The sequence below is a fragment of the Stetteria hydrogenophila genome, assembly GCF_054657575.1.
This window is the reverse complement of the sequence record NZ_BAAHYL010000001.1, coordinates 337,794-393,769: the sequence shown is the minus strand read 5'-3', so window position 1 is coordinate 393,769 and position 55,976 is coordinate 337,794. Positions and strand designations below refer to the sequence as shown.

Annotated in this window: 54 protein-coding genes, 4 tRNA genes, 1 other RNA gene, 1 pseudogene and 1 CRISPR repeat array (1 of these 61 only partly in view); of the genes and pseudogenes, 41 read left to right on the top strand and 19 right to left on the bottom strand. The window is 60.0% G+C overall.

Annotated elements, in window-relative coordinates:
- The 3 genes from thsA to ACYQ3J_RS02100 form a co-directional block, all read left to right on the top strand.
- On the top strand, positions 1-1,526 hold the 3' portion of the coding sequence (gene thsA / locus ACYQ3J_RS02110) for a thermosome subunit alpha (protein ID WP_460123826.1). It extends 133 nt beyond the left edge of the window; only the last 1,526 of its 1,659 coding nucleotides appear in the window; its start codon lies off the left edge, out of view; it ends in the stop codon at positions 1,524-1,526.
- A 285-nt stretch (positions 1,527-1,811) separates the two neighbouring features.
- A complete protein-coding gene (locus ACYQ3J_RS02105; RefSeq protein ID WP_460123823.1) occupies positions 1,812-2,150 on the top strand; it encodes a DNA-directed RNA polymerase subunit K in 339 nt (112 codons plus the stop codon).
- A gap of 22 nt (positions 2,151-2,172) precedes the next feature.
- Positions 2,173-3,225: a site-2 protease family protein gene (locus ACYQ3J_RS02100; RefSeq protein WP_460123820.1), complete on the top strand. Its 1,053-nt coding sequence runs from the start codon at positions 2,173-2,175 to the stop codon at positions 3,223-3,225.
- A gap of 10 nt (positions 3,226-3,235) precedes the next feature.
- Here the strand turns inward: ACYQ3J_RS02100 and ACYQ3J_RS02095 are convergent, their stop codons facing one another.
- Both ACYQ3J_RS02095 and ACYQ3J_RS02090 read right to left on the bottom strand, forming a co-directional pair.
- The gene (locus tag ACYQ3J_RS02095) at positions 3,236-3,529 is read right to left on the bottom strand and encodes an acylphosphatase (protein WP_460123817.1); all 294 of its coding nucleotides are present in this window, start codon (positions 3,527-3,529) and stop codon (positions 3,236-3,238) included.
- Positions 3,526-4,335, bottom strand: coding sequence for an inositol monophosphatase family protein (locus tag ACYQ3J_RS02090; protein WP_460123814.1), 810 nt, complete (start codon positions 4,333-4,335; stop codon positions 3,526-3,528). The genes ACYQ3J_RS02095 and ACYQ3J_RS02090 overlap by 4 nt, the downstream gene beginning before the upstream one ends.
- 100 nt (positions 4,336-4,435) lie before the next feature.
- On the opposite strand from ACYQ3J_RS02090, the gene ACYQ3J_RS02085 reads away from it, so the two are divergent.
- Positions 4,436-4,939: a signal peptidase I gene (locus tag ACYQ3J_RS02085; RefSeq protein WP_460123811.1), complete on the top strand. Its 504-nt coding sequence runs from the start codon at positions 4,436-4,438 to the stop codon at positions 4,937-4,939.
- Here ACYQ3J_RS02085 and ACYQ3J_RS02080 read toward each other — a convergent pair.
- From ACYQ3J_RS02080 to ACYQ3J_RS02070, 3 genes are all read right to left on the bottom strand, one after another.
- On the bottom strand, positions 4,920-6,992 hold the full coding sequence (locus ACYQ3J_RS02080; protein WP_460123808.1) for a DNA topoisomerase I: 2,073 nt from the start codon (positions 6,990-6,992) through the stop codon (positions 4,920-4,922). The two genes, ACYQ3J_RS02085 and ACYQ3J_RS02080, sit on opposite strands and share 20 nt — an antisense overlap.
- Positions 6,993-7,621: 629 nt before the next feature.
- Positions 7,622-9,797: direct repeats of the CRISPR family, unit length 24 nt; unit sequence GTATCTCCGCGATAGAATTGAAAG.
- A 20-nt stretch (positions 9,798-9,817) separates the two neighbouring features.
- Positions 9,818-10,885, bottom strand: a complete 1,068-nt coding sequence (locus ACYQ3J_RS02075; protein ID WP_460123805.1) for a pelota family protein — start codon at positions 10,883-10,885, stop codon at positions 9,818-9,820.
- Positions 10,882-13,335 (bottom strand): valine--tRNA ligase, encoded by a 2,454-nt coding sequence (locus ACYQ3J_RS02070; RefSeq protein WP_460123802.1) that lies wholly within the window; start codon positions 13,333-13,335, stop codon positions 10,882-10,884. The genes ACYQ3J_RS02075 and ACYQ3J_RS02070 overlap by 4 nt, the downstream gene beginning before the upstream one ends.
- A 128-nt stretch (positions 13,336-13,463) precedes the next feature.
- On the opposite strand from ACYQ3J_RS02070, the gene ACYQ3J_RS02065 reads away from it, so the two are divergent.
- Positions 13,464-13,856 carry a hypothetical protein gene (locus tag ACYQ3J_RS02065; protein WP_460123800.1) on the top strand — a complete coding sequence of 131 codons (393 nt, stop codon included), beginning with the start codon at positions 13,464-13,466 and terminating at the stop codon, positions 13,854-13,856.
- 26 nt (positions 13,857-13,882) lie between these two features.
- Positions 13,883-13,960, top strand: a tRNA-Glu gene (locus ACYQ3J_RS02060).
- A 44-nt stretch (positions 13,961-14,004) separates the two neighbouring features.
- Here the strand turns inward: ACYQ3J_RS02060 and ACYQ3J_RS02055 are convergent.
- Both ACYQ3J_RS02055 and ACYQ3J_RS02050 read right to left on the bottom strand, forming a co-directional pair.
- The gene (locus ACYQ3J_RS02055) at positions 14,005-16,302 is read right to left on the bottom strand and encodes an adenosylcobalamin-dependent ribonucleoside-diphosphate reductase (protein ID WP_460123797.1); all 2,298 of its coding nucleotides are present in this window, start codon (positions 16,300-16,302) and stop codon (positions 14,005-14,007) included.
- A gap of 65 nt (positions 16,303-16,367) precedes the next feature.
- The gene (locus ACYQ3J_RS02050; protein ID WP_460123794.1) at positions 16,368-17,441 is read right to left on the bottom strand and encodes a phosphoesterase; all 1,074 of its coding nucleotides are present in this window, start codon (positions 17,439-17,441) and stop codon (positions 16,368-16,370) included.
- 235 nt (positions 17,442-17,676) lie between these two features.
- On the opposite strand from ACYQ3J_RS02050, the gene ACYQ3J_RS02045 reads away from it, so the two are divergent.
- The gene (locus tag ACYQ3J_RS02045; RefSeq protein WP_460123791.1) at positions 17,677-19,758 is read left to right on the top strand and encodes a phosphoadenosine phosphosulfate reductase domain-containing protein; all 2,082 of its coding nucleotides are present in this window, start codon (positions 17,677-17,679) and stop codon (positions 19,756-19,758) included.
- A 19-nt stretch (positions 19,759-19,777) separates the two neighbouring features.
- Here the strand turns inward: ACYQ3J_RS02045 and ACYQ3J_RS02040 are convergent, their stop codons facing one another.
- Positions 19,778-22,645, bottom strand: a complete 2,868-nt coding sequence (locus tag ACYQ3J_RS02040; protein ID WP_460123788.1) for a DEAD/DEAH box helicase — start codon at positions 22,643-22,645, stop codon at positions 19,778-19,780.
- Between the two features lie 205 nt (positions 22,646-22,850).
- Between ACYQ3J_RS02040 and ACYQ3J_RS02035 the strand changes: the two genes are divergently transcribed.
- On the top strand, positions 22,851-23,942 hold the full coding sequence (locus tag ACYQ3J_RS02035; RefSeq protein ID WP_460123785.1) for a hypothetical protein: 1,092 nt from the start codon (positions 22,851-22,853) through the stop codon (positions 23,940-23,942).
- Between the two features lie 173 nt (positions 23,943-24,115).
- Positions 24,116-24,547, top strand: a complete 432-nt coding sequence (locus ACYQ3J_RS02030) for a hypothetical protein (RefSeq protein WP_460123782.1) — start codon at positions 24,116-24,118, stop codon at positions 24,545-24,547.
- A 56-nt stretch (positions 24,548-24,603) separates the two neighbouring features.
- Here ACYQ3J_RS02030 and ACYQ3J_RS02025 read toward each other — a convergent pair whose 3' ends face one another.
- Positions 24,604-25,008: a hypothetical protein gene (locus tag ACYQ3J_RS02025; RefSeq protein ID WP_460123779.1), complete on the bottom strand. Its 405-nt coding sequence runs from the start codon at positions 25,006-25,008 to the stop codon at positions 24,604-24,606.
- Positions 25,009-25,080: 72 nt separating this feature from the next.
- Here ACYQ3J_RS02025 and ACYQ3J_RS02020 point away from each other — a divergent pair, with 72 nt between their 5' ends.
- A complete protein-coding gene (locus tag ACYQ3J_RS02020) occupies positions 25,081-25,830 on the top strand; it encodes a DNA polymerase sliding clamp (protein ID WP_460123776.1) in 750 nt (249 codons plus the stop codon).
- A 16-nt stretch (positions 25,831-25,846) separates the two neighbouring features.
- Here ACYQ3J_RS02020 and ACYQ3J_RS02015 read toward each other — a convergent pair whose 3' ends face one another.
- From ACYQ3J_RS02015 to ACYQ3J_RS02005, 3 genes are all read right to left on the bottom strand, one after another.
- Positions 25,847-26,080: a hypothetical protein gene (locus tag ACYQ3J_RS02015; protein WP_460123773.1), complete on the bottom strand. Its 234-nt coding sequence runs from the start codon at positions 26,078-26,080 to the stop codon at positions 25,847-25,849.
- Between the two features lie 139 nt (positions 26,081-26,219).
- On the bottom strand, positions 26,220-26,990 hold the full coding sequence (locus ACYQ3J_RS02010) for a DUF72 domain-containing protein (RefSeq protein WP_460123770.1): 771 nt from the start codon (positions 26,988-26,990) through the stop codon (positions 26,220-26,222).
- A gap of 130 nt (positions 26,991-27,120) precedes the next feature.
- On the bottom strand, positions 27,121-27,546 hold the full coding sequence (locus tag ACYQ3J_RS02005; RefSeq protein WP_460123767.1) for an AbrB/MazE/SpoVT family DNA-binding domain-containing protein: 426 nt from the start codon (positions 27,544-27,546) through the stop codon (positions 27,121-27,123).
- Positions 27,547-27,753: 207 nt separating this feature from the next.
- Here ACYQ3J_RS02005 and ACYQ3J_RS02000 point away from each other — a divergent pair, with 207 nt between their 5' ends.
- Both ACYQ3J_RS02000 and ileS read left to right on the top strand, forming a co-directional pair.
- Entirely contained in the window at positions 27,754-28,023 is a 270-nt protein-coding gene (locus tag ACYQ3J_RS02000) for a hypothetical protein (RefSeq protein ID WP_460123764.1), read from the top strand.
- 65 nt (positions 28,024-28,088) lie between these two features.
- On the top strand, positions 28,089-31,262 hold the full coding sequence (gene ileS / locus ACYQ3J_RS01995) for an isoleucine--tRNA ligase (RefSeq protein WP_460123761.1): 3,174 nt from the start codon (positions 28,089-28,091) through the stop codon (positions 31,260-31,262).
- On the opposite strand, the gene ACYQ3J_RS01990 is transcribed toward ileS, so the two are convergent.
- From ACYQ3J_RS01990 to sufC, 3 genes are read right to left on the bottom strand one after another with little or no spacing between them, the layout of a single operon-like run.
- On the bottom strand, positions 31,259-32,407 hold the full coding sequence (locus ACYQ3J_RS01990; RefSeq protein ID WP_460123758.1) for a SufD family Fe-S cluster assembly protein: 1,149 nt from the start codon (positions 32,405-32,407) through the stop codon (positions 31,259-31,261). The genes ileS and ACYQ3J_RS01990 overlap by 4 nt on opposite strands.
- Positions 32,391-33,776, bottom strand: a complete 1,386-nt coding sequence (sufB, locus tag ACYQ3J_RS01985) for a Fe-S cluster assembly protein SufB (protein ID WP_460124610.1) — start codon at positions 33,774-33,776, stop codon at positions 32,391-32,393. Before sufB ends, ACYQ3J_RS01990 begins: the two co-directional genes overlap by 17 nt.
- Before the next feature lie 58 nt (positions 33,777-33,834).
- Positions 33,835-34,581: a Fe-S cluster assembly ATPase SufC gene (sufC, locus tag ACYQ3J_RS01980; protein ID WP_460123755.1), complete on the bottom strand. Its 747-nt coding sequence runs from the start codon at positions 34,579-34,581 to the stop codon at positions 33,835-33,837.
- A 169-nt stretch (positions 34,582-34,750) separates the two neighbouring features.
- On the opposite strand from sufC, the gene cas4 reads away from it, so the two are divergent.
- From cas4 to ACYQ3J_RS01870, 22 genes and pseudogenes are all read left to right on the top strand, one after another.
- Positions 34,751-35,422, top strand: a complete 672-nt coding sequence (gene cas4, locus ACYQ3J_RS01975) for a CRISPR-associated protein Cas4 (protein ID WP_460123752.1) — start codon at positions 34,751-34,753, stop codon at positions 35,420-35,422.
- Complete coding sequence (locus tag ACYQ3J_RS01970; RefSeq protein ID WP_460123749.1) at positions 35,406-36,344, top strand: AAA family ATPase; 939 nt, start codon at positions 35,406-35,408, stop codon at positions 36,342-36,344. The genes cas4 and ACYQ3J_RS01970 overlap by 17 nt, the downstream gene beginning before the upstream one ends.
- A complete protein-coding gene (locus ACYQ3J_RS01965; protein ID WP_460123746.1) occupies positions 36,331-38,310 on the top strand; it encodes a VWA domain-containing protein in 1,980 nt (659 codons plus the stop codon). Before ACYQ3J_RS01970 ends, ACYQ3J_RS01965 begins: the two co-directional genes overlap by 14 nt.
- A 61-nt stretch (positions 38,311-38,371) precedes the next feature.
- Positions 38,372-38,809 carry a 30S ribosomal protein S19 gene (locus tag ACYQ3J_RS01960; RefSeq protein WP_460123743.1) on the top strand — a complete coding sequence of 146 codons (438 nt, stop codon included), beginning with the start codon at positions 38,372-38,374 and terminating at the stop codon, positions 38,807-38,809.
- A gap of 16 nt (positions 38,810-38,825) precedes the next feature.
- Positions 38,826-39,296 carry a 50S ribosomal protein L22 gene (rplV, locus tag ACYQ3J_RS01955; RefSeq protein ID WP_460123740.1) on the top strand — a complete coding sequence of 157 codons (471 nt, stop codon included), beginning with the start codon at positions 38,826-38,828 and terminating at the stop codon, positions 39,294-39,296.
- Between the two features lie 17 nt (positions 39,297-39,313).
- Positions 39,314-40,003, top strand: coding sequence for a 30S ribosomal protein S3 (locus ACYQ3J_RS01950; protein ID WP_460123737.1), 690 nt, complete (start codon positions 39,314-39,316; stop codon positions 40,001-40,003).
- A complete protein-coding gene (rpmC, locus tag ACYQ3J_RS01945; protein ID WP_460123734.1) occupies positions 39,990-40,220 on the top strand; it encodes a 50S ribosomal protein L29 in 231 nt (76 codons plus the stop codon). Before ACYQ3J_RS01950 ends, rpmC begins: the two co-directional genes overlap by 14 nt.
- Positions 40,217-40,507 carry a ribonuclease P protein component 1 gene (locus tag ACYQ3J_RS01940; RefSeq protein ID WP_460123731.1) on the top strand — a complete coding sequence of 97 codons (291 nt, stop codon included), beginning with the start codon at positions 40,217-40,219 and terminating at the stop codon, positions 40,505-40,507. Before rpmC ends, ACYQ3J_RS01940 begins: the two co-directional genes overlap by 4 nt.
- Positions 40,494-40,832: a 30S ribosomal protein S17 gene (locus ACYQ3J_RS01935; protein ID WP_460123729.1), complete on the top strand. Its 339-nt coding sequence runs from the start codon at positions 40,494-40,496 to the stop codon at positions 40,830-40,832. Before ACYQ3J_RS01940 ends, ACYQ3J_RS01935 begins: the two co-directional genes overlap by 14 nt.
- A gap of 58 nt (positions 40,833-40,890) precedes the next feature.
- Positions 40,891-41,313: a 50S ribosomal protein L14 gene (locus ACYQ3J_RS01930; protein WP_460123726.1), complete on the top strand. Its 423-nt coding sequence runs from the start codon at positions 40,891-40,893 to the stop codon at positions 41,311-41,313.
- Positions 41,314-41,329: 16 nt separating this feature from the next.
- Positions 41,330-41,695, top strand: a pseudogene (gene rplX, locus ACYQ3J_RS01925) (50S ribosomal protein L24); the annotation flags it as partial.
- A 128-nt stretch (positions 41,696-41,823) separates the two neighbouring features.
- A complete protein-coding gene (locus tag ACYQ3J_RS01920) occupies positions 41,824-42,585 on the top strand; it encodes a 30S ribosomal protein S4e (protein ID WP_460123723.1) in 762 nt (253 codons plus the stop codon).
- Positions 42,576-43,151 (top strand): 50S ribosomal protein L5, encoded by a 576-nt coding sequence (locus tag ACYQ3J_RS01915; RefSeq protein WP_460123720.1) that lies wholly within the window; start codon positions 42,576-42,578, stop codon positions 43,149-43,151. The genes ACYQ3J_RS01920 and ACYQ3J_RS01915 overlap by 10 nt, the downstream gene beginning before the upstream one ends.
- Before the next feature lie 20 nt (positions 43,152-43,171).
- On the top strand, positions 43,172-43,336 hold the full coding sequence (locus ACYQ3J_RS01910) for a 30S ribosomal protein S14 (RefSeq protein WP_460123717.1): 165 nt from the start codon (positions 43,172-43,174) through the stop codon (positions 43,334-43,336).
- 15 nt (positions 43,337-43,351) lie between these two features.
- Positions 43,352-43,753: a 30S ribosomal protein S8 gene (locus ACYQ3J_RS01905; protein ID WP_460123714.1), complete on the top strand. Its 402-nt coding sequence runs from the start codon at positions 43,352-43,354 to the stop codon at positions 43,751-43,753.
- Positions 43,754-43,893: 140 nt separating this feature from the next.
- The gene (locus ACYQ3J_RS01900) at positions 43,894-44,442 is read left to right on the top strand and encodes a 50S ribosomal protein L6 (RefSeq protein WP_460123711.1); all 549 of its coding nucleotides are present in this window, start codon (positions 43,894-43,896) and stop codon (positions 44,440-44,442) included.
- Positions 44,442-44,885, top strand: a complete 444-nt coding sequence (locus ACYQ3J_RS01895) for a 50S ribosomal protein L32e (RefSeq protein WP_460123707.1) — start codon at positions 44,442-44,444, stop codon at positions 44,883-44,885. The genes ACYQ3J_RS01900 and ACYQ3J_RS01895 overlap by 1 nt, the downstream gene beginning before the upstream one ends.
- A 2-nt stretch (positions 44,886-44,887) precedes the next feature.
- Entirely contained in the window at positions 44,888-45,367 is a 480-nt protein-coding gene (locus ACYQ3J_RS01890) for a 50S ribosomal protein L19e (protein ID WP_460123704.1), read from the top strand.
- Positions 45,367-46,005: a 50S ribosomal protein L18 gene (locus ACYQ3J_RS01885; RefSeq protein WP_460123702.1), complete on the top strand. Its 639-nt coding sequence runs from the start codon at positions 45,367-45,369 to the stop codon at positions 46,003-46,005. The genes ACYQ3J_RS01890 and ACYQ3J_RS01885 overlap by 1 nt, the downstream gene beginning before the upstream one ends.
- Complete coding sequence (locus ACYQ3J_RS01880) at positions 46,005-46,655, top strand: 30S ribosomal protein S5 (RefSeq protein ID WP_460123699.1); 651 nt, start codon at positions 46,005-46,007, stop codon at positions 46,653-46,655. The genes ACYQ3J_RS01885 and ACYQ3J_RS01880 overlap by 1 nt, the downstream gene beginning before the upstream one ends.
- Before the next feature lie 23 nt (positions 46,656-46,678).
- The gene (locus tag ACYQ3J_RS01875; RefSeq protein WP_460123696.1) at positions 46,679-47,161 is read left to right on the top strand and encodes a 50S ribosomal protein L30; all 483 of its coding nucleotides are present in this window, start codon (positions 46,679-46,681) and stop codon (positions 47,159-47,161) included.
- A 16-nt stretch (positions 47,162-47,177) separates the two neighbouring features.
- Positions 47,178-47,648: an uL15 family ribosomal protein gene (locus ACYQ3J_RS01870; protein ID WP_460123693.1), complete on the top strand. Its 471-nt coding sequence runs from the start codon at positions 47,178-47,180 to the stop codon at positions 47,646-47,648.
- Positions 47,649-47,889: 241 nt separating this feature from the next.
- On the opposite strand, the gene ACYQ3J_RS01865 is transcribed toward ACYQ3J_RS01870, so the two are convergent.
- Complete coding sequence (locus ACYQ3J_RS01865; protein WP_460123690.1) at positions 47,890-49,110, bottom strand: thiolase family protein; 1,221 nt, start codon at positions 49,108-49,110, stop codon at positions 47,890-47,892.
- A 73-nt stretch (positions 49,111-49,183) separates the two neighbouring features.
- Entirely contained in the window at positions 49,184-50,092 is a 909-nt protein-coding gene (locus ACYQ3J_RS01860) for a metal ABC transporter substrate-binding protein (protein WP_460123687.1), read from the bottom strand.
- 177 nt (positions 50,093-50,269) lie between these two features.
- Here ACYQ3J_RS01860 and ACYQ3J_RS01855 point away from each other — a divergent pair, with 177 nt between their 5' ends.
- From ACYQ3J_RS01855 to ACYQ3J_RS01835, 5 genes are all read left to right on the top strand, one after another.
- The gene (locus ACYQ3J_RS01855) at positions 50,270-51,031 is read left to right on the top strand and encodes a metal ABC transporter ATP-binding protein (protein ID WP_460123684.1); all 762 of its coding nucleotides are present in this window, start codon (positions 50,270-50,272) and stop codon (positions 51,029-51,031) included.
- Complete coding sequence (locus tag ACYQ3J_RS01850) at positions 51,018-51,893, top strand: metal ABC transporter permease (RefSeq protein ID WP_460123681.1); 876 nt, start codon at positions 51,018-51,020, stop codon at positions 51,891-51,893. The genes ACYQ3J_RS01855 and ACYQ3J_RS01850 overlap by 14 nt, the downstream gene beginning before the upstream one ends.
- Positions 51,890-52,288: a CopG family ribbon-helix-helix protein gene (locus ACYQ3J_RS01845; protein ID WP_460123678.1), complete on the top strand. Its 399-nt coding sequence runs from the start codon at positions 51,890-51,892 to the stop codon at positions 52,286-52,288. The genes ACYQ3J_RS01850 and ACYQ3J_RS01845 overlap by 4 nt, the downstream gene beginning before the upstream one ends.
- 165 nt (positions 52,289-52,453) lie before the next feature.
- A tRNA-Val gene (locus ACYQ3J_RS01840) sits at positions 52,454-52,531 on the top strand.
- A gap of 408 nt (positions 52,532-52,939) precedes the next feature.
- Complete coding sequence (locus tag ACYQ3J_RS01835) at positions 52,940-54,826, top strand: GNAT family N-acetyltransferase (protein WP_460124608.1); 1,887 nt, start codon at positions 52,940-52,942, stop codon at positions 54,824-54,826.
- 25 nt (positions 54,827-54,851) lie between these two features.
- On the opposite strand, the gene ACYQ3J_RS01830 is transcribed toward ACYQ3J_RS01835, so the two are convergent.
- Positions 54,852-54,961: transfer RNA gene (locus ACYQ3J_RS01830), tRNA-Pro, on the bottom strand.
- 89 nt (positions 54,962-55,050) lie between these two features.
- An RNA gene (gene rnpB / locus ACYQ3J_RS01825) (RNase P RNA component) lies at positions 55,051-55,377 on the bottom strand.
- A 120-nt stretch (positions 55,378-55,497) separates the two neighbouring features.
- Between rnpB and ACYQ3J_RS01820 the strand changes: the two genes are divergently transcribed.
- Positions 55,498-55,575: transfer RNA gene (locus ACYQ3J_RS01820), tRNA-Val, on the top strand.
- Between the two features lie 78 nt (positions 55,576-55,653).
- The gene (locus ACYQ3J_RS01815; protein WP_460123675.1) at positions 55,654-55,908 is read left to right on the top strand and encodes a 30S ribosomal protein S28e; all 255 of its coding nucleotides are present in this window, start codon (positions 55,654-55,656) and stop codon (positions 55,906-55,908) included.
- Positions 55,909-55,976: the final 68 nt, after the last annotated feature.

The following is a 55,976-nucleotide window of genomic DNA, read 5'->3' as shown; positions in this document are numbered from 1 at the left end:
CCCGCGGCCTCGACAAGATGCTCGTCGACAGCTTCGGCGACATCACTGTGACCAACGACGGCGCCACGATAGTCAAGGAGATGGAGGTCCACCACCCGGCCGCTAAGCTCCTAGTCGAGGTGGCTAAGGCCCAGGACGCTGAAGTAGGCGACGGGACCACTAGCGTTGTCGTGCTCGCTGGCACGTTGCTCGAGAAGGCTGAGAAGCTCCTGGACGAGAACATTCACCCCACCAAGATCATTGACGGCTACACGAAGGCGCTCAACAAGGCCCTCGAGATCATAAACGAGGTCGCTGTGCCCGTCGATGTCGAGAGCGACGAGACTCTTAGGAAGATTGCCTCCACGACGATCGCCAGCAAGTACATAGGCCACGGGCCCGAGAAGGAGAAGATAGTCGACCTAGTAGTCCAGGCCGTTAAGATCGTGAGGGAGAAGAGGCCTGACGGCACCTACAACCTCGACCTTGACAACGTTAAGATTGAGAAGAAGAAGGGCGGCAGCCTGCTCGACACCATGCTCATCCGTGGCGTAGTCATCGACAAGGAGGTCGTCCACCCCGGCATGCCTAAGAGGGTGAAGAACGCCAGGATCGCCGTGCTAGACGCCCCGCTGGAGATCCAGAAGCCCGAGCTGACCACCAAGATCAGGGTCACCGATATCGACCAGCTCGAGAGCTTCCTCGAGGAGGAGACAAGGCTGCTGAAGGAGATGGTCGAGAAGATTGCTGCGACTGGGGCTAACGTTGTGATCACTCAGAAGGGTATCGACGAGGTTGCCCAGCACTACCTTGCCAAGAAGGGGATCCTGGCGGTTAGGAGGGTGAAGAGGAGCGACATCGAGAAGATCGCTAAGGCTACTGGGGCTAAGATTGTGACCAGCGTCAGGGACCTGAAGCCCGAGGACCTAGGCTACGCCGAGCTAGTCGAGGAGAGGAGGGTCGGAGAGGACAAGATGGTTTTCATCGAGGGCGCCAAGAACCCCAGGAGCGTCACGATACTACTAAGGGGTGCCAATGACATGCTACTGGATGAGGCTGAGAGGAGCATCATGGACGCCCTGCACGCCCTGAGGAACATACTCAGGATGCCTAAGATCGTGGGCGGCGGCGGTGCTATCGAGGTCGAGCTCGCCGAGAGGCTGAGGGAGTACGCTAGGACCGTGGGTGGGAAGGAGCAGCTAGCCATCGAGGCTTACGCCGAGGCACTCGAGGTCATACCCGCCGTGCTTGCCGAGAGCGCTGGGATGGACGCCCTCGACGCACTGCTACAGCTGAGGAGCCTGCACGCGAAGGGCCTCAAGCACGCCGGCGTAAACGTGCTGGAGGGCAAGATCGAGGAGGACATGACTAAGATCAACGTCTACGAGCCGGTGCTGGTGAAGAACCAGGTCATCAAGAGCGCCACCGAGGCTGCGATGTCGATACTCAAGATCGACGACATAATCGCCGCCGCGCCGCCGAAGAAGAAGGAGAAGAAGGGCAAGGAGGAAGAGGAGGAGGAGGAGAGCAGTAAGTTCGAGTTCTAGCACCCCGGGGGCCCGGCTTAAGGCGGGGAACCGCAACCCTGCCCTCCTTCTTTCCCAGGCAATTCCACGGGCTTCCAGTTAACCTCCTCCATCCAACAGGGGCCCCGATGGCTTCTCGCCTTCTCGGCAATGATTATTACGCCCCGAAGCCTCTCCACGCTACCAGGCCGATGAGGATGGGCTGGCGTCTCCTAGGCGTCGGCCTGTGAGGAGGAACCTGGATCCGAGGCTTCCCCTCTTAATCTTTTAAAGGCTCCTTGGGGGAGCCGGCGTTGGGGGGCTGGCTTGGCTGGGAACGGCTGGTATAGCGCTTACCCGAGGCTCTCTAGCGAGGTGAAGCTGGGGCCGCCCTTCCTAACGAAGTATGAGAGGGCGCGCTTGATCGGTATTAGGGCGTTGCAGCTATCCTTCGGCGCTCCCCCCCTAGTGGCTCCCGAGCTGGTTGGGAGCAGGGATCCCATTGCTATAGCGACGTATGAGGTTGACCATGCGCTCCTGCCCGTGACTATTATACGCTACAGGAGGAGCGGCGAGGGGTACCCGGATGAAGTGGTTGACGTTATCCCCTTGAAGAGGCTTCTAGAGGTAGAGAAGAGAGTTGTCGGCGGGAGGGTCTTCAGGTAGCTGGAGCGCCCCGTGCCTTAGCGTGTTGGGCGAGTACTTCGACATCGTCGAGTCTAGGGGTGTGAATGGAGGCCTTTCTGTAGTCGCTATCCCGCGGAGGCCGTTAACGCCGAGGGAGGCTGAGGGGTTAGCTAGAAGGCTGGCGTCCCGCGGCTGCTACGTTATAGCACGCCGCGAGGGAGCGGCTTACAATATGTACGTTAGGAGCCGTGTCGACTCGTCCTCCATGGCTGGCCTCGCCCTGCTGCTGGGTGCCTTAGTCGTGGCTTCACTCTACCTTTCAGGCCTGGCTCTGGCGTCGCCGGCCCGCGAGCTTGGCGTCGAGACCTCAAGCCTCGCCTGGAGCCCCTGGAGCTACGTCCTCGGCCTCCTGGCCCCCCTCTTGATCCACGAGATGGGGCACTACGTGGCTATGAAGCTCTACGGAGTGCCCAGCAGCGTGCCCATACCGCTCCCGGGGCCCCCGCTCCAGCTCGGCTTCCTCGGCACGTTCGGCTCGGTGATCCTGATGAGGTGGCCCCCTCCCACAAGGGACTCTCTCTCCGTGATCGGCATCGCCGGCCCTCTAGCCGGCTTCCTAGCGGCTATACCCGTGGCTATACTGGGGATCAGGGGCTCGCCGGTGCTCCCCTACCACGAGCTACCCCAGGGGTCGGCCCCGCTGAGCATAATCCCCCTCGTAATGATCCTGCTCTCCAAGGTGAAGAGCGTGCCCGAGGGGTACTTCGTCCTCCTCAGCCCCCTAGCCTTCGCATCCTACGTCGTGTTCTTCGTGACGTTCCTCAACCTGATACCCATAGGACAGCTAGACGGGGGGCACGTGGTAAGGGCGCTCCTAGGCGATAGGGGGCACAGGCTGGCGTCGAAGCTCTTCATAGCAGCACTCCTAGCCGCCTCGCTGGCTGCGCCCCCGCTCTTCCTCTTCGCCCTACTCGCGATACTCCTCTACACGCTCTCCGGGGGCGCGCACCCCGGCCCCACGCTCGTGGACGAGAAGTATGGGTGGAGGAGCGCCGCCGCCGGGCTGGTCTACGGGCTGCTCCTAGCCCTCACCCTCCCGGTGCCGCAGGGCTGAAGCCGGGGGGCTAGTATCTGATCGTGAAGTCGCTAAACTCGCCCCGGTACTCTTCGAACTTAACCTTGACCTCCCTGACGTCGGCCAGCTCGGGGCCGTGGAGGGCCCAGCAGATCACTCTCTCCACTGAAGCCCTTGGCCCCTCGAGCACGGCCTCGACCGTCTCTCCGTCTGGGAGGTTTCTGACCCAGCCGGTTACCCCGTTCTCCTTAGCCACCCTCCTCATGTTCGCCCTGAAGAATACGCCCTGGACTAGGCCCCTCACGAGTAGGTGGGCCCTCACAGGCTGGTCTAGCCTGCTCACTCCCCGCCACCCAGGATCCTGGCGACCTTGCAGGCTACTTCACGGTTTCCCGACGCGATAAGTGACTCGACGCGCTCGACGCTCTCCGTGCCTGCGTCGAGCGCCCCGCAGCCCGGCTTGAAGACGTCGCCGCCGCACTCCACCACGATGCCGTAGGCGGCGGCTATGTCGACGTTCCTAAGCTTGCCCCTTAGGTCGATGAAGACCAGGCCCCTGCCTAGGGCGGTGTAGGAGAGCTCCAGAGCGGCGCTTCCGAGGCTCCTTATCTTCGGCCGGCCGAGGGCTTCGAAAGCCTTTAGCACCGCTCCGACGAAGTCGCTGGACTCCATGTAGGTGTACATCACGTTGCTCGGGGCCCGGGGCGGCTCCACCCGCCTGCCGCCGAGGAAGCAGCCGAGCCCCCTAGCGAATGAAACGGGCTGGCCGTAGAAGACCGGGTAGACAACGCCCGCCAGCAGCCCCTCCCTGAGTCCGTGGCCCCTCCTCGCCAGGGCTATGGAGACCGAGGCCCACGGGATGCACGCGCTGTAGTTTGAGCTCCCGTCGAGCGGGTCAACTATCGCGACGTACTCGTCCCCGCCCAGCTCCACCCTGCCGGTTTCCTCGCTGACGACGAGCCCCCTAAAGCCCTCGGCCTTCAAGGCGTCGATGATGTAGGCCTCCGCCTCCAGATCGGCCCTGATGGTCTCCCCCCTGACGGTGGCGGAGTACTCCTCACTGCAAGCGTTATCCCTAAGCAGCCCGGCGGCTTCGCCTGCGACCCGGGTCAGCAGCCTCCTAAGCCTCTCCAGCTCCCCCGCCTCCAAGAGCCTCAGCCTGCCATAAACTAGCCGGGATTGAAGTATATAGTGCCTTGAGGCGGCGTCTAAGGCCCAGGCGGGCTAGAGCGCAGCCCGGTGGCTTGTAATGGCTGGCCGTGGAGGCGCCTCGCTCCTCGACGTGGTCTTGGCTATCGCCTTGCTGGCGCTGGCTTCCACGCCGCTGTGGGCCAAGGCAGTCTTCGGCGCTCCGACCGTATTCGCCGTGGTGCAGGGGCAGAGCATGGAGCCGATCCTCCACAGCGGCGACCTAGTCTTCATAATCCCTAAGAAGCCGGAGGACATACGCGTTGGCGACATAGTGGTTTACAGGACCTACGGAGCCTACGTCATCCACAGGGTGGTCTACGTCTACAAGGATGGGGGGAGCTACTGCTTCGTCACGTGGGGGGACAACAGGGAGACCAACAAGGTCCCGGACTTCGGCGACCCCGCTAGGTGCCGCCCGGTGGTCTTCACCGACCCCTACACGGGTGAGCGCGTGGAGGCGAGCGGCGTGCCCTACTCCAGCATCGTGGGCGTCGCGGTGGCGGTTAGGGGTTACGTGGTGAAGCTTCCCTACATAGGCTCGGTCACCCTGGTCTTGAGGTAACGAGCTTCATGAACCCCGGGTCCCTCACCGCCACCTTGGCGGCTTCAACTACCCAAGCGCCCGCATGGCCCCATCCCTCCGCGAGCCTCCTCACCACATCCTCGGGGGACACGCCGAGCCTGCGGGCCACCAGGGGCACCTTGGAGGCCATCCTCCTCACGGCCTCCGCGTGCCTAGTGCACAGCGTGTACCCTCCCACCTCGTGCTCGGCGTGCCTCCCGCAAACAACGCAGGCGACGGTGGGCCTCGCGTAGCCCAGCGTCAGGGCGAGCTCCTCCCCGACCTCGTCCAGCCTCTCCCTGAACGAGTTGATGAGCATGGTGATCACCCTCTTAGCGCTCTCAACCACCTCGGCCCTGCTCCTCCTCCCCGCCTGTATGTCTTCGAGCATCCTCTCGAACTCCCTGGTGAGGTCGGGCGTCGCGAGGTCCGGGAACAGGCTCTCAATGATGGAGGCCACCGCCTCGCCGAGGCCCGTGACCGCCACCCTGCCGCCCCTCGACTCGAGGTAGCCCCTCTTGAAGAGCGTCTCGATGATCCTAGCCCTAGTCCCCTCCGTCCCGATGTTGACTCGCTCCATCCACCTCAGCAGCTCCATCCTCGACAGCCCCTGGGAGGGCTTGGTGTAGTAGGTCTTGAACCCGGCGTTGACCACCCTCAGCAGGCTCCCGGGGGGCGGGGCGGGGACCCGCTCCTCGCCCGGCCTCGCGTAGGGGTAGTAGTGGAGCCACCCCTCCACCACCACCTTAACCCCTGAAGCCTTGAACAGGCGCCCCTCGGAGTCCGCGGCGGCCACGGTGTTCCTTGCGACCACCGCATCCCCGGCGAAGGCGGCGAGGAACCTCCTGACGACGAGGTCGTAGATCCTGGCGTGGTCCCTGTCGAGCGGCTGGGAGGGGACCTGGCCCGTGGGGTGTATAGCGGGGTGGGCTGGGTCCTCCTTCAACCCCTGGACGGGGCGCAGCACGCCCCCCGTCTCCCTTAGGAGCCTCGCCGCCAGCGCCCCGTGGAGCGGTGAGGCTGTGAGCGAAGCGATTATCGACTTGTAGTCGATGGTCGGCGGGAGCTTCTGGCTGTTAGTCCTCGGGTAGCTGATCAAGGCGTCGAGGTAGAGGTCCTCCGCCAGCTGCTGCGTCTTGGCGGGGGAGTACCTGTAGAGTCTCGCAGCCTCCGACTGCAGGTCGCCGAGGTTGAACGCCGGCGGCGGCCTCACCCTAGCCCTCCTCGAGGACGACTCGACAACCCTCAGGGCCCCGGCGTTCTTAACGCTCCTAACCACCTCCGCGGCCTCGGAGCGCGTGGAGGGCTGGGGCTCCGCTAGCGTTAGCCTGAACCTCTCCCCCCTCCACTCAACCTCGACCCACACGGTGAACCTAGGCTCCGGGACGTGGAGGTTCAGCTCCCTCCACCGCCTCACGGCCTCGACGAGGGTGGGGCTCTGCACCCTGCCCGCGGAGAGGATCACCCTCCTCCCCGAGACGCGGCGGACGGCGTCCATCAGCGCCCTGGAGACGTTGACGCCCCAGAGCCAGTCGAGTTCGTTCCTAGCCATCCCGGCCTCAACCATCTCCATGTCGAGGGGCTCGAGGCGGTGGAACGCCCTCCTCAACTCCACCGGCGAGAGGCTCGAGAACTTCATCCTCCTAGCGCGCCTGACGTCGCCCAGGTGGAGTATGATCATGTACCCGATCACCGACCCCTCCACGTCGTAGTCGCACGCGTTAACGTAGAGCATCGAACCCGGCAGGACCCGCTTGAGCGCCTGGTAGAACTTGTAGAGGTGCCTCGACCCAGACTCGAACTCCCACAGCGGCCGCCACTCCAGGTCGAAGACAGGGTAGCCCCGGCGGCGGGAGTGGGGGCCGTACATGTGCCCAGCGCTCGGCGCAACCACCACCCAGGAGCCGTTATGCCTCAAAACCCACACAGGGATCCCGTTAACGCTGCACTTAACAGGCCTACCCTGAGCCAGCGCCAACGCTATCTTCTCCGCAGCCTTAGGCTTCTCCGCAACCACAGCTATCCTCTTCTCCGGAACCCAGCACCTCTCCACCCGCCGCCTCCCATAACGCACCGGCAAAGCCACCAGCCACGCTGAGAAGAGCCAAGGGAGCCACGGGGCCCCCAGGGGCGAGTCGGCAGCGCCAGCCTCTCGCCCATCCCCCGCCCCAGCCACGGGGCGGTGCGGCGCCGAGATCGGTCCCCACACCCCCCAGGGATCCCCGCGGCCCCCACCGAGCTACTCACAACACGCCCAAAAGAACAGGCTTAACCCCTCCAACACCCGCCCCATTCAATTCTACCACTCGCAAGCACTCACAACGAGGCCCCGCCAACCCAAAACCCTAACCGCAACCAAGAGCAATACAAACCCTTCACATATATTCCCGGGTAAACCCGAGACGTTTAAAAGTCTTTCGGTGCCCCCGGCCTCCATCAAACGTTAAACGGTAGGAGAACGGTGGGCTGGAGGTATTTAAGCGCTCCCGGCTCCAGCCGGGAGTACATACTTTTCAAGGTAGTAAATTATTTAACTGTTGGTAGCAGTGAATGTTCGTGAGTGGCTGGTGGGAGCGGGCCCCCAGTGGGGGGGCTTGAAGTATCTCTATAGAGCTGGCTGAAGGAGCAAATAGGTATCTAATGGATAGAGTTGATGCAGGCCTTGAATGGCGGCCTTGAACAGTATCTCCGCGATAGAATTGAAAGCCTCCCTGTAGGCCCGCTCGAGGAGCTCCTCGGCCAGCTCCAGTATCTCCGCGATAGAATTGAAAGCAAGGTGCTTGACATAAGCGACGTGGACAGCATGATAACCGGTATCTCCGCGATAGAATTGAAAGCAACACCACCGCCAGCGCCCTGCAGGCGGTGGATACGAGTAGTATCTCCGCGATAGAATTGAAAGCCTCTTCCTCCTCCTCGGGCGCCGGGAAGAGTATGACGTAGCAGGTATCTCCGCGATAGAATTGAAAGCGCAATCTCCTCGGGCGGCTTGACGGGCTGGGGCTTCGGTATCTCCGCGATAGAATTGAAAGATTTCAATGAACCCGGCCTTCTTGTACAATGCATTACTGTGGTCTTGTATCTCCGCGATAGAATTGAAAGACTCCCCAGCCTCGGCCTCGGCCTCCCGCTCCTTTTCCTGGGCAAGTATCTCCGCGATAGAATTGAAAGCGACGCCAGATATGTTGAAAGCGACACGATACACTACTCTGACACTAGTATCTCCGCGATAGAATTGAAAGCAAAATTGCGGGGCAGGCGCAAAACTTGCCTACCCCCGTATCTCCGCGATAGAATTGAAAGGAGGACAGAGATAGCCTTTTAACAATGATAGAGCTGATAGAGGTATCTCCGCGATAGAATTGAAAGACTTGTACGCTAGACTCATGGCTAAGGCGCCCTCAGCTGCCCGGGCCACGCTTGGGTATCTCCGCGATAGAATTGAAAGGCCTTTTTGCCCGCGCTTAGCCATGCGTGAGGGGGGTATGCGTATCTCCGCGATAGAATTGAAAGCGCAGGGGGCCGGGCCCATGCGGTCTAGCCTCTCCCCCCTGTAGTATCTCCGCGATAGAATTGAAAGAAGCCGGCGGTGGTGAGGGCCTTCACGTGCATCTTCCTGGCCTGTATCTCCGCGATAGAATTGAAAGTCGTCGGCGGTTTTCGGCAGCCTCTTCCTCAGCTTGAAGACTAGCGCCAGTATCTCCGCGATAGAATTGAAAGTAGACCAGCTGGACTACGTCCCGCTAATAGATTTCGCGGAGTTGTATCTCCGCGATAGAATTGAAAGAATCCCCAAAGCAACGCTCGACATTACACGGTTTGCGGTGAAGGTATCTCCGCGATAGAATTGAAAGTTATCCATCGCCTCTCGAGCCTCTCGAGGGGCCAGGGGTATCTCCGCGATAGAATTGAAAGCCTTTATCCTTACTGTAACACCAACTGTGCTCGGGTTGTTCACGGTATCTCCGCGATAGAATTGAAAGTGTCATCTGGGTTTCTGCCACCGTCGTATGGTCCAGGCTGGGTATCTCCGCGATAGAATTGAAAGATTATCTAGCCTGAGGCTGAGAGTATGGCCGGCAGGTTCTACAGGTATCTCCGCGATAGAATTGAAAGACGCGGCTCTCCGCGCTCCTGACGGGGCCCTGCACGTAGAACGGTATCTCCGCGATAGAATTGAAAGCAGAGCAGGTTGCCAGTGTCTGTTAGATCAAACGTCTTGAACCAACGTATCTCCGCGATAGAATTGAAAGGCGTAGCCGTAGCCGTCGCGGTTGCTGTGGTGGTTGGCGCGTATCTCCGCGATAGAATTGAAAGGCTGCTAGTGCTGTGGTGCAAAAACCAGAGCAGGAGGTGTATCTCCGCGATAGAATTGAAAGCGTCTCCCTCAGCGCGGTGGGCATGAGCGAGCGCTTCATAGGTATCTCCGCGATAGAATTGAAAGTGAGCATGGCGCATAACGGCCTCCCGCTCCCCACGGGCTTCCGGTATCTCCGCGATAGAATTGAAAGCCTCCTGATGGTCTCTAGCCTCGCCGCGAGGCGGGCCCTGTGTATCTCCGCGATAGAATTGAAAGTCATTCACATCACGGGCTTCGTCAAGGAGCTACGCTCAAGGTATCTCCGCGATAGAATTGAAAGGAAGGCTAGGGCCTTGTTGACAGCCGGGAAGTAGACGACTAGATAGTTATTGTGTATCTCCGCGATAGAATTGAAAGCAATCTCCCACTTCACCCTAACCCGCCTGCCCACGCTACGGCTACGCAGTATCTCCGCGATAGAATTGAAAGCTGAAGTCCCGGACCTCGACGAAGCCCTTGCCGGCCTTCTCGTGTATATCTCCGCGATAGAATTGAAAAGATGTATTTGAATGGAAAAGCTATTGTATTGGGTGTGGGAGGGGGTAGCGTAGTACGGCTACTGCTCCGCCGAGGCGTGCGACTTTCTCGCCTACGGGGCTGTCTGGTGGGACTAGGTAGACTCGGGCCCTGGTCTTCTCTCCCCACTCTAGTATTGTTACTGCTAGTTCTCGTTCCTTCTCATCGAGCGAGTGTAGCTTGTCGCTTACGAGTATGCAGGCCTCGATTGCGCCGAGTTTGGCTGCGGCTGCGACTTCGCCTAGCGTGTATGCCACCCTGTCGGGGTTTCTTGCCAGGAGGCGCATGGCTTCGTCTAGCACTTTCTCGGCTTCTACGAGCGTGTACTCCCTGAGGGCCTCGGTTACCCTTGGCCTTCTGAGCGCCTCCTCCACCCCGGCCCTGCCGCCCATGCTGGCGTCGTCGGTGAAGACCTTGAGGTTGGGGGCTAGTGCTCGGAGCCTCTCCGCCACTAGCCTCTTCGGCTCCCCGGGGCCTGTGACTACGACTACCTCCACCCCCTCGCGGGCAGCTGTCTCGGCTGCTAGCTTGGCGACTCTCTCTATGTAGGAGTTGAACTCCTGTTCACGTGTGGGTGAGTCCTTGCCTGGCAGGCTGGAGGATCCCTCCGTGACCATTTTGAAGCCGTGGGGGGCGACTAGGGCGACCCCGTACTCGTCGTAGTCGACTGCTACTACTAGGGCTCTCCCCCGAGGGCCGCTTGCCCTGAGCTTCTCGACGGCCCACTCGGGCCAGCCGTCCTCCCTCTCGATGATGACCTCCTGCCCCGGGGCTACTGTGAGGGCGTGGTGCCTCCCCTGGACCCCGTACTCCTCGGGGCCCTCGACTATAACCCCGTAGACCCTCAGGCGCCCGGTGAAGGGCTGGAACTCGACGTTCTCCACGCGGAGCTTGACGGTTATCGGCCTGCGCTCCTTGCGCCCCCCGCCCTTCACCGAGACGTCCCTGGTGGTCCTGCCCTTCACGTAGTCGCCCGGGCGGAGGATGGACATGAGGGTCCAAAGGTCCTCGTCGCCTTCGGGCCTCACCCTTAACCTACGCCGCTTGCCGTCCAGAACCTCAACCTTCAAGGCGCCCGCTCCCTTGCAACGTACACCAGCTCCCCAACCCTCTCGGCGCCGGCGGGGGGCTCGGTGTAGGGCTTCACCGTGCACTTGTGGAGGTCGGCCAGCTCCTCCACCACGCCGGCGAGATCACCGGGGACGAGGACTGTAACGCCCTCCAGAGGCTGGGAGAGCTTCAGGCCGCTGGCCCTCTTGTAGTTCCATATCTCGGAGTCCACCTTCGCAACCGCCCTGGCTATGCCCGCGAGCCTCTCCCTCTCCTCGCGGCTGTAAATGGGCTCGGGGTACCTCTTCACGTGGACGCTTCCGCCGTATAGTTCCCTGTGGATCTTGTCGGTGACGAAGGGCATTATCGGCGAGAGCGCGGTGGTGAGCCTCTCAAGGATGGCGTGCAGGGTCCACCAAGCCGCCCGCTGGGAGTCCTCGTCGTACTTGCCGCTGCTGTTGTAGGCCCTCTCCTTGACTAGCTCGACGTAGTGGCTGGCGAAGTAGTCCCAGGCGTACTCGTAGAGGAGCTGCGCGGGCTCGTAGACGTCGAGGTCCATGTAGGCCATGTCAGCCTTCTCCAGGTACTCGTCGAGCAGCGCGAGGAAAGCCTCGTCGACCAGCCTGAGCCTGGGCCTCTCCTCAGGCCTCGGGAACGAGGATATGAACCTCGCCAGGTTCCAGAGCTTGGTGACGAAGTTCCTGCCAGTGACGATCTTGCCCTCGTCGAACCTGTAGTCGTAGCCGAGCTTCGAGGCTACCGCCGCCCAGAACCTGAAGGCGTCCGCCCCGTACTTCTCGATCACCGGTATCGGGTCTATCACATTCCCCAGGCTCTTGTGCATGGGCCTGCCGTGGGGGTCGAGGCCCATCCCCGTGATCCTGACCCACCGGAACGCGGGCCTGCCGGTGAGCTGGTAGACGCGGAGCAGGCTGTAGTAGAGCCAGGTCCTTATAATGTCCTGGCCCTGGGGCCTTAGCGCGTTCCTTATCGCCCTCTCGAAGAACGCGTCGTTCCTCCTCCACTGGCTCACGTAGAGCACGCTAATGCTGGAGTCGAACCAGGTGTCGAAGACCCTCTTCTCCCCCTCCAGGTACTCCTTGGGGGCGCCGCACTTCGGGCACCTATCCCAGGGGGGATCCTCCTTCCAGGGCCTGTAGTAGCGGCCGGGCTCGGGCACTAGCACCGCGCCGCAGCGCCTGCAGCGCCAGAGCGGGATCTCGGTGCTGTAGAACCTGTCCCTGCTTATAGGCCAGTCCATCGTCACGCTGTCCAGCCAGTCGTAGAGCTTTTTCCTGTGCATCTCCGGCTTGAACTCGATCTTCGCTGCGATCTCCCTGATCTTGTCGAGAAACTCGAGCTGCTTCAGGAACCACTCCCTCCTGTGTATTATCTGGAGCGGGGTCTTGCAGCGCCAGCAGACCGGGACTTTGTGGCGTATCCTCTCCTTCTTAACCAGGAGCCCGCGCTCCTCGAGGAGCTTGGCTATCTTCTCCCTTGCCTCCTTGACCGGGAGCCCGGCTATGGGCCCGGCCTCCTCCTTCATTATGCCGTCCTCGTTTATCAGAGCCTTCGGCTTCAGCCTGAGCTCGGAGAAGAGCCTCACGTCGTTCTCGTCTCCATAGCTGCATATCATCATGAGGCCGGTGCCGAAGTCAGGGTCAACGCTGGGGTGCTCTACGATTACAACCTCGTGCCCGTAGAGCGGGGCTATGGCCTTCTTGCCCGCTAAGCCCTTGTACCTCTCATCGTCGGGGTGGTAGGCGAGGGCCGCGCAGCCCGCCAGGAGCTCGGGCCTCGTGGTGGCGACCACCAGGTCCCTCCCGTCATCCTTGAGCTTGTATACTATGTAGTAGATATAGCCCTCCTCCTCCTTGTACTCAACCTCCGCCTCGGCCAGCGTGGTCTTGCACCTGGGGCACCAGCGGACGGGCCTCTCGGCCTCGTAGATCAGGCCTCGCTTGAACAGCTCGATGAACGTTGCCTGGGTGAGCTTCCTATACTCCGGGCTGTCCGTGCCGTTCCTCCAGTAGTCGAAGCTGCAGCCCAGCCTCCTCCAGACGCTTACGATCTCAGCCTCCGCCTTGTCTAGGAACTCCTTGCACATCTGGAGGAACTTCTCCCTGCCCTCCTTAGTCTTAGCCATTAAGTGCGCGTTCACCCCGTAGGTCTTCTCGACCTGGACCTCTACCGGGAGCCCGTTGCGGTCGGCGTAGAAGGGCATGACGACGTTGTAGCCCTTGAGCCTGAAGTAGCGCCCAAGCATGTCTATCTGGGCGTAGTGGGCGGCGCCGCCTACGTGCCACTTCCCGCTGGCGTATGGTGGAGGCGTGTCTATAACTATGATCTCACGGGGGTCGTTCGGGTCCAGGCTGGGCTTGCCTATACCCTCCTCGACCCACGTCTCGACGAGCTGCTTCTCCCACTCTATATTCCACCGCCTCTCCTTAATGCGGGGCCTCCACTGCAAGCCCGGCCACCACCAGCTAATTGCCCGTCAACACTAGCCGGTCCATAAAGCGCGTGCCGCACCGAGCTTTAGGGTTATAGGTTATATGGGATCCGGGATCCTTGGAGCCATGAATCTGGGAGGAGCGGATGGAGGCCGTGGAGGAAGCCGCAGCAAGCCGGCGCCGCGCCCTGAACCCCCTCGAAGCCTTCGCATCAACTGTTTCGCTGATCACCGGCCTAGCCGTCGGGCTTTCGGGGAGCCACCTGGCAGCCGGCCTGTTCTTCACCGCGGCCTTGTCAGCCTACATCCTCGCTAGCAGGCCGTCAGTACGGCTGCCGCTAGCGCTAGCAATGTTCGGGACGCAGGCAGGCCACGTGGTTAAGCTAAAGGGTAGCGTGGTCCTCCCATTCATCGTCATCGAGAGGGGGGTGGCGGGCTCCTCAATATACCCCGACCTCGCCCAGATTATACTAGCCTACGAGTTGATCAGGAGGTACCCTTCACACAAGCGAAACAGTTTAAAACCCGGGCTGGAGTAGCTTCCTTCACCGGCCTCAGCGGGGGTGCCGCGGTAGTATAGCCCGGCCCAGTATGCGGGCCTCTCGAGCCCGTGACCCGGGTTCAAATCCCGGCCGCGGCACCACCTCAAAAACAGGGCTGGCGCCGCCGGGCCTGCTCCTGCGCGGGCTAGATATCGCAGGAGGGGCAGCCTCCAGAGTACTCCTCGTGGACCGCCACCACCTCCCCTCTCCTGATCCTTAGCCAGCTGTAGTGGCTCTTGTCCTTGCTCCTCGGGATCTCGGGGGGCCTCTCTAGGACAGCCTTGATGGTGGCGTCCACGCTTAGGACCTGGCGCTCCCTGCTCTTGTCCCTGAACACGGTTACACCCTTGCAGCCAAGCCTCCATGCTAGCTGGAATGCTTTGCTCACATCGCTTGGAGAGGCGCTGCTGGGCATGTTAACGGTTTTACTCACGGCGTTGTCGACCCACCTCTGGAACGCCGCCTGCATCCTAACGTGCCACTCCCAGCCCACCTCGAGGGCGGTGGGGAGCCTGGCCTTCAGCTCGCGGGGCGCCCAGGGGGCCCACCTGATCCCCCCGCCGTGGACCGCGATCTCCTCCAGGATCTCGGGCTTGAGCATGCCCTGGCTCTGGAGCCACTCCTGGAGGTGCTTGTTGACCTCGATCCAGGCCCCCAGCTCCGTCCGGCGCACGTATACGAGGGCGAAGAAGGGCTCTATGCTGCTGTTGACGCCTGCTATTATGCTGATGCTCCCCGTCGGCGCTATCGCGGTGACGGTGGCGTTCCTGGTCCCGGCGGTCATCTCCCTGCGCAGGCCCTCCCAGTCGACGGGGGGTCTATCCGCTACCAGCTCCCTCGTCTCCCTAGACACCTTGGCCTCGTCGTAGATCTCGCCCGCGGGGACCTGGGGCTCCCAGTTGAACCTCCCCTCCCTGTGGATGCTCTGGGGGAAGGCCGGGTAGGGCCCCTTCTCGCCCGCGATCTCCGTGCTCGCCCTCCTGGCGTGGTACGCTATGAACTCCATCAGCTTATCCGCCAGGAACAGGGCGTCATGGCTGTCGTAGGGGATCCCAAGGCGTGCGAGGAGGTCCGCCCAGCCCATCACGCCCAGGCCTATCTTCCTAGTCCTCCTAACGGCTTCGCCAATCCTCTTATCCGGGTAGCGCGACACGTCTATCACGTCGTCCAGGAATCGGACTGCGAGCTCAACGTCCCTCGCCAGGGAGTCCCAGAGGATCCTGCGGTTAACCGTGTCAACGTAGGACTCCAGGTTGATGCTGCCCAGGTTGCACGCCTCCCAGTCAAGCAGGGGGGTCTCGCCGCAGGGGTTGGTAGCGTGGATCCTCCCAAGCGCAGGCGTCGGGTTGTGCTCGTTCAGCCTGTCAATGAATATGACGCCCGGATCACCGCTCTTCCAGGCGCAGAGGGCTATCCTCTCGAGGAGCTTCGACGCCTCCACCCGCACCTCGGCCTTGCACCGGGCCTCTACCTCCCTCAAGTCGGGGCTCAGCGCCCCGACGATCAAGGGGCACTCCCGGGGGTCGTAGAGGCTCCAGGGGCCCCCCTCCAGGGCTCTCCTCATGAACTCGTCCTGCACTGCAACGCTTATGTTGAAGTTCTCGAGCACCCCTCCCTCGCCGCACTTCGACTCAATGAACTCGAAGACGTCTCTGTGCAGGGCGTTCAGGATGCCCATCATGGCCGCCCTTCTCTTGCCGCCCTCCCTCACCGTGTCCGCGGCCGCGTCGAACACCTTCATGAACGATACTGGCCCGCTGCTCCGGCCCCCCGTGCCCCTGATCGGCGCCCCCCGCGGCCTCAGGGGTGTGAAGTCGTAGCCGGCGCCGGCCCCCGTCTTGAATATCCTAGCCGAGACCTTGATGGCTTCAAATATTGCATCCGTGTCGTCGTCGAGCGGGATGGTGAAGCACGCCGCGAGCTGGGGGTAGCGGGTCCCGGCGTTCATGAGCGTGGGGCTGTTGGGCACGAACCTCAGGCTACTCAGCAGGTTGTAGAAGAGCTTGCGGTAGACCCTGTACTTACCCGTGGCCGCCTCCGCGAGCGCGACGTAGTCTGAAACCCTCTCCACCAACTCGTCGGGCGTCTCGGTTATCACGCCTTCAGGGCTCCTTAGCAGGTAGCGCGACGCGAGGAGTCTGAGCCCCCTCCAGTCAAGCCTCCTCTCCACCCCCCTCGGGGTCACGAAGCGCTTCTGGGCCTCGGCGTAGATGCGCTCGAGGTAAAGCCTCTTAGCGATAACGCCCCACTCCGGGTTTAACGCGCTCCACTCGGTCATCAGGCTGAGTGCGGCGTCTAGCAGGCTCTCCCAGGACTCGCTTAAACCCCTCGACTCAAGCCTTCCTCTAATCTTCCCGAGAACCTCCTCCTTGTCAACCCCGTACTCGTTGAGGATCCTGCCAATTAGCTCCAGGGCCTCGCTAGGCCCGAGGCGGCTGGGCAAGCAGTGAGCACCCAGCGTTAATTGGAAGCTTCACGCGGGCTGCTTTACGCTTAACACTTAGGCACTTAGGTGGATCGCTCGCGGGCTGACTCCAGCCTGCGCCAGGCCTCGAAGGAGAGCCTCCTGAGGGCGTTGATCAGGTCCTGCTTCGACACGCCCTCCTTCACCCTGCATATGGCGACGTTCCTGTGGCCGCCCTTGTCCTCCACTAAGCCCTCCTTGAGGAGGAGGTCTGCGAGCACCTCGGGCAGCCCCTTATGACCCCTTATTATCAGGAGCCGGACCCCGTCGTTCCTCTTAACCAGGAGCGCCACCGGCTGGCCGGATATCCTGCTTATCTCACCCGCCAGGGCGGTCGCGCCCCTAGTCTTCCACTTATCCTCCGCATCCACGAACTTCAGGAAGCCGACTCTGATGGCCTGCATTGAGAGGTCCAGCGCGGCCTTCTTCACCTCCTCCTCCGCCTCCTTCGACAGCTTCATGCCCTCCTCGATCGGGTTCGCCTTACCCGTAGCCACCGCGAAGCGCGGCGGCTCGAAGGGGAGCGGGTTGCTGAGCCAGTCAACGTAGCGCCGCCACATCTCCCTATCCTTAGAGACGTTTATGGCCTTAGATATGGATGCCGCCATCCCCACTATCTGGCTGCTGGTGTTCTTTAACTGCTTCAGCCGCCTCTTGCTGCCGCCCTCCAGTATGGCCACCGCGTCGGAGAAGCTGGCGAGCCTAGGCGTTAGGCGCCCCCCGAAGCCCTCGATGAACATCCGGACCAGGACTGCAGTGGCGCTCTTGCCTAGAACGGTCTTCACTCCGAGCCTCTCCAGTTCAGAGTTACCCTTAAGCGTGGAGTCGTGATGGTCGAAGTAGTAGATTGCACCGCTGCACCTAGCCCTGTACTCCACCAGAGCCTTGTACACGTCAGTGGTCAGCGGGATATCCAGTATGACGAGCGCGTCGGCGCAGCCGACGCTGCCTAGGGCCTCGGCGAACCCGCGGGGGCCCGACGGGATTAGCTCGACCCGCGCCTCCCCCTTGATGGGGAAGATGCCCAGCCTCTCCTGCGCGTACTTTATTATCGCGGCTGACACGACGCCGTCCGCATCCCAGTCGGCTATAACAACTACTCTAGGCTTATCACTCATCACTAGCCGCCTCGGAGACCCACCGCTTCCCCGGGCCTGTTACGGTACTAATTCAGGGCCCCCGCTTATATGAGCAGTAGCCTGCTACCCTCCAAGGCGCGGCATCGAGGATCCCGGGCTGGAGGTTCTATTAGATCAAGCTTCCCGGCGCCCTTCCCTAGCGCTCGATTCAACCGGGTTACTAGCTTAAGTCTTTAACCTCGGCCCGGGTCCAGGTAGCCCGGTAGTAGCCGGCATGGCTAGGCGTAGCTTGAGGAAAGCCTGGCCCGTGGTGAACCGCGTCTACTGGTGCCCAGGGAGCAACGTTCCATCCCTCGGCAAGGAGTGCGGCGACGGGTCCGAAGCCTTCGAGGTCAGGCTCACCGAGCCGGGTGATGCGAGGCCAGCCATGGAGCACGACTTCAGGAACATGGAGAAGGGGTACCGCAGGGAGACCGGCTCCACGAGAGGGTTCAACCGGCTCCTCGGCGCCGGGGTTAAGGTGGTCAACAAAGTCCCCTTCATGGACGCCATGTACGAGGTCGTGAGCGAGGGCGTCGTTATCGGAAGGTACTACTTCGACCCGCTGACTATGGAGTGGAGGTTCAGGTTCGCCCAGCCGGGGCTCCTGAGGGTCTGGGACTTAGAGCCGCTGCCGAAGTTCAAGCTCGAAGGCGGGGTTAAAGCGCTCTTAAAGAGGAGGGTTTACAGGAACACGATTAACGCCCCCCCGCTGTCCCAGGTAGTATTCGTGGATGAGAACGATTACCCGGTTGGGCTGGGCTACGTCAGCGAGGATGGCGAGGTGGTTAAGACCCACAGCATCTACAGGAGGCCCCAGCCCGCCAGCAGGTCGAGCAGGGTGAACTCCACGTGGGACGACGCCATAAAAGTGAACGACTACTACATCTACTACTATAAGTCCAGGGCTCTAAAGTTCATCCACGTTATGGTTGAGAAGGTTAAGAAGCCCGTCCTCGTGTCGTTCAGCGGAGGCAAGGACAGCCTCGTAGCCCTCCACCTCACTCTCGAGGCCGGGTACAGGCCGACACTCATCTTCAACGACACCGGCATCGAGATGCCGGAGACGATCAAGGCGGTTGAGGAGGTCTCGAAGACGTGGGGGCTTGAGGTGCTGGTGGCCTCTGCCGGGGACTCCTTCTGGCGCGGCGCCGAGCTCGTGGGTCCCCCGGGCAAGGATTACAGGTGGTGCTGTAAGGTCGCAAAGCTCGCCCCCCTAGCCAGGCTGCTCAAGGAGAAGTACCCCGACGGAGCCATCAACATCGTCGGTCAGAGGGCTTTCGAGAGCCTCGACAGGGCTAGGAGCCCTAGGGTGTGGAGGAACAAGTGGTTCCCCACGATCCTCAACATCAGCCCTGTGCAGGAGTGGAGCCAGCTCCTCGTGTGGCTCTACATCTGGAAGCACAAGCTGCCCTACAACCCGCTCTACGACATGGGCTTCGACAGGATAGGCTGCTTCATGTGCCCCGCCGGCAACCTCGCGGAGTATGAGGTTGTGAAGGAGACCCACCCGGAGCTGTGGAGTAAGTGGGAGGAGTTCCTCGAGAGGTGGGCCACCCAGCGGCTCGGCTTCACGCGGGAGCAGGCCAGGCTCTGGGTTGAGCGGGGCCTCTGGAGGTGGCTAAGCGACGCCCCCCAGAAGCTGAGGCTCGCGCGCCGCATAGGCTTCAAGGCGCCGGACTGGAGGGAGGTCTACAGGCGCTGGCTCAAGCCGGGCCTCCTCGAGTACAAGGCGGAGGAGGGGGTTGCACGAGTCGTATTCAAAGACAGCATCAAAGCCGAGGCGTTGGACGACCAGTACCCGGTGATGGGGGCGTTCACGCGGAGGGGCAGGGGATCCTACACCCTAGGGAGGCTGGGGAACGTCGAGGTCAGGGCCTCGGGCAACTCGATCACCGTTAAGGGGCTGAGGGGCGTCGCCGCCAGGGAGCTAGTCTTCGACGCGGCTAAGCTGATGTACAGGTGGGTGAACTGCATCGGCTGCAGGCTCTGCGAGCTCAGCTGCCCCACAGGCGCTATTAGAGTAGTCTCCGAGGACGGCGCCCTCAAGCCCAAGGTTAACCCGTCGACCTGCATCCACTGCAAGCTCTGCCTAGACAACTGCCCGGTCGCGGATGTTTCAGTGGAGCACATAGCCATAGCCCTAGCGCTCGACAACCCCACGGCGTGGCGCCGGAGCGGGAAGAGGACCAGGGAGTCCATAGTGGCAAGGTACCTGAAGCTCCACAAATTCAAGCTCCCCACGGAGACCCCGTCGCTGGAGGAGGACGTCCTCGTAGCCCCGCCCTCGCTGGAGGATACTGGCGGGGGATCCTAGGGCACCGGGCGGGGCACCTTCATGTCTTCCAGTATTTACGGTTGACCAGGTACTCCTCCTCAGCGTTCATCAACTCCTCGTAGAACGCCTCCTCGCCGCGCACCAGGTAGACCTCCATGAGCTTCCTAGCCCTCTTGGGCCCGACGCCTCTGGCCATTAGGGCCTCAACTACTTGCCTCGCGTAGCCCTGGCTGGCGTAAGTAGCCACCAGCCCCGCCCGGTCCAGCATTTCCCTGTAGACCTTCTTCTCCTCCTTCGTGAGCTTCTCCCCCCTCAACGCCTTGAGCAGCACCTCGACAGCCCTCCTACCCCACTCGCTGTCGGGGACTACTGCAACGCTTATGCTCCCGCACCTCCTGCACCTCAAGTCACTGACCGACTTGACCTCGCCCACCTCCCTCTCGCCCACCCACCCGCACTTGGTGCACGCGAGTATGATCCTCCTCTTCGCGAGCCACCTCTTCTTGTCCCTGATGAGTAGGCTGAGTGCTATGTGCTTCAGGTCGACCGCCCTCTCGCGGCGCAGGTAGGGGTTGCCGAAGACTTCCAGCGCCAGCGGCGAGGGCTTACTCGCCTTCACGACCTTGATCTCCCTGAAGAACTTGAAGAACTCCTCGACCGCTTCTAAGTCAAGCTTGTCGTGGACGACCTCCCGTATAGTCTCCCTGTCCACCACGCTCCCCCTGTAGGCGTCGACGAGCCTCCTGACCGTGTCGGGTGGAAGCCTGGCGTCGGGGTCGATGACCCCCATCCTCTTGGCTACTTGAACGAACCGCACCACGTAGGCCTTCGTGAACTTTACGTAGTCGTATATCATCGCAGCGCGCGTGACCTTGTCGAGCCGTGCGGCCTCGTCGAACGCTTTGGAGACGGCCTCCGCCAGCCTCTCCTGCGAAGCGCGCGCCTTGAGGAGTATGGCGTATGGTATGTAGTCGAATACCACCTCTCCAACGTATTTGGATAGGAGCCTGGATATCAGCATGGCTAGGGCAAGGTTCCCCTTGCTCCCCAGGCAGGCGAAGACGACTGCCTCACCGTCGACGACCTCGGCTACGGGGGTTGACGGTGACAGGTAAGGCGCCCCCCAGGCCTTCACCGTGCCCTCCAGGACCCTGAGGATCCTCTCAGCCACCGGGCCGCTCAGCTTCCTGGCCTCCAGGAGCCTCCGGCCGGCCTGGGGGTCCTCCATGGCGAGTGAAATGATGGAGCAGACCTCCCTGGCGACCTTGTAGTCCACCGGTATCAGCTCGCCCTCCCACATGGGGATCATCGCGGGGGCCACGCCGAGGGGCTTCGCAAGGACCTTCCCGGACTCACCGTCAACGTCGAGCATCTCCCAGACCCGGCCGGCGAGCGTGAAGAGGTGCCTCTGCCCCTTACCCGAGCCCTCGCCGGCCTCGAGGGCCAGGCTCTCAACGAACCTGCCGCTCAGCTCGCCCACCTTAGCCCCGGAGACCACGTCCTCAACCGTGTAAGTCACCTCGTCTGGTATCATTGAGACTCCGTAGAGGTACTTCCTGAGCCTCCTCCCCTGGCCGAGAGCCCCGTCTCTCAGCCTAAGCACCCTCACGCCGTCGAGGTGCCTAGCGACCTCCTCCAGTTCGTCCATTGTGAGGCTCGAGAAGGGCAGGGTCCTGGATACGAGTTCATAGGCTTCGCTCAAGCTCCCAGCGCTGCCCTCAAGCACCATGGCGGCTAGCTGGTGGGCTAGAGCGTCGAGGGGCTTCCGGTGCGGCTTAATGTCCTCCAGGCTCCCCTTCTCCGCCCTGAAGGCTATCACGCCGGACTCGAGCGCCTCGAACAGGTTGCCTATGGTAACGATCACCGCGTTCGAGACCCTCTCGAGGCTGTGGCCGGAGCGCCCGGCCCTCTGAACCATCGCCACTATCCGCCTCGGCGAGAGGAATTGAATGACTAGGTCTACGTGGCCTATGTCTATCCCTAGCTCCATGCTCGACGTTGCAACCAGGACTTTCACCTTGCCCTCCCTGAAGAGAGCCTCGGCCTCCTCCCTAACCCGCCTTGAGAGGCTTCCGTGGTGGACTCTCACCTGGTCCTCCCCGAGCAGGCCGGCTAGCTCCACGGCTAGCTTCTCGGCGACGGACCTAGTGTTGACGAAGACAAGCACCGACCCCTTAGCCTCTAATGCTGTCTCGGCAACTTTCTCCACCAGCCTCCTCCAGGCCTCCTCGTTCCACTCGTCGACCGCCACCTCGACTCTAATGTTATACTTCTTGAAAGCCCTGTCCTCGACTATCTCGACCCGCCTAGGGCCGGCTATCAGCCTGGCCGCGTCTTCAACGCTCCTCCTCGACAGCGTGGCCGAGAGCCCGACCCGCTGCACCCGCCTCCCTCTCCTCTTCTCGATCCTCTCGAGCAGGACAGCAAGCTCGGAGCCCCGCTCGCTCTCCAGGAGCTCGTGAACCTCGTCTACGACTACGTAGTCGACGTTGTCCCATATCCCCCTGCTCGCGGTGCTCGCCAGGAGCAGATTAAGGGACTCCGGAGTGGTCACCATGATGTTAGGCGGGTTCTCGAGGAACCTCCTCCTCAGCGACGTGGGGGTGTCGCCATGGCGCAGAGCAGCGGTGAACCCGGCCTCGGAGGCGAGCCTCTCGACCCTCAGGATTATGTCCCTGTTCAGCGCCCTGAGCGGTGTTATGTAGATGAGGCGCAGCCCGCCCCCGCCCCTCTCAGCCATCCTGGAGAGGAGCGGGAGGAGCGCGGCCTCCGTCTTCCCGCTACCCGTCGGCGCCACTACCAGCACGTCTCGGCCGGCTAGGATGTGTGGTATGGCCTTCTCCTGGATAGGGAGCAGGCTAGTGTAGCCCAGCCTCCTTGCAGCCTCCCTCACGGCCGGGTGCAGCATATCCATGGCGCTGGGCAATCCCGGGCACCGCCTCTAGCGTCCTGCTCCAACGCTGCGAGGCCGAGCGCGGGGCAGCCTTCCCCTCCACGGGTCTTCCGGGCCTCTCAAACGTCTAAGGCCTTCTATAGAGGCGCCGTCGCCCGTTTTTAGTTGACCGGCGTCCGACCGGCACCCTGGGAGGCTCCGGGCTGGCTGCGGGCGGGTTTGATTGATTTCGAGGTGCGTGGCTGGGAGGGCTTCGGTGGTCGCCCTCACGCTGGTGGCGCTGGCGCCGGTCCACGGCCTTGCGCGGCTCGCAGCCGCCGTCGCGGTAGGCTACATCACCGCGTCGCTCCCCCTGGCCGCTAGCCTAGGCCTGATTTTGATGGAGAGCATTGGGGAGGCCGCTCAACTCCTGGGGGTGAGCGTCGCCAACTTCAACTACGTCGGCGCGGCTGCCCCCGTTGCGGCGGCGCTCTTCTCCATGGCGAGGTACTCGGCGGGGCCCGGCTACAGGCTGGAGGGGTTCGCCCTGCCCGCCGCGGCGCTCGGCGCCCTGCTGGGGGGCCACGACTCCTGCATAGACCTGGCCAGGCCCCTCCTAGCGGTCCTCGCTGCGAGGGGCCTACCCGGCCCGCTTCAGCTGGCGGCGGCCGTGGGCGGCTACTCCTGGCATGGCCTAGCAGCCCTCTCGGCGGTGGCGGCTATCACTCCCTTCCACGTGAAGGCCCCCCTGCCCGCTAGAAGGTGCCTAGTGGGGATCCCAGGCAGGTGGCCTGCTGCGGTGGAGTGCCTAGGGCCCATTCTGGGAGGCAATGGGGCTGCGTGCGCCATAGCGGAGCCCACCCGGGGCTCAAGACTGATAGTAGTAGTCGACCACCATGAACCCTGGAGGATCGTTAAATGCCTAGGCCTGAAGCCAGACGTAGTCATCTGCCCCTCATGCCAGTGGGAGGAGTGGAGCAAGCTAACAGGCCTGCCCCTAGCCAGGGAGGAAGCCGCCGGCAAGGGCATAGTGTTCTTCGAAGGCGTCTTCCCGGCGGACCTAGCGCTAGCAAGCCCCCCACCGCGCGGCGCTGAAGTAGTCGTGGTGGACCTCACCAGCTCTCCCCCGCCGGCCGGGGGATGGAGGCAAACCCTATCCTACGTGCTCAGGCTGGACGCTCCAATCGTTGTGATAGCCCAAACCGGAGCCCCGAGAGAGATCCCCTCAGTAGGTGGCAGGATCCCTGTAACAGTTCGCGTGGAGCGCTCCATGAGAGCCCCGGCAGGGCAGGCGCCGCTATTAACCGTCATAGACTACGGCACCGCCAAGCTCATCCTGCCATGCCCGTAAGAGGAGCGGGGGCGGCCGCGTAGACCCGCAGCCAGCGCATTCCAGAACCGCTTTAACAGTACACTCTCACGCCATCCTGGGCCCCGGGGCGTGCAGGGAGAGTGTTATTAACTTTAATCTTGAAGCGAAAAATAGCTCCGGCAACGACCCCCGGGACAGAGAGGTGTAGCTGAATGGCTGTTAGAGACGAGGAAGAAGTGCCAGGGCAGGAGGAAGCAGAGCTTGTAGAAAAGAAGGAGGAGGAAGCCGAGGTCGAGGAAGAAGCTAGACCCACACCTGAGGAGGAGCTTGAAGAGGAGGTTGCCAAGTATCACCCGATAAAGGTTGAGCTAGTCGAAGTCCTCCTGGAGGCAGTGGATATCCTCGAGAAAGTCGCCAGGGGGGAGCTAGACCTGACCAGGGCCCGCGCGCTCTACGCGGAGAAGGTCGAGCTCCCCTCAAGCCAGATGGTGGCGGAGACCAGCGAGAAACCTAGGAGGAAGTCGGCCTCGGAGACTAGTAAGAAGAAGTCTACGCGTAAGAGAACGAAAAGATCGAAATCAACAGGGTCTAAGGGGAAGAGCGGCGGGGCAAGGGCTGAAGGTGAAGAGGAGACAACCGGGTGACGTGAAGCGGCCGCGGTTTGGCGCGGCGGTAGGTAAAACGCTTCAGGCAAAGCCTTCTAAACGATCTCCTTTCTCTCGACTTCTACCTCGTATCCCAGGTTGCTTAGGGCCTTCTTCACAGCGTCGAGGGGGACTCGCCTATCAAACACTACAGTCACGTAGCGCTTGCCCCCCTCCTTCTCCAGCTTAACAGAGTCAACTATAACCGTCCCCATAATCATGTCGTTTATGCTCTTAGGGGGCGCCAGGTGGTCCTGGAACTTCTTCCTCATAAACTCGTAGAACTCGTCGAAGTTCCTGATGTACCTCAGGGCTTCGCTTGCGTCCTGGGACTCGTAGCCCAGAATCTTGGAGACCTCGCGTATAAGCCTCTCAGCCTCCGGCGCCTCAAGCCTTACATTAATGTATTTCCCCATGTCTATCAAGACTTTAACTTTACCCTTCTCCGGCACCTGCTCCACCCGCGGGGTGCGTCAGGCACCCTGCTACGTATTAAATCTCTAGGCCGCTTAAACACGCTAGGGGGGGCGTGGGTGAGATTCCAGTACCCGGCAGCCACCAAGTTCAAGTACATAACTCAGGCTCTAGCTAAGATAAACGACGAGGCGCTCATGATCGTGAATAGCGATGAGGTTACGATATGGCTCATGAGCCCCGACAAGGTTAGCCTAGCGATAGTAAAGATTCCATCGATAAGCCTCGAGTCTATTGAAACGGAGGGCGAGGTTAAATACAAGTTTAGAACCGACGAGCTGAACAAGATAGCCAAGAGGGCAACCCGGAACGATATACTGATCATTGAAAGCAACCACGAGACTGGGGGGCTAAACGTCGTCCTCCAGGACAAGAAGACTGGGGTCACCAGAACTTTCGACTTAACATCTATGGAGGAGCCGAGCGAGGAGTACAGGGAGCCGAAGTTCGAGGCTACGACGAGGTTCTCGATGAGCGCCTCCGACTTCAAGGCTATAGCTCGCGACGCAAAGGTTGTAGGCGACATAGTAGTCTTCAAGAGCCAGGAGGGGGAGTTGCACGTCTCATGCAGCGGCGAGGGTAAGGAGTACCTGTGGATAATGAAGCCTGGAGCCCCCCTGCTCGACTTAGAGGTTGACGAGCCCAGCGAGAGCAGTTACGCCAGGCAGGTCTTGGACGCCGCCTCGAAGCCTGCCGGGGCTGCGGAGGACGTGAGGGTTGCGTATGCATCCCAGTACCCGATGAAGATAGAGTACACCTTCCCCAACGGGGAGAAGATGTACATCTACATTGCCCCGAGCTTCGAGTAGAGCCCCGCGGCGACCTCTACTTTTTTGGAACCCTCAACGAGGCAACGGTGTTTATCAGCTCCTCGTCTGGGGCGAGGCTTCTCCTCAGCCTTCCCGCCCTAGCAGGCCTGGCAGGCCTCTTCTCCTCGCATTCAATGAACGAGGCACACCACGCGCATATCCAGCCGCCTAGCCTTTTGCAGTAGAAGGTTGGCCCGAGCCTCCCGCACAGGGAGCAGCGCTCCCAAGCCATGGTGATCCTGGATCCCATGGGTCTTCACCAGAATGGCGGGCCCTCCATCCCTCCACCGGCCTACCAAGCGGGCCCTTAATAGGGGGTGTTGCCCGCCGCGATTGCCGGCGCTTCATCAGTCGGGCCCATAGTATTCCCGGGCGTTGGGGGGTTAAAGCTACCCGGCCCCCTCGCGCTCTGCCCGGTCCTGCCTGATCATGCTCTTGAACGCTACAGCGTCCTCGAAGGCGTATACGTTGTTGAAGAGTACGTATGCCCTGCTCGGCCGCAGCTCGTGCAGGATGCCCCTAAGCCTCTCCAGGTCATTCCTGGTGTACTTGTACTTATAGTTGACTTCCCCCCTGCCTCCAAGGCCGTGGAGCCGGGTGTAGAGTAGGTCCTCCACCACCGGCGGGATCCTACCCCTTAGGACGTCGCCGCAAATAACCAGGCCAGCCTCCCGGGCGACCTCAACTAGTAGCTCCCCGCGGCTCCACCACTCGCCGCGAGGCTCCCATACGAGGGTGTAACCGCTAAGCCCCAGCTCCCTCATGAACCTAACGATCTTGGCAGCGTTATCCCTGCTGGGCTTGAACGACGCTGGCGTCTGGAAGACGAGGATCCTGGCGTTAAGGGCCTTAGCGGCCTCCAGGGTCGCCTCCATAGCTTGGATCACTTCCCGGTTGAGCTCGAAGGGCTTGTAGCGGTTTACGTCGCCGGGCACTCCCCACTTAAGCCTCCTCCACAGCTTTTTGTTATACCCATGGGTGACCAGCATCCAAACCTTAACGGTGAACTCGAAGGAGTCCGGCGCCTCGCTCCGCCACCTTTTAAAAGCATCCACACCCCGGGGGTCGTAGAATGTCTGCTGAACTTCAACAACGTCTAGCTCTGAGTAGTGCTTCTTCCTCGACTTTTGAAACCCGCACGTGCCAACCTTTACCTCCAAGGCCGCGTAAACCCCGCACCGCCACGGTGACTAGAGGGAGTTTAGAGTAGAAACAGCCGGGATCCAGCTCAATCGAGCGCCGAGAAATAAAGCTGCAAGGCGCTAGCAGCCCGGGGTATGCGCTGGCTGGCTAGGCGTGTATGGAGCCCAGTTTGAAGCTGCGAATCCTCACGTATCTCACATCTTCGAGGTTCTCCAGTATCTCCCTAAGCTTCTCCGCGTCAACGTCCGCTGAAGTCAAGTCGGCTATTATCGTGCAGCTCCCCATCCTACCCCGCAGTATGCTTACACACCTAGATGCTATGATGTCGACACCATGTTTCGCGAGGACCTGGGTGACCTCGGCCAACGCACCCATCCTGTCAACGAGTTCCATCTCAATCTCATACACTTCGGCGCTCTTCTCCGAGATAGGCGATATTACTATCTCACGCGTGTCTATATCGGCGATCAATGCTAGAGGCATGCCTGGCGTGATATTAAGCGACTCCCTAATCGTCTGAGGTATAGTGATCCTACCCTTAGAGTCCACCTTCACGATAGCGCTCAGCCTCATCCGGTGCTCTGCATCCTGCCCTTCAGGCAGCACGACTAACCCCCCCACCAATCATCTGTCTGTATACACCTATTATAAATTCAATTCATAAGACCAGATCAGATAAGAGTCGCAGATCAGTTACTAAACCAAAAACATCCCCGCCAACTTCCAGCCGGAGGGAAACCACATTATACCTAATTTTAAATTCTGGTTAGAGCCCTGGGGGTGGCGTGGCTGTTGGCTATTGTGAGAAAACGCCTCTACAGGATATACTACACACTCTTCGATGACGACAAGCATAAGCTTATAGTTGCAGAGCTTAAGAAACGTTATGGCAGGGTGGTTGACCACAAGTCCATAGTCCACCCTGAGTTTCACTACGTAGAGCTGTTTAACGAAACACCCGGCCTAGAGGAGGAGATAGCTTCACTGATAAAATCAAAGGCTGCCAACGCTATGGGCGTTAAAGTGGACTGGATAGAGATAAGAAAGTGAAAAGCGAAATTTACCCTCCAAATCCTCTGTGCCGGTGGAAGCTAAGAGAAGGGGGTGTTACATAAGTGGGGAAGATACCTGGAGCGCTGCACGGCACGGAATACGATCAAAAGAGCATTGAGGAGTGGGCCAAAAACTACTGGAGCGAGGCCCGTATCTACGAGAAGGTTAAAGCGAAGGCTTCAAAGTCGGGGAGGAAGCTCTACTTCCTCGACGGCCCGCCGTATACTTCGTCCAAGGAGATCCACATAGGGACCGGGTGGAACAAGGTAATTAAAGACGTCTTCCTAAGATACTACCGGATGATGGGCTACAATGTCTGGGACAAGCCGGGCTTCGACACCCACGGTCTCCCCATCGAGGTTCAGATGGAGAAGAGGATGGGCATTAAGACTAAGAAGGAGATAGTCGAGAAGATAGGCGTGTCGCGGTTCATCGAGGAGTGCAGGAGATTCGCCCGGGAGAATCTTGAGGGGCAGATAGAGCAGTTCAAGGAGCTGGGCGTGTGGATGGATTGGGACAACCCCTACATAACGTTCAAGAATGAGTACATAAACTCGGGCTGGTGGCTCATCAAGAAGGCGTGGGAGAAGGGGCTGCTTGACAGGGACCTCCTTGTCGTCCACTGGTGTCCTCGCTGTGAGACCACCCTGGCCGACTACGAGGTCTCGGAGTACAAGGTGCTCCGGGATCCCTCGATCTACGTTAAATTTAAGGTTAAGGGTAGGGAGAACGAGTACCTGCTTATCTGGACCACGACTCCGTGGACGTTGCCGGCTAACGCTTTCGTGATGGCCCACCCAGACATAAGGTATGCCAAGGTCAGAGTTGGCGGCGACGTGTTAATCCTAGCTGAGAGCCGTGTTGACCACGTTATGAGGGAGGCTGGTGTCGAGGATTATGAAGTAGTTGAAGTGGTGGAGGGGAGGGAGCTGGAGGGTTTAGAGTACATCCACCCCCTCGAGGACTTGGTTGACGCCCAGAAAGTGTTATCCAAGTACCACAAGGTGGTCCTGGCCCCCGAGGGCGTTAGCGAGCACGAGGGTACAGGGCTCGTCCACTCTGCCCCCGGCCACGGCGATGTGGACTACGAGGTTGGCAAGAGGATTGGGGCTCCCGTCATAAGCCTGGTGGGCGAAGACGGCCGCATGACCCGTGATGCAGGGAAGTATGCCGGCATGCACTTCCGAGACGAGGCCAACGCGGAGATAATTAAGGACCTCAGGGAGAGGGGTGCACTCTTCCACGCCGGGTGGGTCGAGCACAGGTACCCCGTCTGCTGGAGGTGCAAGACCCCGCTGGTGATGAGGGCCACCTCCCAGTGGGTGATCAGGGTCAGCAAGCTGAGGGAAGTCCTGCTCAGGGAGGCTGACAAGGTTGAATGGAAGCCGGCCTGGGCGAAGATGAGATACCTCAACATAATCAAGAACGTGAGGGATTGGATAATAAGCAGGCAGCGCTTCTGGGGGATCCCCCTCCCCATCTGGGTTTGCGAGAACTGCGGCTACATCCACGTAGTTGGCAGCGTGGATGAGCTTGAGAAGCTCTCGGGCAGGAGGCCTAGGGACCTTCACAGGCCATGGGTTGACGAGGTCACGTTCAAATGCCCCAGATGCGGGGGGACCATGAGGAGGGTCCCAGACGTCGCCGACGTCTGGTTTGATAGCGGGATAGCGTTCTACGCCAGCCTAGGCTACCCGGAGAACAAGGAGCTCTGGGAGAAGCTGAAGCCCGTAGACTTCATAGTAGAGGGCCACGACCAGATCAGGGGGTGGTTCTTCAGCTTAATGAGGAGCGGCGTCGTCGGGTTTGGAGAGACGCCCTACAGGCGGGTGCTCACCCACGGCTTCGTCCTAGACGAGCAGGGCAGGGAGATGCACAAAAGCCTGGGCAACTACGTGCCACTACGGGAGCTCCTGAACAAGGTCCCACGCGACATTATCAGGATGTGGCTAATGCAGAACACGACATGGGAGGACCTCAGGTTCTCCTGGAAGGGCCTCTCGCTGATGGAGAAGGACTTCAGGATAGCCTGGAACGTGTTCGCGTTCGCCGACCTATACATGTCGCTGGACGGCTTCGACCCCACCCAGTACAGCCTGGAGAGCGTGGAGCTGGAGGTTGAGGACCGCTGGCTGCTCTCGAAGCTGAACAGTTTAGTCAGGGACTACCACAAGTTCATGGAGGCCATGGAGGCCTTCGAGGCGGCCAGGAGGCTCGTGAAGTTCATCGTAGACGACGTGAGCCACTGGTATATAAGACTGATAAGGAGAAGGGTGTGGGTGGAGGAGAACACTCCAAGCAAGATTGCAGCCTACACCACCCTCTACACAGCCCTGAAGACATGGCTCCTCCTGGCGGCGCCCTTCATCCCACACCTCACCGAGTACATATACCAGAGGATGTTCAGGGAGGCCGAGGGCGGGCCGGAGAGCATCCACCTGCTAGAGCTGCCCAAGGCCGACGAGAGGTTCATTGACGAGAAGCTGGAGAGGCACATGGAGGTAGTCAAGTCAATAGCCGAGGCAGCCCTCGCCGCGAGGATGAAGGCGGGCATCAAGCTTAGGAGGCCCGTGAGGAGACTGATCATAGCCCCCTCCACCAGTGAGGCCGCCGAGGCGGTGAAGGAGCTAGGCAAAATACTCACGGGCGTAGCCAACGCTAAGGAGATCGAAATCATTGGACCAGAGTTCTTCGAGAAGGCTAAGGTGTACAAGCTGGAGCCGAAGTACAGCGAGATAGGGCCGCAGTTCAAGAGGCTAACCAAGAAGGTGGTGGAGATCATAACCAGCAACCAGGACGAGGTAGCGAGGAGCATCATTGAGAAGGGCTACTTCGAAACAGTGATCGACGGGGCTCCCATACGCATAGAGGCCAGGCACGTCAAGGTGAAGGCGGAGTACCCGGAGTGGCTCTCGGTCCAGGACAGCGACTATGGCTTGGTTGGCGTGGACCTCAGGCTGTCGAGGAGCGAGGTCCTAGAGGGCCTCGCCAGGGAGATAGTTAGGAGGATACAGTTCATGAGGAAGAAGGCTGGCTACAACGTGAGCGACTACATCAAATCCTACATTAGCACCAGCGACGAGGAGATACTAGAGGCTATCAAGGAGTTCAGGGATTACATTATGGAGGAAACGAGGTCCGTCGAAATAGTGCTCGGCGAAGGCGGGGAGGCCGTGGAGGAGTGGGAGATAGACGGCTCCAAGGTCAAGATCGGTGTTGAGAGGGTCTCAAGCTAGCCCTCCACTCTCCTTACCTTCAACACCCACGAGTACAGGTCTGCAACGTCTACGCCCAGCGCCTCGTGGACCCCGGCGGCGGCTAGTATCCCCTCTTCCATCAACGTCAAGGCCTCCTCTCTAGTCAAGCCCCTCTGGGCCAGGTAGAATAGCGCGTCACCCGGCGGCGGGGCGACTACTGCAGAGTGCCTAGCGTCCCTAACGTTCCCCGTGTCGACCTCGAGTACCGGGACAGCTACCGCCGTGGATTTGTCGTCGACGCTCAGGAATGAGGTCTCAATAGCCGCGGCGGACCACTCGCTGCTCTGCTCGACCTTTGCCCCACCCCTGTGGACGGCGAAGGCGCCCCCCTTGGCGATGCCACGGTGGATGATTGTGCCTTCGGTCTCAGCCCCAATGTGCAGGGTGTTGGTTATCAGGTCGGACCAAACCTTTCCCCAGGCTAGCGTTGAAGCCCCCACCATCGCCTTGGACTTCTCGCCTCTCAGCACAGCGTTGACCTTGGTGTGAGTCATCTCGCCTGGCAGGATAAGCACTCTCCCGGTCACGCTAGCCTCCCTTCCAAGCTCTATGAGGCTGACGGTGTAGGAGACCCCCTCGTCCAGCGTTATGAGCGTCAGGTCGAGCGTTGAGCCGTCGTTAACGATGGCCTTGATGGTCCTCGTCGCCGCTCCCTGCCGTGGCGTGTACTCCATGATCACTGCTTTCACGGCGGAGCCCGCGGGCACGTTTATCTCAACGTGGTGGCCCGCGTAGCCCGCCCCGCCTGCTAGGAGTATGACGTACTCCCCCGGCTCATCCACCGCGACGCCGCAGTGCCACCTTACCGCGTGCACCGCATCCATCCTGCTATCGACTGGCATGCTCCAGAAGGGTAGATCCTCCCTCGAGAGGCGCTTGCCCCTCGCTATCCTGCAGTCTCCCGGAGCGCCTAGAATAGCGTCTACCCTGCTAACCCCTGGGGGGAGCGGGGGCTGCTCGGTCTCCCTGGCGGGCTCCGCGGTCTCCGCTCTCTTCAGCCTGTTCCAGTTGGTGTAGTAGGGTATCACCGGCGAGTCCTTGATCTCCTGGTAGGGTAGCTTCGACGCTAGCTCCCTTAACTGCCCCCAGGTATACCTGGGGACCCGGCTATCCGACCCCGCCAAGCTTTGAGAACTCAATCTCCACCACCCTCCTAAGGATATTAGCATACTCGAACGGCAGCTCCGCGATGACCTCCTCCAGGAACCCCAGCACAAGTATGCTTACCGCTTCTCCCTCACTCAGACCCCTCTGCATCAGGTAGAAGAGCTGCTCCTCGCCCAACCTTCCGGTGACGGCTTCGTGGGTCACCTGGGCCGTGGGCTCCTCTATCTGGTTGTGCGGGTAGGTGTAAGCGTAGCTCTTATCGTTGAGTATTAGGCTCTGGCACTCGACGTGGCTCCTAGCATTGCGGGCGCCCCTGGGTATCCTGATCAGGCCCCTGTATATGTTCACGCCCCCCTCGGCGCTTATGCTCTTGTTGACAATGCGGCTCCTAGTGTCGGGGGCGAGGTGGATCATCTTTGAGCCAGTGTCTTTGAGATAGGGCCCCTTGGCTATCTGGACCACTATGCTTGAACTGGAGGATCCCCTGCCTTTCAGGATCGTCGATGGGTAGGTGTAGGTTATCTTGCTCCCTATGCTGCCCTCGATCCAGTCTATCCTAGCCCTCTCCTCCGCTATTCCCCTCTTGTTGTTGAAGTTGATAATGTTCCTGCTCCAGTTCTGCATCGTCGTGAACTTTACTACGGCTCCTTTATGAGCGTAGACTTCAACCGTTCCATTGTGGAAGCTGTGCTTCATGAGCCTTGGGGCGCTGCAGCCCTCAATAAAGTTCAGGTAGCCCCCCTCGTCAACCACTACTATTGTGTGGTCGTACACGCTCTGCGCGGGGTTACCCACGAGTAAGAACGACTCGATGGGCTCGTACACCTTCACGCCGGGGGGCACGTAGACGAATACCCCGCCACTCCACAGCGCGTAGTGGAGGGCTGCAAACTTGTGGTCGCTCATGGGGTAGACTCGCCCGAAGTACTTCTTCACTAGGTCGGGGTACTTCCTAACCGCCTCATCCATCGAAACCATGATGACGCCCTTCTTTTTCAGCATCTCCTTTACTCTCTTGTATATCGGCTCGCTGTCGAACTGGAGTGAGAGGCCGGCGAGTACCTTAGCCTCGATCTCCGGGATCCCAAGCTTCTCGTAGTACTCCCTTATCTCCTTTGGAAGCTCATCCCAGCTACTGGCTGTAGTCTCAACATTAGGCCTCGCATAATGCGCCAACTCGTCTAAGTCCAGCTCTTCCACTCCAACAACCCACTTGGGGGTTGGCAGCTTCTCGAACAACTCTAAAGCCCTGAGCCTGAGCCTCCTCATCCAGTCAGGCTCCTTCTTAATCCTCGATATCTCCTCAACAAGGCTCCTAGAGATCTTGCCCCTTATCTCTATAGCCCTAGGCACCGGCCTAGCCGGTCCTAGGATCTCGTCAGCCATGTAGGACGGTATAAGCTCCTCACGCTCAACCTTGGCTTCAGGCACCGCTCCTCACCCCCTAGTTCACCCTCAAGAAGCTGAAGCCCTCGTTCTCGATGCGCCTAGCTAGCTCCGCGCCTCCCCTAGCCGCCACTCTCCCCTTATAGAGCACGGTTACAACGTCGGGCTCCACGAAGCTGAAGAGCCTGGCGTAGTGTGTTATCACGAGCAGAGCCCTCCCCTCCTTCCTGAACCCGTCTATGATCTTGGCGATGCTCCTAACTCCCTCAGCGTCGAGGCCGGAGTCTGGCTCGTCGAGTATTATCACCTCCGGCTCGAAGATTAGCGCCTGGGCAACCTCCATCCTCTTCTTCTCGCCACCGCTAAAGCCGACGTTAAGCTCCCTGTTCGCATACTCCGTGCTAAGGCTGACCAGCTCGAGGGCCTGGACTACTTTCTTGAATAGCCTTGGGTCACCACGGCCCGTGACCGGCAACCCCTTCTTCTTATTGTAGACTGCGTTGACGAGGCTCAGCAGCCTAACGCCGGGGAGAGGCGGGGGATCCTGGAAGCCCAGGAATATCCCCTTCAAAGCCCTCTCGTCGGGGTCAAGGTCTAGGATGCTCTCCCCGTTAAGGAGGATGTCGCCCGACACAACCTCGTAGCCTGGCTTGCCAGCTATAGTGTAGGCTAGCGTGGATTTACCGCTACCGTTAGGCCCCATTATGGCGTGCAGCTCCCCCGATGATACCTTGAGGCTTACACCCTTGAGTATCTCTTTGCCCTCGACCCTAACTGCTAGATCCTTAACTTCAAGCGACGCCACCTTACACCACGCCCCTGGTTTAACACCGTTAAGCATAACCCGCCTGGAAGCTTTAAATATTAACACCATAATCTAACCCGTTACCATGCTATTAAAGGAAGCTGGATCAACTAGCCAGGAGGCAGCCCCGGCCTTGGCCAGTGCTAGGTTTAAAGTCACTCCAAGCGAGGTGCACAGCTTCGCCTACTGCCCGCGCCGCTACTTCTTCGAGCTCTACCTCCCGCAACCCCTAGGCCTGAGGAAGCGCTTCAGACTGTTTCTCGGCCGCCTCTTCCACGTCGTTAAGGGTTTGCTGGGCAGGACGAAGGGCTACCTCGTCGAGAAAAGGGTTGAAGCCGTGGTTGGCGGGGTGAGGATCCTGGGCAGGAGCGACGCGGTCAGGCTTAACGGGGATACCGTTGAGGTTGTTGAGAGGAAGAGCGGGAGAGCGCCCCGGGGAGGGGCCTGGGTTAGCGACGTGCTCCAGGCCGCCTTGTACGCGCTCAGCTTTCTCCGTAACGGGAGCGCTAGGGAGGCCCGAGTCGCGATAGAGTACCGTAACGGCGCTTACTTCTACAAGCTGGACTCGGACCTCGCAGCCCTAGCGTTCCAGGTAATCGACGATATCGTACTGGTCAAATACCATGGGGTGGTCCCCCACCCTAGGAGGAGCCCTAGGAGATGCGCCTCCTGCCCCTACAGGGAGGTCTGCGAGGAGCTGGACCGAGCCCTGGAAGCTCCCGGAGAGGTTTACGAGCCGGGCTCGTGGCTAGAGGGAATGAGTTTAATCCCGCCGGTCGCACCGGAGGTGCTTGGAGCAGGAGAAGGCGCCAGGCAGACCGGCCATGAAGACGGGTCCTGACCCCATATACGAGAAGGTACTTGAGACCTACAAGGATGTAGTCGGCTACAGGAAGCCCGTCAGGGACCCCGCGTTAGCCGTCAAGATACTCGAGCAGGAGTTCAAGCTCGTTGTGAGCGAGAGGCTGGTGACGCTCGTTTACGCTTCATTCATGAACGGCAGGCCGGTGCTCTTCGAGGGCCCGCCGGGCACGGGGAAGACTGAAATAGGCGAGGCGCTGCTGGAGCTGTGGGCGGGTAAGAAGCCGCTCGTCCTCCCCTGCAGCGAGAACTACGATGAGTACAAGGTTGTAGGTGACTTCCACCCGCTGATAGCGATGAAGAAGGGGTTCAACGAGGAGAGCTTCATACCGAGAACCCTGCTGGCGGCGCTCATGCTGGACACGGGGGTGCTTGTGGACGAGATCAGGAGGAGCAACGAGGAGTTCCAGAACATGCTCCTTGACGTGATCGACAAGAGGAGGATAATAGTCCCCGAGCTTAAGAGGGTCTTTAGGGCCACCGGCCTAGGGTTCCAGGTCATATTCACCAGCAACCCCGAGGACATAGCGCAGAACGAGCTGAGCGACGCCTTCCTCAGGAGGGTTGTGCGCGTCGAGTTCTCCTACCCCCCGAGGGAGGTCGAGGCGAGGATACTGAAGATGAGAGTTGACGGGAGGCCGGAGATCACTCAGGGCCTTTACAACAGGATGATTGAGGTCGTCAACAGGCTTAGGAGGATGAGCATCACGCACAAGCCGGGCACTGCTGAGCTCGTCCTCTGGGCTAAGATGGCTCAGAGCATAGCCCGGCTGAGGGGGTCGAGCATTGTAAGCGTCTCCGACGTAGTAGAGGCGGCGCCGAGCATCCTCGTCAAGCGGGTCGAGGATGAGGAAGTAATTGGCAGGGTTATTAGGGAGGTTTTCGGGGTTGAGGAGGGTTAAGGTATCCAAGCTCATCGACGCCCTCCCGGCGCTCGCCGAGAGCTTGAGGGCCCAGGGGTTCAAGGTAGGTACCTCCCAAGTGGTCGAAGCGGCCAGGCTGCTGGACACGTACGCCGTGCTGAAGGGCACCGCGCACCTACCCGTCGACGAGGCAGCGTTCGTCATAGCATCCGCCCTCGGCTTACCCGGGAGCATAAACGAGGTGGCTGACTCAATAGCATCGAGCTTGAGGAGCAGCAACGTTGAGGAGAGGTTTAAGGTCATAGAGGAGGGCATACTCGAGATGCTTGACAAGGCCAAGCTGAAGCCCGGCCAGAGGGTTTCCAAGAAGACCGTGGCCAGGGGCGGGGGGGATAGGAGGGAGAGGATAGCCTCCTACCTCGACCTGAAGAGACTCGGAGTCATCAGTAGGATCCGTGGCGAGGAAAGGGTGGCAAGCAGGCGAGATATAGCCAGGATGGCGTGGCGCCTGGCGTTACTGGGCTACGGGAGCGTTGAGGACGCTGTGAGGCACTTCAAACCCCCCCAGTCCGAGGACGACTTGGACCTCCACGCCAGCATGGGGCTAGCGCGGAGGGAGGATTTGGAGAGGCTCAGCACAGACGCCCTCCTCCGGCTAGCAAGGCGAGCCTCGGAGAAGCGCCGCCGCAGGCTGCTCGAGGAGGCCTCCGAGGAGCTGGCTAGGCGTATAAGGTCGGGGCAAGCGGTGGACTCCGAGGCCTTGAAGTACTTGGAGGAGGCGGGCCTGCTGGGGCCTGTGGAGGAGGCCGCCATCCTCGCCCGGAAGCCGGGCAGCGTCGACACGGGCCTCCTCAGCCCCGAGGATATAGTGAGGATTGCGTCAAGCCTAACCGACGACAAAGCCGCCCAGCTGATAGCCAAGGCGTTGAAGGAGTCCAGGAGCGAGGAGCGCGCGTGGTCGATACTGGAGAGGGTCGACGTCCACCTGCTCTGGCGTGTGGGCAGGAACCCGTTGAGGGGGGAGCGGAGGAGGCTCCTAGAGGCCGCCGTGGACGCCGCGAGGAGTCTACGCGAGGCCATCGCCTACATCGAGACGGGGCTGGAGGGCCACGCGGAGATGTCGCGGCACCTCGCCGAGTCCTCACTCCGCAAGCTCTCCGGGATCCCTAGGGAGGCGTGCGGAGGAAAGCTCACGCCGGCGAGCGTCGAGGCGGTCGCCAGGCTCGCCGAAGCCCTCGTCGCCTCCGTGGGGAACGGCGAAACCGAGCGCCTCACCGATGCCCTTGCACGCCTCGACCCAGCCACCTCCATCGCCATCCTCAGGGGGATCTACAGGCGCGGCGACGAGGCGCTCAGGGACAGGAGCGTGAGGCTTGCGGAGAAGCTGCTCGAGAGGCTCTCATCCACGGCGGGGTCCAGGCTTCTCCCGAAGAAGGTCCAGGCCACGAGCAGGCCCGGCAGGCTCGAGGTTAGAGCGACCATCTACAGGATGATCCGGAGGAGGCCGGACACGCTCGTCTTCAAGAGGAGGCTTAAGGCTAGGCAGGTCTCCATGGCGCTCGACGTCAGCGGCTCGATGAGCAGGTACAGCCTCTGGGCGTTGAGTATAGCGCTAGCGTTCGCCCGGAACATTAGGGACCTCATACTATTCAGCCACAGGATTGAGAGGCTCCGCTACCCATTCACCTCCAGGCAGGTCGCCGCGGCGCTCCTCTCAGCGGAGTTCGAGGGCTTAACCGACATCTACGGCGCTCTCTCTGCGGCCGCGGACTCGGCCTCGAAGAGGCTGATCGTCCTGACGGATCTAAAGCAGACCGTGCAGAGCGGCGACGTGGGAGAGGCTGTGAGGAGCCTTGTCTCCAGGGGGTTCAGGGTGGTCTTCATAGTGCCACCGGTCCACGACTACGTGGCTAGGAGGAGCGTGGAGGACGCCGGCGCCCGCGTGTGGGTGGCGTTCAAGCCCGAGGACGCTGCAAGGAGGGTTCTCTACGTTCTGCGCAGGTAGAAGCCGCAAACAGCATTTAGACCCTGACCCGTGGGGTTCTGAGGGGCGGAGGGAGCTTAGGGTGAGCTTGCTGAAGGAGATCCCGCCGGAGTGGCAGAGGTTCAGGTATAGGGGGAAGACTCTAGAGGAGCTCTTGAACATGTCGCTGGACGAGTTGATCAAGCTACTGCCGGCTAGGCAGAGGAGGAGCCTGCTCAGGGGGTTCACCCCGGCGCAGAGGAAGCTCCTAGCCAAGATCAGGAAGATTAAGAAGAAGTATGAGGAGGGCAAGCTCAAGAAGCTCCCCGTGATCAAGACCCACGTCAGGGACATGATCATACTCCCCGAGATGATCGGGCTAACCATTGCCGTGTACAATGGGCGGGAGTTCATCCCGGTCAAGATAACCCCCTGGATGATAGGCCACTACCTGGGAGAGTTCAGCCACACCACGAAGATCGTGCAGCACGGAGAGCCCGGCCTCAAGGCGACGAGGAGCAGCCTGCACATAGGCAAGTAGCGGGGGTGAGGATGGTTTGCCCACGTGGGGCTACTCCGTGAAGTTCAGGGATGAGAGTAGGATCGCGAAGGGCATGCTGTGGGACGTCCCCGTCCACCCAAAGATCATGGCCGAGGTGGCTAGGGCTATAAAGGGCATGAAGACGAGTGAAGCCAAGAGGTTCCTCCAGGCTGTCGTCGAGAAGAGGGAGGCGGTGCCATTCAGGAGGGCTCACGGGAAGCAGGCCCACAGGAGGGGCCTCGCCGACAAGTGGGGCTGGCCCGTCGGCAGGTACCCGGTGAAGGCTGCAAAGTACATGCTTAAACTCCTGAACAACGTGGAGAACAACGCTGAGAACAAGGGCCTCGACCCCGACAGGCTGAGGATAATCCACGTAGCGGCGCACAAGGGGATCACGCTTAAGAGGTGGATGCCGAGAGCCTTCGGGAGGGCGACGCCTAAATTCAGGGTCCACAGCCACGTCGAGATGGTAGTGAGGCAGGAGTAGCGGGGGTGCGAGGGCTAATGGGGAGGATTACGAGGCTGTTCATCGAGTGGGGCCTCCTAGACGCTAAGATTGACGAGTACCTAGCCCAGAACTTCTATGGAGCCGGGTATAGCAGGGTTAACATCTCCAGGACCGGGCTGGAGACGAGGGTTTACATCTTCGCCGAGAGGCCTGCGCTGATCATCGGGAGGAGGGGGTCGACCGTAAAGAGGCTCCAGGAGACGTTCCAGAAAGTCTTCAGCCTCGAGAATCCTAGGATACAAGCCTCCATAGTTGAGGAACCGGAGCTTGACGCCAGGGTTCAGGCGTTTAGGATTGCAAGGGCGATCGAGATAGGCTACCACTTCAGGAGGGTGGCGTTCGCCGCCCTGAATAGGATAATGTCAAGCGGGGCCCTGGGCGCTGAGATCAAGATAAGCGGGAAACTCACCAGCGAGAGGGCCAGGTTCGAGAAGTATAGGGCCGGTAAAGTGTACAAGGCCGGCCACAACGTCGACGTGCTGGTGGATAGAGCCGTGGCTCACGCCCTACTGCCGAAGGGCGTGATAGGCGTCGAGGTCATCATAGCTAAGCCCGGGAAGCCCGGGGACTACATTAGGATAAAGAACCCGGACGAGGTGGCCGACCTCGTGAAGGAGCTTAGGGAGAGGATGGCGGAGGAGCGGGCTGAGAAGGCTGAGGAGGTGAGTGGCGGTGCCGAAGCATAAAGTGAAAGCGGATGAGCTCAGGAAGATGAGTAAGGAGGAGCGGGAGAAGCTCCTCCGCGAGTGGAGGATGGAGCTAATCACGCTACGCCACAAGGCCAAGGCTGGGGTGCTAGAGAACACGGCCAGGATTAGGGAGCTCCGCCGCAACATAGCCCGGCTCCTCACCATAATGCGTGAGGAGGAGCTAGGAATAAGGAGGGGCGAAGCGTCCCGGTGAAGAGGACCAAACGCAACATCCTCTACCACGAGCTTATCGGGCTCAGGGTCTCCATCCTCAAGAGCCTAGACCCCAGTCTTGAAGGCGTCAGGGGCACTGTTTACTGGGAGACCTCGAGGACGTTGTGGATTAAAGTGGGCTCCAAGGTGGTTAAAGCCTTGAAGAGGGGGAGCATTTTCGCTTTTGAACTCCCCGGCGGGAGCGTCGCGGAAGTGAAAGGTGATAAACTGCTGGGTAGGCCGGAGGAGAGGGTTGCTGCGAGGTGGCCTAGGGGTGCCGGCGCCTAAGCTCGTGAAGAACCTGAAGATCCCCGGGGTAAAGCCGCCTGAGAGGGCTTGCAACGACCCCAACTGCCCCTGGCACGGTCACCTAAGGGTGCGCGGTGTTCTGCTAGAGGGCGTCGTGGAGAAGTATAGGGCTAAGAAAATGGCCGTTATCAGGCACGACTACATATTCTACGTGAAGAAGTATAAGAGATACGAGAGGAGGAGCAACCTGATACACGCATACGTCCCGCCATGCATCGACATTAAGGAGGGCGACAAAGTCGTCATAGGGGAGACGAGGCCCCTAGCGAAAACCGTGAAATTCGTCGTCCTGGGCAAGGTCTGAGCGCAGGCCACGCATTTTAAGCCCGCAAGACTCACGCGGCGCGGGGGGAGGTCTATCAATGCCCAAGAAGAAAAAGTACGGCGCTGCGATGTCAAGGTTCGGAGTTAACAGGGGCCTCCAGGTGGGTAGCTACGTTGCTGTAGCCGATAACAGTGGAGCCAAGGAGGTGATGATAATCAACGTTCCGCTACACAAGACCAGGCTCCGCCAGCTGCCGGCGGCCGGGGTCGGCGACCTCGTCGTGGTCACGGTGAAGAAGGGGACGCCTGAGGTGAGGAAGCAGGTCTCCTACGCGGTGATAATAAGGCAGAAGAGGCCCTTCCGCAGGCCCGATGGCACGTGGGTAGCCTTCGAGGATAACGCGGTTGTACTAATAAACCAGGACGGCTCGCCGAAGGGCAGCGAGATTAGGGGGCCCGTGGCGAGGGAGGCCGCGGAGAGGTGGCCGAGGATCGCGAAGCTCGCGACGATCATAGTCTAAGGGGAGGGTGGTGATGATGGCTAGGCTCACGGCTAGCAGGCAGCCTAGGAAGCAGAGGAAGGCCTACTTCAACGCCCCACTCCACGTCAGGCAGAAGCTGATGAGCGCCCCGCTGAGCCCGGAGCTTAGGGAGAAGTATGGAGTGAGGAGTCTCCCTGTGAGGGTTGGCGACAAGGTTAGAGTGATGAGGGGCGACTTCAAGGGGCATGAGGGTAAGGTTGTCAAGGTAGACTTGAAGAGGTACAGGATCTACGTGGACGGGGTTGTGGTGAAGAAGGCTTCAGGCGACACCGTCTTCAGACCCATCCACCCGTCTAAGGTCATGATTATAGAGTTGAACCTCGACGACGAGTGGAGGAAGAAGATGATCGAGCGCAGGGCGGCGGGCAGGAGGCAGGCCCTCGAGAAGCTTAGGGCCCGGAGGGAGGCCGGAGAAGCCAAAACCTCCGGGGGCTCGGGCGAGTCCCAGGCTGCGGTAGCGGGTAGTGCTGAGAGTGGGGTGAGCGGGTAATGGCTCGAATGGGGGGCCAGAGGAGGCTTAAAGCCCTAGCGGCGCCGAAGTTCTGGCCTATACCTAGGAAGGTGTGGACCTGGACGGTTAAGCCTAGACCTGGGCCGCACCCGGCCGAGTATAGTCTCCCCCTACTCATTATAGTCAGGGACGTGCTGGGCTACGCGAAGACCGCTAGGGAGGCCAGGAAGGTTATAGCTGAGGGTCACTTCAAGGTCGACGGGAGGGTTAGGAAGGACTACAAGTTCCCAGTCGGCTTCATGGACGTAATCGAGGTGGTTGACACGGGCGAGGCTTACAGGTTCATACCCTACCCTGTCCGCTTCTTCAAGCTCCACCCCATCAGCAGGGATGAGGCTAAGCTTAAGATTGTGAGGATCGAGGATAAGACCACGGTTAAGGGCGGCCATATCCAGCTAAACCTGAGCGGGGGCAGGAACATCCTCATCAGGGTTAAGGATCCAAGGAACCCGGTGGAGGATGTCTACAAGACCCTGGGAAGCCTGCTCATCACCCTGCCGGAGCAGCAGATCAAGGAGTACGTGCCGTTCGAGGAGGGTGCTCTAGCCATAGTTACCTCCGGTAGGAACGTTGGAAGGGTAGGCGTCATCAAGAGTGTGCAGAGGGGGTGGGGCAGGAGGAGGAGCATAGTGACGCTTGAGGACAAGAATGGAGAGATCTTCCAGACGAGCCTAGATTACGTCCTAGTCATAGGTAAGGATAAGCCCTTGATAAGCCTGCCCGAGGGTGCATGGAGTTGAGTGCGGGCCTCCCGCTACCTGCGGAGGTAGTTGAGCGCATACTCGAGGACTGGAAGGCCCACCCCATGAGGAAGCCTAGGATAGCCAAGGTTACAGTCAACATCGCGCTGGGGCACAGCGGCGAGAGGCTCCAGAAAGCGGCTAAGGTCCTCGAGGAGATCACGGGCCAGAAGCCAGTGTTCAGGAAGGCGAAGAAGACCATTAAAGCGTTCGGCATAAGGAAGGGCGAGAACATTGCCGTCATGGTGACGCTTAGGAGGGAGAAGGCGGCTGAGTTCCTCAAGAAAGCACTGGAGGCTGTAGGCTACAGGATTAAGAGGAGTAGCATAGACCAGTTCGGCAACGTGGGCTTCGGCATTGAGGAGCACATACTCATACCCGGCGTCCGCTACGACCCCGAGGTCGGCATTCTAGGAATGGACGTCTACATAACCGTTGAAAGGCCCGGCTACAGGATAATGCGGAGGAGGAGGGCTAGGAAGAAGAGGGTGCCCCTAAGGCATAGGGTGACCCCTGAGGAGACGATGGTGCTCTTAACCCAGCAATTCGGGGTCCAGTGGGTTTAAACGGGAGGGGGGGTAGCGCGGTGGCTAAGATCAGGCCTCCGAAGCCGAAGGTCATGGGCCGCGGGGCCCAGAAGTGTCAGCGCTGCGGTACCAGGGATGCTGTTATCCAGAAGTACGGGCTCTACCTGTGCAGGCAGTGCTTCAGGGAGGTAGCTGAGCTCATAGGATTCAAGAAGTATAGTTGACGGGGGTGAAGGCGCATGGTGATGATGGACACGCTGGCGAACGCCCTGGCGACCCTCCAGAACGCTGAGATGAGGGGTAAGAGTGAGGCCATAATAATGCCCGCCTCTAAGCTGATCGCCGCAGTGCTGCGCGTGCTCCAGCAGGAAGGCTATATCGGCGAATTCGAGTACATCGACGACGGCAGGTGGGGCAAGTTCAGAGTCCAGCTGCTGGGCAGGATAAACAAGGTCGGCGTCATAAAGCCCAGGTTCCCCGTCTCCTACAGGGATCTCGCGAGGCTACCCGAGTGGATGAGGAAGTACCTCGCCAGCAGAGACATAGGCGTCCTTATACTCTCAACCAACCAGGGAGTCATGACCCACCGCGAGGCATTGAAGAGGAGAATCGGCGGCGTGCTACTCGCATACGTCTACTAGCGCCCCTACACCCAGCGTGCTGGGGCGACACTAATCTCCAGCCCTTGACTCTATGCCTAAACCCTGTTCTAGGCTCCTTGAGAGTTTAAAGAGGCCTGGAGGAGCCGCCCTCCCTCTACGCGGGTGGGCGGGGGAAGAAGATGGTAAAAGAAGTGTACGTAAGTGCCACGGTTGACGTGCCGGAAGGCGTTGAAGTAGAAGTTAACGGGATGAATGTTAGAGTGAAGGGGCCGAAGGGGGAGCTTTCCCGGGACTTCTCGCACGCGAAGGGAGTCATCATCAGGAAGGAGGGTAATCAGGTCATTGTAGAGGCTTACTTCGCTAATGCCAGGAAGAGGGCTCTCGTCGGCACTATTGCAAGCCACATCAAGAACATGATAACTGGCGTGACTAAGGGGTTCCGCTACAAGCTCAAGATAATCTACAGCCACTTCCCGGTTAACATCCAGATTAAAGGCGACCAGGTCCTCATATCAAACTTCCTGGGCGAGAAGGCGTCCAGGGTGGCCAGGATCCTGCCCGGGGTCACGGTCAAGGTCCAAGGGCAGGATGTCATAGTTGAGGGCATCGACATCGAGAAGGTGGCTCAGACGGCCGCCAACATAGAGGCTGCAACTAAGGTTAAAGACAAGGATAGGAGAAAGTTCGTGGACGGAATTTACATTTACGCTAGGGAGGTGGCTGCGTGATGGCTGAGAGCCTGAAGGAGGTTATGGAGAAGAGGAGGGAGGTGCTGGCCCAGCTTAGAGAGAGGAGGAGACTGCAGGATAGGATCAGGAGGGCTAGGAGCGGGAAGCCGACATTCCTGAGGTACCTCTCCTGGAGGTTCTGGAAGTTCGAGCGCAGGGAGTACTGGAGGAAGCCCAAGGGTAACGATAACAAGATGAGGCTTCAGCTCAAGGGTTACCCGCCTATAGTGAAGGTTGGCTACGGGACCGACGCCGAGATTAGAGGCCTGCACCCGAGCGGGCTGGAGCCCGCCGTTGTCCACAACGTCAAGGACCTAGAGGGCCTCGACCCATTGCGGCACATAATTTATATCGCCAGCACGGTAGGGCTAAGGAAGCGCCTAGAGCTGGTGAAGGAAGCCAGGAGAAGGGGCTTCAAGGTGGCTAACGCGGGGGCTGTGTAGGGATGGACTACAGGCTGCAGAGGAGGCTGGCAGCCGAGATCCTGGGAGTCGGCGAAAGCAGGATCTGGATTAGCCCCGACCCTGAGCACGCCGAGGAGATATCTCAAGCCGTGACTAAGAAGGACGTGCTGGCGCTGATCAAGAGGGGCTTGATCAGGGCTGAGCCGAAGAAGGGCAACTCTCACAGGTGGCTTGAGAGGAGGAGGCAGAGGGCGAAGGGCAGGAGGAGGGGGCCCGGCAAGAGGAAGGGCCCCGCCACTGCGAGGAGGGATCCCAAGGAGGACTGGATGGGTAGGATCAGAAGGATGAGGAGGTACCTGCGCTGGCTCAGGGACCACGGCCTCATAGACCGCAGCACATACAGGAGGCTCTACAGGATGGCTAAGGGAGGCATGTTCAGGAACCTGTCAGCCCTGAGGAGGTACATGGAGGACCAGGGCCTGCTGAAGCAGAGCCAGCAACCCTCGGGGGGTGAGGCTTGATGGGTAAGGGTCCCAGGTACAGGGTGCCTTGGAGGAGGAGAAGGGAGGGCAAGACAAACTACTACAAGAGAGTCAAGCTAATCCTCTCCGGCAAGCCCAGGTTCGTCGTGAGGAGGACGAACAAGTACATTATAGTCCAGGTAGTCGAGGCCAAGATACAGGGGGACCACGTGATAGCGGCCGCTCACAGTAGGGAGCTCGTCAAGAGGTACGGCTGGCTTGGGGGGACTAAGAGCACGCCAGCCGCCTACCTAACCGGGCTCCTAGCCGGGTTCAGGGCTCGCAAGGCGGGCGTTACTGAGGCGGTGCTAGACATAGGCCTAGCCAAGCCCGTGCGGGGCTCTAGGGTGTTCGCTGCCCTCAAGGGCGGCCTCGACGCAGGCCTCAAGATACCCCACTCTGAGGAGATACTTCCCTCCATCGAGAGGATTAGGGGGGAGCACATAGCAGCCTGGGCTAAGAAGCTGAAGGAGGAGGACCCGGAGTTCTATAAGAGGCAGTTCTCCGACTACCTAAGGAGGGGGCTGGCCCCCGAGGATCTCACCTCGCACTTCGACGAGGTTCTCTCGAAGATTAAGGATGAATTCAAAGACCTGGCGTTGCCCGCGGAGGCTGAGGGTGAAGGGGTGGCGGAGTGATGGCGAGGCCTGCTAGGCTGAGGCCCGAGGAGGTACTCGAGACGTGGCAGCCTAGGACTAGAGTCGGCAGGATGGTTAAGGAGGGTCAGATAACAAGCATCGACGAGATCTTCAAGAGGAACCTGCCGATACTGGAGCCCGAGATCGTCGACGTTCTCCTCCCAGACCTCGACCACGAGGTGATCGACGCAACGATAGTCCAGAAGATGACTGACGCGGGGAGGATTACGAGGTTCAGGGTGACAGTGGTGGTCGGGAACCACGACGGCTACGTGGGTCTGGGCAAGGGTAAGGCTAGGCAGTACAGGATAGCGGTGGAGAAGGCGTTAAGGAACGCTAAGCTGAACCTGACTCCTGTCAGGAGGGGTTGCGGGAGCTGGGAGTGCACGTGCGGCGAGCCCCACAGCGTCCCCTTCACGGTTAGGGGTAAGAGCGGCAGCGTCGAGGTGGTCCTGAAGCCTGCGCCCAAGGGCACCGGCCTCGTGGCCGGCGATGTGGCTAAGAAGGTGCTCCGGATGGCCGGCATTAGGGACGTGTGGACGTTCACGAAAGGCGAGACTAGGACTAGCTACAACTTCGCCAGGGCGACTTACCTAGCGCTAAGGGCGACCTACAAGTTCGTCACGCCACTCGACTGGGCGAGGGCCTAGCCTCACCGGGGAGGCGGGGAGCCATGCCGCTCTACCTGGTGATAAGGATCAGGGGGACTGTCGACGTCAGGCCTGACGTGGAGTACACCCTAAACCTGCTTAGGCTCAGGCAGAAGTATGCTGCCGCCCTATACCACTCCAGCCTCCCAGGGATTGAGGGGATGCTCCAGAAGGTTAGGGACTGGGTTACGTGGGGCGAAATGGATAGGGAGACCCTGATAGAGCTGCTCAGGTCTAGGGGGAGGATCAAGGGCGACAAGCCGCTGACCGACGAGTGGGTGAGGGAGAACCTCGGGCTGGAGGGCGGGATCCCGGAGCTGGCGGATAAGCTGATAACGGGCGCCTTGATGTACCACAAGCTCGAGGAGAAAGGGGTCAAGCCATTCTTCAGGCTCCACCCGCCCAGGGGAGGCTTTAAAGGGAGCATTAAGCGCCACTACGGCGACGGCGGCGAGCTGGGCTACAGGGGGACCGCGATAAACGAGCTCGTGAAGCGAATGCTCTGAATGAGGGGTGGCGCGCATGGTCGTGAGGCGCCGCAGGAAATCGAGGAAGCTCAGGGGAAGAACCAGGACGATGGGCTGGGGTAGGATCGGCCAGCACAGGAAGAGTGGGAGCCGCGGCGGCGTCGGCGCAGCCGGCATGCACAAGCACATGTGGACCTGGGTCATCAAGTACGCCCCCACGTGGTTCGGGAAGAGGGGCTTCAACCCGCCGAGGATCAGGGCGGGCTACAGGCCTAGGACTATCAACCTACGCGACCTCGCAGAGCTAGCGTTCAAGCTGAAAGCATCCGGCGAGGCGAAGGAGGAGGACGGGAAGATCGTCATAGACCTTGCGGCTATGGGTATCCACAAGCTGCTCGGCGAGGGCAAGATAAACGTGCCCGTCAAGGTCAGGGTCCCCATGGCGAGCGAGTCCGCCATAAAGAAGATCCAGGAAGCCGGGGGAGTAGTGGAGGTTCTCCTCGCAAAAGAGGAGGAGTCCAAGTAGCCTCCCCCCCGAAAACCCCTACAAAACGTTACCCCCACTCTCTCCGGGGGGATCCTTCACTTTACTAGAAGCGTTTAGCCATGCCCGCCTCTCGCCCCTTGGGCCTAGGCCGCTAAAAGGAGAGGTCCTACTTGTCTGAAGCTTTACCCAGACCGGGGCACGTGCAAAAGCTCCTCTCCTGAGGGTTCGGGTGAAGGGCGAGTGCTGCAGTGAAAGCCCCCTCACCCTGGAGGGGCCGGGTTTAGAGTCTTCTAATGGCGATCGCAGTGGCTCCTCCGAGGCCGTGGCATATGGACGCTATTCCCCTCTCGCCCCCGTGGACTTCTAGTACGTTCAGGAGCTCAATGGTCACTCTTGCGCCGCTCATCCCTAGAGGGTGCCCGATCGCTATGGCGCCTCCGTGGACGTTTAGCTTCTCGTAGGGGATCCCTAGGAACTTATTTACTAGGAAGCTGTTGACTGCGAACGCTTCGTTGTTCTCCCAGTAGTCTACATCGTTAACTGTCCACCCGAGTTTTTTGAGCAGCTTCTTGATTGCCTCCACTGGGGCGTAGGGGAACTTCCAGGTCTCCACGGCGGCGTAGGAGAAGCCCAGTATCTCGGCCTTGGGCTTGAGCCCCATGCTTTTGACGGCGTCCTCCGATGCTATTAGTAGCGAGGCTGCCCCGTCGCTTAGCTGGCTGGAGCTGCCTGCGGTGTGGAAGCCGTCTTTCCAGAAGGCTGGCGGGAGCTTTGATAGCTTCTCGAGGCTCGTGTCCTTGCGTATTCCTTCGTCATAGTCTAGGATCACTCTCCCCTTGTCGGTGAATGGCTCGACGTACCTCTTCATGTACCCCTTATCCCAGGCCTCCGCGGCCCTCCTGTGGCTCTCGTAGGCTATCCAGTCCAGGATCTCCCTGGTAGCGCCGAACTCCTTGGCTACGGCGTCGGCCTCCTCCCCCATAATCCTGCCTAGGAGTATGTCGTACAGGCCATCGTGGACCATGGCGTCCTGGATGTTCGCCTCCCTCATTATGAGGTGCTTCAGCCCCCACCTGGCGGAGCTGGGGAGCAGGAAGGGGGCCTGGCTCATGGACTCCATCCCGCCTGCCACTATCACGTCGTAGGCCCCGGTCATTATGAACTGGGCTGCGGTGATGATTGCAGCCATCCCGCTGGCGCAGACCATGTCTATGGTCATGCCGCCTATCGAGGGCGGGAGCCCGGCCTTTAAAGCCGCCTGCCTGGCGGTATTCATCCCCGTGCCCGCCCTTATAGCGTGCCCCATTACCACGAAGTCGACGTCCGACGGCTCTATGCCGACGCGCTCCAGCAGCTTCTTTATGGTGAACGCCGCCAGATCGCTTGCAGGGTAGTCCTTGAGGCTCTTCCCGAACTTGCCCACAGGGGTCCTAACAGCGTCAACTATATAAACCTTCCTCAAGCCGCCCACCAGCAAGTCCCAGTAAGCGAGGCTTAACATCGGCGGGGTTTTTATCTCCTATCAATCGCTTTATTCGGTTAAAGGCAGAAGACTAACTGTTAAAGAGGGCGCTTCACCCGCCCTGGAGCAGGCCCAGGGACTTCAACTCCTCTAGCAGCTTGCCGAGTTTCTCCACAGTCGAGCCAGGCGTGAAGGGGGCAGGCACCTTAACCACGGGGACACCGTACTCGCCCGCCTTCCCCTGAAGCCAGGAGTCGGCCCTCGTCAACGGCTCCCCCGATGCGTCGGTTACTATGAATGCAACGTCTACCTGGCCCGACTTCATGAGGCTCTCTATCCTCTCGAGGTTCGACGGGACAGTCTCCCCCTTCGGGCTTTCGGAGACGTACGCCTCTATGCTCACTCCCAGCCAGGAGGTTGCGTACTGAGCCAGGGGGGTTGAGGCGACCGCCTTGACGTTGCTAAGCGAACTCTTGTATGCTAGGAGCTCGTCTATCTTGGCTTTGACTCTGCTAGCCCGTTCGCCGTAACAGCCCGCCTGGCCTGGGTTGAGCTGGGCTAGCTTCTCTGACACAACGTCAACAAAGATCTTGTAATTGCCTGGGTCGTAGATCGGGTAGTGCACGTTGGTGAAGCCTGACGGAGTCTTCAGGATCCGTATCCCGTCCAAGTTCAGCACTACAACAGTGTCCACGCCAAGCTCTCTGGCCTTACTAATTACGGCATCAGCTATGGGCTCGCCTCCCAGCACTACTACCAGATCCGCTTTCTTGAGGAGGTCGTAGTCGCTCGGCTTAAGCTGGTAGGTGTGTGGGTCGACTCCGGGGGGTATGATGCTTTCAACGCTATCGCCGGGGCAGAGTAGCTCCTTCACTTCCGACTCCAGCGCAGGCATAGTCGTGACCACAAGGAGCCCCTGGCCCGCCTCGCCAGCCCCTCTCTCCCCAGAGCCGATGGCGAAGGCTACCGCAACCAGTACCGCCGCCAGGATTGCAGCCGCTGCAAGCCAAGACCACTTCATCGTGCACACCCCGGCCTAAATTCTACTTGGACTGTGCACATTCTACTTGCCCAAAGAACCGCTTATAAAGCTAACCCTGCTCCCTGTCTTGGTCTACCGTTTCACAGAGTACCATGAAACAATATAGCTGTGCATAAGTCCAAGTAGCTCCCTCGTGGAGTGTGCATGGTGGTGTGAATGACGGCTAGCATCGAGGTCCGAGACGTGTGGGTCTACTATGGGGATACGCCGGCGTTGAGGGACGTCAACCTTCGATTGGAGGGCCTCGGCCTGGTAGTCATAATCGGGCCTAACGGCGCCGGCAAGACTACCCTGCTGAAGACGATCCTAGGCCTCATAAGGCCCGCGAAGGGTAAAGTTATAGTCAACGGCTTGGACGTCACGGGCTCGCCCGAGAAGGCCGGCCGGCTCATAGGCTACGTGCCCCAGCTCGTGAGGCAAAGCTTCCTCTTCCCGATAACGCCCTTTGAACTAGTCTCCGCCTCCCTTAAGCTGAGGGGGTTCCGCGGGGATCGCCGCAAGGTAACCGAGCATTGCCTGACGAAGCTGAGGCTACCCCGCGAGGCTTGGTACAAGCCATTAAGCAGCCTGAGCGGGGGGATGCTGCAGAGGGTCCTGATAGCCAAGGCCCTCGCCTGGGATCCCCCCATACTGGTGCTCGACGAGCCCCTCTCGGCCGTGGATGCCCGCGGTAGGAGTGAGATAGCCGAGTTAATCGGCAACCTTTCACGGGACAAGCTCGTGGTTGTGACGACCCACGACCCAATACTGTTCATTGACCACGCTAGGCTCGTCGTCGTAATTGGGGATGGGCGTGTAGTCGCCGTTGGAAGGCCCGAGGAGGTGCTTAAAGTCGAGGTTCTAAGGAAGGTTTACGGGGCGGCCGCCCGCCTTGTTGAGGGCTACGTGCATATAGGTGATTTCCATGCGCACGCGTGAGTTGACCCTGCTACTAGTTGCGGCGGGTGTTGCGGGTTACATAGCTGAAGCCAGGGTTAACCCGCTCTGGGCAGCCGCACTCGTAGCCGCAGGTGTAGGGTTTGGCTTCCTAAGCCCTATCGTAGCGGCGAGGAGGATGGGCTTCCTGTCGGCCGCAGCCGCTCACTCGGCGCTTCTAGCGGCGGCGATAGCCTTCATCCTCCTCGGCTCGCTTCAGAGCGCGGCGCCGGCGGCCACCGTTATAGGCGTTCTACTGATTTACCTCGCCGGCTACCTAGTGTACAAGGGTTACGACGTTGAAGTAGTCACCTACCTCTTCGTCGGCTTCACGGCTGCAGCGTCGGTCATCGCGCTGTACTACGCCTCAACGATGAGTAGCGGGTACAAGCTGTCGTCGCTAATACTGGGGGACCCACTCCTCGCCACTCGGGGAGAGGCATACTACTCGCTAGCCATAGCGGGCTTCGTCGCACTCGTCTCCCTGGCATCCTACGAGGCCCAGGTGTACATAGGAGTTGACAGGGAGGACGCTAGGCTAACCATGGGCAGGCTTTGGCTGTACGACCTGGCGTTCTTCACAATGCTGGGCGTGGCTTCCGTGGGCCTCATAAGGATTTCAGGCTTCATACTGGAGCATGTCCTCATCCTAGTGCCTGCGGCGATCGCTGCTAGCGCCGCGTCGAGCATGAGCGAAGCGCTAGCGCTCAGCGTGGCGTCCGCGATTGCCGCCTCGGGTCTAGGCGGTGTTCTAGCGATTATCCTAGACATCTCTCCGTCGGGGGCGATAGGCTTAACCCTTATAGTGATCTACGCCCTGATAGTCCTTGCTAAAAAGACGAGGGTGGTGGGAATAAAGCGTTGAGTAGCAAGAGAAGGTTCGGGGTAAGCATAGGCAAGGATTTAACGGAGACCCTTGACGCCATTGCTGAGAAGCTAAACGTGAGTAGGAGCAAAATCGTTGAGAGGGCGCTCCAACTGTTCGTCGAGGACCATGCCCACCTCGTGAAGCCGCACGAATGCACGGGCATACTACTAGTCGCCTGCGCCTCCACGCCGGAGAACGATAGAAGAGGCATCAGCGTTCTAGAGGGGTTTAAGGACATAATAACCGCGCAAATACACGTCCACGTAAAAGACTACTGCATAGACCTAATGGTGGCAAACGGCGACTCGACCCGCATAGCGGAGCTGTACAAGAAACTCGAATCTACACACGGCAACTGCAAAATACGCTATATACCACTCTTCATCGACTAAAAGCCGCCTGCGCCGCAGGCGCTGAACGGTATGAGGAGAGTCATGCCCCTAAGCGAGCCCCGCGGGGGCGGTGAAGAACTCTGGGGTAACCGACCGACTACCTGAAGTGGCTCAAATGCAAGGTTACCGATTTAACCCCGCCTCAGAGAACCAGGGGAGGCGTGGGGGCCCGTCGTCTAGCCTGGTTAGGACGCCGCCCTCACACGGCGGAGGTCCGGGGTTCAAATCCCCGCGGGCCCACCACCCCCCAGCTCCTAGCCACAATATGGACATACTCCTGAGCGTCAGCCGCTAGTGTTGGGGAGTGATTTTCTAACAGCCATGCACGACTCCTGGCGCAGGGCAAGCCGTTATCAGCACTCCTAGGCACCAGGATGTCTCGGCGAGCCTTGTTAGTCTGCGAGCGTTGACTGGGCCCTACACGGCTCTACTAGACGCGTCGAAACGCCTGGAGCCCGCAGGCGGCATGTGGGATTTAACGTCGAGCCAGCCTTTCCGCTGGAGTGATCCGCGCAGCCGTCGGGGATGTAATAAAAATTATTATGATCACGCATGAAATTAATCACGAGGTGCATCCCTAAATTGGCGGAGCAACTGGGCGTTAAAGGGTACACTATAACCACCAAAATAACCCGTGACCCCTACAAGTTAATGAGTAGGATTGGATACAAGTGGTTCGGCATACTTCCGGTAGAGATTGAGGGGCGCGAAGTATTTCTTTGGATGAGCGGCGTTATCGCCCAGTGGTTCAGCGAGGGCGAGGTTGTAAAGGTTGTATTAAAGGATGAACCTAAGAAGGTGGGTGACGCCTGGATTCTCGGGCCAAACGATTACGAGCTATATAGGGTGTATGAGGGTGAGGAGGTACCCGTATGGCCCGTTTGGAGGAAGACGTATGTTTTAGAGAGAAAGGACCCCCTAAATACTAGGAAGGTGTACGAGTACAAAATCGTTGCTCGTGAAGCGTTAAGCGAGGAAGACTACATGGATATAGTTAACTTAGAGCAGTACCACTATGCCAGTAAAGAGGAAATCGTCGCCGTTTGGAGGTGCCCAATATGCGGGTACTACATGGAGTCCAATATCCAGCCGAAGTGCCCCAAGCACGGCGTGCCCATGAAGCTTCAGGAGATAAGGGGAAGCATACCCAGTAGCAGGTTTTTGGTGTTCGAGCTTCTAGGCAGGAAGGAGTATGAGCCTAAAATAGTCGCTTACGTCAGAGTCGATACGCCTATACCGTTAATGAATCGTAGACTACCTAATGGCAGAGTCGAGAAGATGATTAGGGAAAAAGTCTTCCCAAAGGAATGGTTTCACCCGACATTCTGGCCCACGGCGTTATCTGAGAAGAGGAGCATTCTCTCTAGATATAGGCATTTAAAAGCAATCTACGGCAGGAGGCTGGCAAAGGCCATTGTTAGCGAGGAGGTTAGCGAGCAATCGCTAAGGATAGCTAACACTGCGGCCGCGAGAATAGCCAGGGTTGTCGTCCACCCCGACTATAGAGGAGACGGGCTGGGAGTTCTATCCGTGAAAGCGGCTATTGAGTGGATACGAGAGAGGAGAATACCTGAAATGAAGAAGCGTAAACACATAGTTGAAACCATAGCTATGATGGCGCGTTACAACCCATTCTTCGAGAAGGCAGGCTTCTACTACATGTGGGATACCGGGAGTGGGAGACCCGTATTAATGTACCCCCTAACTCCGGAGGCTGAGGAGAGGATTAGGGAGTTCCTGGAAAAGGATCCCTACGCTAAGATGCACGGCGGGAAGCTGTACAGGTCTAGGTATGGCGTCGTGGAAAAGCTGAGCGGCCCCATTATCATAGAGAACCTTTCAAAAACGTATTCCAGCGTGCTTGACGTCAAGAGGCTTCCACCGAATCTTAGAGAGGTACTGCTGGCTTTCGGGGTTAAGAGGAGGGTTATCGAGAAGTATGTTCTGAGGAACGTGAACGTCGTCATCGAGCCTGGCGAGGTAGTTGTCGTGATTGGCGCGAGTGGCGCTGGCAAAACAACTTTCCTAAGGATGATAATCGGGGCCGTCAGAAAGGAGCTGCAGTCCAGAGATGAGTATAAGCCTAGCGAGGGAACGGTTAAGGTCCCTCCAAATACTAGGTTGCAGGCTTTACTACCCGGCGAGCTAGAGCCGAGTTTTGGCTCGGAAACTCTGCTAGAGCATGTAGCCGCGAAAACAGGTGATCCCGTAGCTGCAGTGGAAGTATTGAACATGGTGGGGTTAAGCGATGCGGTATTCTATAGGGCGAGGTTCACCGAGTTATCTACCGGCCAGAAGGAGAGGGCGAAGCTTGCCAGCCTGCTAGCGGGGAAGCCCAATCTGCTGGTGATCGACGAGTTCACCGCCCACCTCGACAGCTTGACGGCGCAAAGAGTAGCTAGGAAAGTGGGTCTACTGGCTAGAAAAGCCGGTATAACTCTAGTAGTGGCTACTAATAGAAGCGAAGTGATAGAAGCGCTGAACCCGGACAAGATAATTTATGTAGGCTATGGAACGGCGTTCTCCACGAAACCCTAACACCCTTACTGGCGTCGTGATGGGTTGGTGGGCCCGCGGGGATTTGAACCCCGGACCACGGGGTCCCGAGTCGGGCGCCGCCCCTTTCAGGGGCTCGGCGTACCCCGCATCCTAGCCAGGCTAGACGACGGGCCCACCGGGTTTCCCTAGTGGCAGCCACGGGGTCTTATGAGTGTTACCCCGGCTAGGTGCAATGAATCAACACGTCTAGGAACACTTGGGGGAGGCCGCGGCTATAACCCGCCTTCTGTACTTCGGCGGCATTCGACTCAGCGGACACCCCCCGGGCTTCGCGCGGCCCTCACCGCCCGGGGGCCTTGCTCCGCCGGGGTCGGCCGTTTCAACGCATCCCCCCGCTTCCTCCGCGGGTTACTGCCCCCCGGTTGCCCGGCGGGCCTCGCCGCTTCCTCGACACTGCGGGGGGCCGTGTCGTTTCTGTGCCGGAGCCACGGGTGTCACCCGTGCCCCTTGCGGGGCCCGGCTGCCGCGGGGAGGGCGGAGTTTCCTCAGGCCCCCGGCTTCGGGGGCCCGTCGGCCGCCAGCCGCGGCCTCCCCGCCTTCTTCAGCTACGCCTCCAAGGGTGATAAATACGCCTCCTCGGCTTCCTAGACTACGTCAAGAACCCCGAAACTTCTATAACCCCCGCCGTGTGTGGGAGGTGTAAAGTACGGGGGCCCGTCGTCTAGCCTGGTTAGGACGCCGCCCTGACACGGCGGAGGTCCGGGGTTCAAATCCCCGCGGGCCCACCAATCCTTAACCCTGCGCTTCCCTGCAGGGTTTGCTTAATAAGTCCTCGGGCGGCTGGCCCGAAGCAGGGGGTGTCGCTGGTGCCTGAGTCTAGGGAGGAGAAGGGGAGCGAGGTAAACGTGATTGAAGAGTTCGGCTTCCCTGCCGAGGTAATCCAGATAATCGGCAGAACGGGAGTCACGGGGGAGGTCACGCAGGTTAGAGTCCGCATACTAGAGGGTAGGGATAAGGGGAGAATTATAACCAGGAACGTCATGGGCCCCGTCCGCATTGGCGACATCCTGATACTCAGGGAGGCCGAGAGGGAGGCTAGGAAGCTGAGCAGGCGCAGGTAGCCCCCTATAGTCTTCCTCCTCCTTCTTACTCGAACTAAACAATCCACCTTTTAATTAACCGAATTCAT

Excerpts from the sequence above, each read along its gene's own strand:
- ACYQ3J_RS02045 (WP_460123791.1), top strand. The coding sequence starts at position 17,677 with ATGGCTAGGCGTAGCTTGAGGAAAGCCTGGCCCGTGGTGAACCGCGTC.
- ACYQ3J_RS02085 (WP_460123811.1), top strand. The coding sequence starts at position 4,436 with ATGGCTGGCCGTGGAGGCGCCTCGCTCCTCGACGTGGTCTTGGCTATC.
- sufB (WP_460124610.1), bottom strand. The coding sequence starts at position 33,776 with ATGGCTGACGAGATCCTAGGACCGGCTAGGCCGGTGCCTAGGGCTATA.
- ACYQ3J_RS01850 (WP_460123681.1), top strand. The coding sequence starts at position 51,018 with ATGCGCACGCGTGAGTTGACCCTGCTACTAGTTGCGGCGGGTGTTGCG.
- ACYQ3J_RS02015 (WP_460123773.1), bottom strand. The coding sequence starts at position 26,080 with ATGGGATCCAGGATCACCATGGCTTGGGAGCGCTGCTCCCTGTGCGGG.
- ACYQ3J_RS01970 (WP_460123749.1), top strand. The coding sequence starts at position 35,406 with ATGAAGACGGGTCCTGACCCCATATACGAGAAGGTACTTGAGACCTAC.
- ACYQ3J_RS01865 (WP_460123690.1), bottom strand. The coding sequence starts at position 49,110 with ATGTTAAGCCTCGCTTACTGGGACTTGCTGGTGGGCGGCTTGAGGAAG.
- ACYQ3J_RS01855 (WP_460123684.1), top strand. The coding sequence starts at position 50,270 with ATGACGGCTAGCATCGAGGTCCGAGACGTGTGGGTCTACTATGGGGAT.
- ACYQ3J_RS01905 (WP_460123714.1), top strand. The coding sequence starts at position 43,352 with ATGGTGATGATGGACACGCTGGCGAACGCCCTGGCGACCCTCCAGAAC.
- ACYQ3J_RS01900 (WP_460123711.1), top strand. The coding sequence starts at position 43,894 with ATGGTAAAAGAAGTGTACGTAAGTGCCACGGTTGACGTGCCGGAAGGC.
- ACYQ3J_RS01950 (WP_460123737.1), top strand. The coding sequence starts at position 39,314 with ATGGGGAGGATTACGAGGCTGTTCATCGAGTGGGGCCTCCTAGACGCT.
- ACYQ3J_RS01880 (WP_460123699.1), top strand. The coding sequence starts at position 46,005 with ATGGCGAGGCCTGCTAGGCTGAGGCCCGAGGAGGTACTCGAGACGTGG.
- ACYQ3J_RS01895 (WP_460123707.1), top strand. The coding sequence starts at position 44,442 with ATGGCTGAGAGCCTGAAGGAGGTTATGGAGAAGAGGAGGGAGGTGCTG.
- ACYQ3J_RS02065 (WP_460123800.1), top strand. The coding sequence starts at position 13,464 with ATGGAGGCCGTGGAGGAAGCCGCAGCAAGCCGGCGCCGCGCCCTGAAC.
- ACYQ3J_RS02005 (WP_460123767.1), bottom strand. The coding sequence starts at position 27,546 with ATGAGGCTGAGCGCTATCGTGAAGGTGGACTCTAAGGGTAGGATCACT.
- ACYQ3J_RS01920 (WP_460123723.1), top strand. The coding sequence starts at position 41,824 with ATGGCTCGAATGGGGGGCCAGAGGAGGCTTAAAGCCCTAGCGGCGCCG.
- ACYQ3J_RS01835 (WP_460124608.1), top strand. The coding sequence starts at position 52,940 with ATGAGTAGGATTGGATACAAGTGGTTCGGCATACTTCCGGTAGAGATT.
- ACYQ3J_RS01885 (WP_460123702.1), top strand. The coding sequence starts at position 45,367 with ATGGGTAAGGGTCCCAGGTACAGGGTGCCTTGGAGGAGGAGAAGGGAG.
- ACYQ3J_RS01870 (WP_460123693.1), top strand. The coding sequence starts at position 47,178 with ATGGTCGTGAGGCGCCGCAGGAAATCGAGGAAGCTCAGGGGAAGAACC.
- ACYQ3J_RS01890 (WP_460123704.1), top strand. The coding sequence starts at position 44,888 with ATGGACTACAGGCTGCAGAGGAGGCTGGCAGCCGAGATCCTGGGAGTC.
- ACYQ3J_RS02050 (WP_460123794.1), bottom strand. The coding sequence starts at position 17,441 with ATGAGTGATAAGCCTAGAGTAGTTGTTATAGCCGACTGGGATGCGGAC.
- ACYQ3J_RS01915 (WP_460123720.1), top strand. The coding sequence starts at position 42,576 with ATGGAGTTGAGTGCGGGCCTCCCGCTACCTGCGGAGGTAGTTGAGCGC.
- ACYQ3J_RS01930 (WP_460123726.1), top strand. The coding sequence starts at position 40,891 with ATGCCCAAGAAGAAAAAGTACGGCGCTGCGATGTCAAGGTTCGGAGTT.
- ACYQ3J_RS01860 (WP_460123687.1), bottom strand. The coding sequence starts at position 50,092 with ATGAAGTGGTCTTGGCTTGCAGCGGCTGCAATCCTGGCGGCGGTACTG.
- ACYQ3J_RS01875 (WP_460123696.1), top strand. The coding sequence starts at position 46,679 with ATGCCGCTCTACCTGGTGATAAGGATCAGGGGGACTGTCGACGTCAGG.
- ACYQ3J_RS02030 (WP_460123782.1), top strand. The coding sequence starts at position 24,116 with ATGGCTGTTAGAGACGAGGAAGAAGTGCCAGGGCAGGAGGAAGCAGAG.